The organism is Mesorhizobium subarcticum (assembly GCF_055456085.1).
This window is the reverse complement of sequence record NZ_CM144237.1, coordinates 4,528,805-4,584,674: the sequence shown is the minus strand read 5'-3', so window position 1 is coordinate 4,584,674 and position 55,870 is coordinate 4,528,805. Positions and strand designations below refer to the sequence as shown.

The following is a 55,870-nucleotide window of genomic DNA, read 5'->3' as shown; positions in this document are numbered from 1 at the left end:
TTGACCATGTCGGCGGTGAACGCGGTGTACCAGAAGATCTGCTGGGCAACATTGCCTTGCGACGGTACGGGGCCGGATTCAGAGAAGGTCATGCCCTGGGCTTCCGGCGGCGCATAGGCTTTCAGCCAATCAAGATACTTCTGGATGGCATAGACCGATGCCGGTCCATTGGTGTCGCCGCCGCGCGCGGTGCAAGAGCCGACAGGCCGCGAATTAGCATCGACCTTGATGCCCCATTCGTCGACCGGAAGGCCGTTCGGCAGGCCCTTGTCGCCGTTACCGGCCATCGACAGCCAGGCGTCGGTGAAGCGCCAGCCGAGCGACGGATCCTTCTTGCCGTAGTCCATGTGGCCATAGACCTTCTTGCCGTTGACGTCACGGCCGGTGAAGAATTCGGCAATGTCCTCATAGGCCGACCAGTTGACCGGCACGCCGAGATCGTAGCCGTACTTGGCCTTGAAGTCGGCCTTGTTCTTCTCGTCGTTGAACCAGTCGTAACGGAACCAGTAGAGGTTCGCGAACTGCTGGTCCGGCAGCTGGTAGAGCTTCTTGTCCGGCGCGGTGGTGAACTTGGTGCCGATAAAGTCGTCGACATCGAGCATCGGATCGGTAACGTCCTTGCCTTCGCCCGCCATCCAGTCGGTCAGGTTGCGCACCTGCTGGTAGCGCCAGTGGGTGCCGATCAGATCGGAATCGTTGACCCAGCCGTCATAGATGTTCTGGCCGGTCTGCATCTGGGTCTGGATCTTTTCGACGACGTCGCCTTCTTGGATGACATCATGCGTGACCTTGATGCCGGTGATGGCGGTAAAGGCCGGTGCCAGCACTTCTGATTCATACTTGTGGGTCGTCAGGGTTTCCGAGACCACCTTGATATCCATTCCGGCGAAGGGCTTGGCAGCGTCGATAAACCACTGCATCTGCTTTTCCTGGTCGGCGCGGGAAAGCGTCGACACGCCGCCTATCTCCTTGTCCAAAAAGGCTTTTGCCTCATCCATCCCTGCATAGGCATTGCCCACGCCGAGCAACAGGACAAGGGCCGTTGTTGATGTTAAAAATTGCCGTCGCATGTGTTTCCTCCACTGTTTCAGGTTTCAAGTGCGATCTGGAGCGGCGGCCGGCACGCTGCCGCTCCAACAGTTTCCCCCTCTATACGTAGCGGAACACGCCGATGGCGTAGACCACGGAGAGAGCGAGAGCCCACCAGAGGCTCGGTCCGACAAGACCCAGCCAAGCGAGATGGATAAAGGCGCTGCCGAGCAGCGAAAGGAACAGGCGGTCGCCGCGCGTCGTCTCGAAGCGCAGCACGCCAACGCGCGGATTGCCGCCCGGCGAGGCGTATTCCCAAGCACCCATGCCGACCAGCAGCAGGGCGATGACGGCAAAAAAAGCGGCCGTCGGCCAGGTCCATGCCATCCAGGAGAAGTCGAAGTTCATGATCACACCCTCCCTAGGGCGAAGCCCTTGGCGATGTAGTTGCGCACGAACCAGATCACGAGCGCGCCTGGGATCAGCGTCAGCACCCCTGCGGCGGCCAGCAGTCCCCAATCCATGCCGGAGGCCGAGACAGTGCGGGTCATGGTTGCGGCGATCGGCTTGGCATCGGTCGTGGTCAGCGTACGGGCGATCAGCAGTTCCACCCATGAAAACATGAAGCAGAAGAAGCAGGCGACGCCGATGCCGCTGGCGATCAGCGGCATGAAGATTTTCAGGAAGAAGCGCGGGAACGAATAGCCGTCGATATAGGCGGTCTCGTCGATCTCCTTCGGCACGCCCGACATGAAGCCTTCGAGGATCCACACTGCCAGCGGCACGTTGAACAGGCAGTGGGCGAGCGCCACCGCAATGTGCGTGTCGATCAGGCCGAAGGCCGAGTAGAGCTGGAAGAACGGCAGCGCGAACACCGCTGGCGGCGCCATGCGGTTGGTCAAAAGCCAGAAGAACAGATGCTTGTCACCAAGGAAGCGGTAGCGCGAGAAGGCGTAAGCCGCCGGCAGCGCCACGGACACCGAAATCACCATGTTCATGACCACATAGGTGATCGAATTGATGTAGCCGGAATACCAGACCTTCTCGGTGAAGATGGTGACATAGTTGGCGATCGTAGGCTGATGCGGGTAGAGCGTCAGCGAGTTGACGATCTCCGCATTGGTCTTGAAGCTCATGTTGATGAGCCAGTAGATCGGCAGCAAAAGCACGATGATGTAGAGCGTCGGTACGATCCACCACCAGCGAGATTCCTCGCCCCGCCGGCGCATCCGTCTGTCGAGATCGCTTTGCGACAACGTACTGGCGAGACCTTCCGAGGCGGTCCCGTTCATCGCATTGCGCTCGGTTCGTTCATTGGCGCCGGCCATTTCAGCGCTCCGCGTCGTAATTGGTCATCACGGTGTAGAACACCCATGACAACAACAGGATGATGAGGAAGTAGACCAGCGACATCGCCGCCGCCGGACCGAGGTCGAACTGGCCGAGGGCGGTCTTGACCAGGTCGATGGACAGGAACGTCGTCGAGTTACCAGGGCCACCACCGGTGACGACGAAGGGTTCGGTGTAGATCATGAATGAGTTCATGAAGCGCAGCAGCACGGCGATCAGAAGCACGCGCTGCATCTTCGGCAGCTGGATGTAGCGGAACACCGCCCAGCGCGAGGCACCGTCGATCTTGGCCGCTTGGTAGAAGGCATCCGGGATCGAAACCAGGCCGGCATAGCAGAGCAGCACGACGAGGCTGGTCCAGTGCCAGACGTCCATGACGATGATCGTCACCCAGGCGTCGAACGGGTCCTGCACATAGTTGTAGTCGATACCGATCGCGTTGAGGTAGTACCCCAAGAGCCCGATGTCGTTGCGGCCGAACACCTGCCAGATCGTGCCGACGACGTTCCACGGGATCAGCAGCGGCAGCGACATCAGGACGAGGCAAACCGGCACGCCCCAGCCTTTTTTCGGCATATTGAGCGCGATGAAGATGCCAAGTGGCACTTCGATCGCCAGGATGATGAAGGAGAAGGTCAGGTTGCGGACCATCGCTTCCCAGAAGCGGCTGGACGACAGCAACTCCTCGAACCATTCGGTGCCGGCCCAGGTGAAGACATTGTTGCCGAACGTGTCCTGCACCGAATAGTTGACGACCGTCATCAGCGGGATGACGGCGGTGAAGGCAACCAGCACCAGCACCGGCAGCACGAGGAACCAGGCCTTGTTGTTCCAGGTCTTGTCCATCTATGCCCCCATCTCGACACGCCAGGAATCGGCATAGATGTTGATGCCCGCCGGATCGAAGCGTACCTTCGGCTCAGCGGGGACGGTCTCGTCCTCGCCGATGACGGCCGCGATGTCGCGGCCTTCCAATTTGGCGCGCACCACCTTGTGGCGGCCGACATCCTCGACCTTGCTGATTGAAACGGCCATGCCCTCGCGGCCGAGCCTGATATATTCGGGGCGGATGCCGAGCTCGACAGCGCCGTTGGCCGTCTTCGGAGCGCCCGGCAACTCGATCCGCTGCGAGCCGAGCGTTGCCGTCTTGCCCTCGATCGCCACCGGCATGACGTTCATGCCTGGCGAACCGATGAAATAACCGACAAAGGTGTGGCGCGGCCGCTCGAACAGTTCCGCCGGCGTGCCGATCTGGACAATGCCGCCATCATACATCACCACAACCTGGTCGGCGAAGGTCAGCGCTTCGGTCTGGTCGTGCGTGACATAGACCATGGTGTAGCCGAAGCGACGGTGGAGCTGCTTCAATTGCGAACGCAGCACCCACTTCATATGCGGGTCGATGACGGTCAGCGGCTCGTCGAAGAGGATGGCGTTGACGTCGGAGCGCACCAGGCCGCGACCGAGCGAGATCTTCTGCTTCTGGTCGGCGGTCAGGCCCCTCGCCTTCTTCCTGGCCCAGGACGCCAGGTCGATCATCTCCAGCGTCTCGCGCACCTTGCGATCGACGTCGGCCTCCGGCACGCCGCGATTGCGCAGCGGGAAGGCCAGATTGTCGTAGACGGTCATGGTGTCATAGATGACCGGGAACTGGAACACCTGCGCGATGTTGCGTTCCTGCGTCGACAGATTGGTCACGTCCCTGCCGTTGAACAGCAGCTGGCCGTGCGAGGGGTGCAGCAGGCCGGAAATGATGTTGAGCAGCGTGGTCTTGCCGCAGCCAGACGGCCCGAGCAGCGCATAGGCGCCGCCATCCTCGAAAGTGTGATGCACTTCCCTGAGCGCGAAATCCGCATCCTTCTGCGGGTTCGGCAGATAGGAATGCCTGACATGATTGACGTCGATGCGCGCCATGGCTTGCTCCCTATGCCGCTAACTTCGGCGCGCTGACGGCGCGGCCTTGCCCGTCGAAGACCATGATGTGACGCGGATCGATGAACACCTCGATCACCTCGTCGGTCTCGAAATCGCGGATGCCATGGGTCAGCATGACCCAGCGGACGTCGGCGAAGTCGAGATGGATGAAACTCTCCGACCCCGTGATCTCGGTGATCGTGACCTTGGCCCGCACCGGCACGGCGGAGGCATTGGGCCGTTCGAGCGAGAGATGGTGCGGCTGGAAGCCGACCGTATAGTTACCGTCGGCTATGCCGACGAGTTCCGCGGGCACCGGCAGCTTGACCCCGCCCTCAAGCAGGAAGTCAGGCCCCTTCTTGGCTAGCACGATGGTGTTCAACGGAGGATCGGCGAAGGTTCTCGCCGTCACCAGATCGATCGGCTTGCGGAACACGTCGATGGTCGGCCCGAACTGGGTGATGCGGCCTTCCGACAGCGTTGCCGTGTTGCCGCCGAGCAGCAGCGCCTCGTGCGGTTCGGTGGTGGCGTAGACGAAAATGGTGCCGGCGGCGGCAAAGATCCTCGGCAGTTCGGCACGCAACTCCTCGCGCAATTTGTAGTCGAGATTGGCCAGCGGTTCGTCGAGCAGCACCAGGCTGGCATTCTTGACGATGGCGCGGGCAAGCGCGGTGCGCTGCTGCTGGCCGCCCGACAGGCTGAGCGGCGTGCGGTCAAGATAGGGCGTCAGCTTGAGCAGTGCCGCGGCCTCGCGCACCTGGCTGTCGATCCTGGCCTGCTCGACGCCGGCTACCCTCAGCGGCGAGGCTATGTTTTCATAAACGGTCATCGCCGGATAATTGATGAACTGCTGGTAGACCATCGCGATCTTGCGCTTCTGCACCGGCATGCCGGTGACATCCTGGCCGTCGAACCAGACCGAGCCGGAGGTCGGCACATCGAGACCGGCCATGAGCCGCATCAAGCTGGTCTTTCCGGACAGTGTCGGTCCAAGCAGAACGTTGAGCGAGCCGTGCTGAAGCGTCAGTGACACGTCGCTGATGTGCTCGACCGCACCAACTGTCTTGGTGACGTTCCTCAGTTCAAGCATGACGCCTCCTCCCAGGCTTGCTGCATCACCTCAAGACCCTCTTCATTCGGCCGCCGCCACATGCTGCCGGCTTATGCCGCGCATAAATTCATCAAGCGCCGCGACCTGCTCGCGGCTGAGATGCAAGCCGCGCTTGGTCCGGCGCCACAGCACATCTTCAGATGTCACAGCCCATTCGTTTTCAATGAGATAGCGCACCTCTGCCTCATAGAGGTGGCCGCCGAAGTCCCGGCCAAGATCGGCATTGGACTTGGCGAGACCGAGCAGAACCTGGGCACGCGTCCCATAGAGCCGCGTCAGTCGGCGGGCGAGCCGCGCGTCGAGAAACGGATAGGCCGCCTTGAGCTTTGCCACCTGCGCGTCGAAACCGGTAGCCGGGAAGTCGCCGCCCGGCAGCGGCGCATTGGAAGTCCATGGCTTGCCGCGCTTGCCGAGGAAACCTTCAATCTTTTCCAGCATCGATTCCGACAGCCGGCGATAGGTGGTGATCTTGCCGCCGAAAGCATTGACGATCGGGGCCGCGCCCTCGCCGCCCTCGGCCTTCAGCACATAGTCGCGCGTCGCTTCCTGTGCCTTGGAGGCGCCGTCATCGTAGAGCGGGCGCACGGCCGAATAGGTCCAGACGATGTCCGAGCGCTTGACGGGTTGCGCAAAGTATTCGCTGGCCGCGGCACAGAGATAGTCGATCTCGGTGTCGCTGATCTTCACGTCGTGCGGATCGCCGGGATAATCCTGGTCGGTGGTACCGATCAGCGTGAACTCATCCTCGTAGGGGATGGCGAAGATGATGCGGCCATCCTTGTTCTGAAAGAAATAGGCACGCGGATCGTCGAATTTCTTGGCGATGACGATATGGCTGCCCTGCACGAGGCGAACATTGTGCACATCGTTGAGGCCGACGACGCCGGAGAGTACATGATCGACCCACGGTCCGGCGGCATTGACCAGCAGCCGGGCCTTGACCTCTTCGGTCTCACCGCTCTGCAGGTTCTCGATCTTGATCGTCCAGATGCCGCCTTCGCGGCGCGCGCCAACAACCTTCGTGCGGGTCCGGATCGTCGCGCCCCGATCTGCGGCATCGCGTGCGTTAAGCGCGACCAGCCGCGCGTCATTGACCCAACCGTCCGAATACTCGAAAGCTTTTTTAAACAGCGGCTTCAGAGGCTTGCCCGCCGGGTCGCTGGTCATGTCCAGCGTCCTGGTCGCCGGCAGCAATTTGCGACCGCCAATATTGTCGTAGAGAAACAATCCGAGCCGGATCAGCCAGGCGGGACGCAGGCCCCTGGCATAGGGCAGCACAAAGCGCATCGGCCAGATGATGTGCGGCGCGTTCTTCCACAAAACCTCGCGCTCCATCAGCGCTTCGCGCACCAGGCGGAATTCGTAGAATTCGAGATAGCGCAGGCCGCCATGAATGAGCTTGGTCGAGCCTGAGGAAGTTCCGCTAGCGAGATCGTTCATCTCGGCCAGAAAGACAGAAAAACCGCGCCCAACGGCGTCACGGGCGATGCCGCAACCGTTGATTCCGCCCCCTATGACGAAAATGTCCCGGACTGAAGATGTGTCCACTGAACTCCTCCACGATTTCGCATTGCACCATTTTTGGCTTTTTACGAAACCGTGGCGGAATTATTTCGAAATGAGAACGAATGTCAAACGAAATGTCACAAACCCGTGAGAGGCCTGTGACGGCGCCTAAGCGAGCGATGTCTCGATCAGTTGAACCTCTGCTTCCTGGCAGATCTTGCGCACGGACGGGATGTCGCAACGGTCGGTGATGAAAGTGTTGACCTGGGAGAGGTGGCCGATGCGCACCGGTGCCGTCCGTTCGAATTTGGTCTGGTCGGAAACCAGAATCACATGCCTGGCGTTGGCAATGATCGCCTGCGCCACCTTGACCTCACGGAAATCGAAATCGAGCAGGGCGCCGTCATGGTCGATGGCCGAGGCACCGATCACGGCGTAGTCGACCTTGAACTGCCTGATGAAATCGACCGCCGCCTCGCCGACGACGCCACCGTCCGAACCGCGCACCACCCCACCGGCGATCACCACCTCGATCGAGGGATAGATCCGCATCCTATTGGCAACATTGATGTTATTGGTGATGACCATGAGGCCATTGTGGTCGAGCAACGCCTTGCTGACCGACTCCGTGGTGGTGCCGATGTTGATGAACAGCGAGGCATTGTCAGGGATAAGCCGGGCCGCCGCGCGCCCGATTGCTTCCTTCTCGTCCGCAGCGATCTTGCGTCTGGCCTCATACTCCATGTTCTCGATACCGGACGGGAACAACGCGCCACCATGGATGCGCGAAAGCAGCCGTTGATCGCAGAGATCGTTGAGGTCCTTGCGTATGGTCTGCGGCGTCACGTTGAAATGCGTGGCCAGATCATCAACCAGCACGCGGCCATGGTCCTTGGCCATCTGGATGATCTCGGCATGACGTGGCGACAGATACATTTAGAACCTCCCCGTTTTCGTTTTTCTTGTCTATAGCGGAAAACGAAAGCGATGGGAAGGTGTAAGCCGGCTAATTGAAATCGCCTGATCGCAAAGGCAAACCGCCGTGCAATGCCGACTGAGTGCGTCAGACCTGTTCGACGGTTTTTCGGGAAACGGAGACTGCCTTGCCAGGCGACCGTATCATCAGGAACGTGCCGGACCAGTAGCCCTTGATCCGCCACGTTCCCTCAATCTCCGTGGCATCACCATTCAGAACACCGTTATATTCAACCGGATGCGGGTTCCGTTTGACGTTGTCATATGTCTTGACGAAAGTGACGATGGCCCCTGCGCAATCTCCCAGTATAGTCGCGTAAACTATCGAACCATCCAGCGAAGACGCGGGTTCGTGGACTGCACCTGTGAGCCTTGTAGCGGTCTCGATCAGCGTCGCAACAAACGAGACCGGCTCCAGGCTGCGCGGATAAAAATATCGCCCGTGCCAAATGCCTGTCAGGCTTTCTGTTGTTTTCTCGCCATTCGCGCTCACATTGGCCCTCTAAGGCAGTGCGGTGACACTTGATCCCATTCTCATGTTTTGTTGTCAGGCGACGAGTGATCTTGCGCATTCGCAAATCACATCGAAGGCTGCATCGACATCTTGCGCCGTCGCCTCGAACTGGCCGACCTGGAAGCGGATTGCCACATGGCCATCGACCCTCGTCTGCGTCAGGTAGATACGGCCATCGTCGTTGATCGCATTGACCAGCCGCAAATTGTGCTCGTCGGCGCCAGCGCTTGGAGCCGCCTTGTGCCTGAACGAAAACAGCGACAGCATCGGTTCGCTGACGATCTCGAAATCCGTCTCCCTTGCCAGCCGTGCGGCAAGGCCCTCGCTCCAGGCGACATGGTTGCGGATCATGGTGCGCAGGTTTTCCAGTCCGTGCGCACGCAGCAGGAACCACAATTTCAAGGCGCGGAAGCGGCGGCCAAGCGGCACCGACCATTCAGAATAGTTGATGATCCCGTCATGGCCGTGAGTCCTGAGATAGTCCGGCTTGATGGCCAGCGTCCTGACATGGCTTTCAGGATCGCGCAAAAACTGGATCGAGCAGTCGAACTGTGCGCCCAGCCATTTATGGGGATTGAACACGATCGAATCGGCGCCTTCGACACCGGTCCAGAAGTGCCGGTATTCCGGGCAGATCATTGCCGACCCGGCCCAGGCCGCATCGACGTGGAGGTAGAGGCCGTACCGCTTGGCGATTTCAGAGACCGCCGCAATGTCGTCTGTACCGCCGGTGCTGGTGCCGCCAACGCAAGCAATGATGCCAGCCGGCAGCAGCCCGGCTTTCCGGTCAGCAATAATGGCTGCTTCCAGGGCTGCGGTATCCATGGCGCGAAAACGGCCGGAGACCGGAATGCGCACCAGATTGTCCTCGCCGATGCCCGAAACCCAGATCGCCCGGTCGATCGAGGTGTGCACCTGATCCGAGGAGTAGATGCGCAAGCGCCCCTGCCCGGCCAGTCCCTTTTTGTTGCCTTGCCAGTCGAGTGTACGCTCGCGCATGGTCAGTACGGCGTTGAGTGTCGCCGAAGACGCAGAATCCTGGATCGCCCCGGAAAAACCTTCGGGCAGGCCGAGCGCCTGACGCATCCAGTCGATGATGCGCGTTTCGAGTTCTGTTGCCGCCGGCGACGTCTGCCAAAGCATGCATTGCGCGGCCATTGCCGAGACCAGGTACTCGGCCACCACCGAGACGGGCGCCGCGTTGGCCGGGAAGTAAGCAAAGAAGCGCGGATGCTGCCAATGCGTCATCCCCGGCACGATCTTCTCCTCGAAGTCGGCGAAAATCCTGTCCATAGGCTCCGCCGTCTCCGGCGGAGAAGCTTCGATGCTCTTGAATATGTCTCCCGGCGTGATGGCAGGTCTTACAGGTCGATCGCGAAGGCCGGCGCGGTAATCGGCGCCCCAGTCGGCGGCGCGCCTTGACCAATCGCGGAATTGCTCGTTGTCCATGTGTCCTCCCGACGCGCCGATCGGTTCAGCCGTTTGAATTTTTGATTAACATGTTAAATACAATGAGGCAACTGCGACCCCGATTGTCCGCCCTACCCGGGGAAATCCGGCAGACTGGCAAAGGCCGTCTTCAACGCGTTCGACCAGCCGTCGGAGATCGTGCGGTAATACTGGTCGTCCTGGCCAATGCGTTTCTTCAGGCCGACTTTGAAAGCGTCCTTCTCCAGGAACAGCAGATCAAGCGGCAAGCCGACCGACAGGTTCGATTTAAGCGTCGAATCAAACGATACCAGCAGCAGCTTCACGGTCTCGGCGAGGCTCATCGTCTTTTCGTAGGCACGAATGATGATCGGCTTGCCGTATTTGGTCTCGCCAATCTGGAAGAACGGCGTGTCGTCGGTCGATTCGATGAAATTGCCCTCGGGATAGATCATGAACAGCCGTGGTGGGCTGCCCTTGATCTGGCCGCCCAGGATGAAGGAGGCGTTGAAATAGGAATCGGCCTTCTCGCCGGCGGGCGACGAATGCGCGATCACCTCTTTGACCGTGTCGCCGACCAGCCGCACCGTCTGATACATGGATGGCGTTTCAAGCAGTGTCGCGCGCCGGTCCGCCACGGCTTTCGTGCGCTCTTCGAGCAGGCTGACCACCGCCTGTGTCGTCGCCAGATTGCCGGCCGACATCAAGACGATGACGCGCTCACCCGGCTCTTCCCAGACATGCATCTTCTTGAAGGTCGAGATCGAATCCATGCCGGCATTGGTGCGCGTGTCCGACATGAACACGAGCCCGCGATCGATCTTGAGCCCGACGCAATAAGTCATGGAATCTCTTCTGGCGGCAATCCTTGCCGGATTACTGCTCTACAGTGACCGTGACCGCAAGCTGTTCTTCCGCCTGTCCCAGTCGAATTCCCGACACCGGCGTGGCGTCGCGATAGTCACGGCCAGTGGCCACCTTCACATAGCGCTCGTCGGGCGAGATGCCGTTGGCAGCGTCGAAGGCCACCCAGCCGAGCCCCGCAACATGTGCTTCGGCCCAGGCATGGCTTGCCGCCTGCTCGACCGTGGCATCCAGCATGAGATAGCCGCTGACGTAACGGGCCGGAAAGCCCATGCAGCGCGCCGCGGCGGCAAAGATATGAGTGTGGTCCTGGCAGACACCGGTCTTGAGCGCCAAGGCCTGCTCGGCCGGTGTCGTCGCATTGGTGGTACCGGGCGTGTAAATCACCCGCTCGCCGATGACAGCCATCAGCCGGTGAAGCCGTTCAATATCGGTTCCCTTGCCGATCGATGCGGCGAGTTCGCGAATCCCATCGCCGATCGCGGTCAATGGCGTTTCATGGCTGTAGAGCCAGAGCGGCGTGAAGCCTTGATGCGGCCCGGAAACGCCTGCCGTGTCGCGCGTCACCACTTCGCCGGCCGCCTCCACCGTGATGAAGTCGCGTTCGCCCTCGACACTCAACAGCCTGGTATCGTTACCAAAATGGTCGACAAAGCGAACCTCTTCGCGCGCGCCCTCGATCGTCAGCGCCCAGGACAGGACGGTCTGCGTCGATCCACTGACTGGAAGCAGCCGCAGCCGCTGCAGCAGATATTGCACCGGCGCATCGTAGCGGTATTCGGTCCGGTGGGTGATCTTGAGCCGCATATCAATTGAACCGGTAATCTTGCGCGATCTCGTCGCCGAGCTTGGTGTTGTCTTGAATGAAGTTGGCCAGGAATTCGTGCAGGCCGGTGTCGAATATGTTCTTGATCGACCCAGCCCTCAGCATCGCCTGTGTCCTTTCGACTGTAGCGTGGCAGGCGTGATGTTCGCCGTAGTCGTCGCTGAGGAATTTCAGATGTTCCGACAGGAAGCGATAACAGAAGGTCAGCGAGCGCGGCATACGGACATTGAGAATGAGATAGTCGGCAATGTTGGTCGGCTTGTAGTCGGCGTCGTAAACCCAGCGGTAGGAGCGATGCGCCGACACAGAGCGCAGGATCGATTCCCATTGATAGTTGTCGAGCGTCGAACCAACCCAGGAAATTGAAGGCAACAGCACGTAATATTTCACATCGAGGATGCGCGCGGTGTTGTCAGCGCGCTCGACATAGGTGCCGAGCTGCGAGAAATCAAAAATCTCGTTGCGCAGCATGGTGCCGTAGAACGAACCGCGGATCAGGGCCGTCTCGCGTTTGATCGCGTCGAGCACGCTTGGCAGGTCGCGCTCGTCGATCGGCTTTGCCAGCATCCGCTTCAACGACATCCAGGCTTCGTTGATGCTTTCCCATGTCTCGCGCGTCAGCGCGGTGCGCACCATGCGGGCGTTGTTGCGGGCCGTCTCGATCGACGACATCGTGCTCGACGGGTTCGATGTGTCGCGCAGCAAAAAGTCGGACACGTTGGCGGCCGTGTATTCCGAATGCTTCTGCTTGAAGGTGACATCGGAGCCGGCGCTGAGCAGCACCGAATTCCACTCTTCCGAAGCGCTCTGGGTGCGGGTCAGCGCCATGCGCAGCCCCGCGTCGACCAGCCGCGCCATGTTTTCCGCCCGCTCGATATAGCGGTTCATCCAGTAAAGCCCGTTGGCGGTCCGGCCTAAAAGCATCCAAACCCCTTCAAATGAAAATCAATCATCCAGCACCCATGTGTCCTTTGTGCCGCCGCCCTGCGACGAGTTCACCACCAGCGAGCCTTCCTTGAGCGCGACACGCGTCAGTCCGCCCGGCACGATCTGGATGCGGTCGGAGACCAGCACATAGGGCCTGAGGTCGACATGGCGCGGCGCCAGGCCCTTTTCCGTCAAGATTGGACAGGTCGACAGCGCCAGTGTCGGCTGGGCGATATAGTTCGAAGGCTTTGCCGCCAGCTTCTTGGCGAACGCCTCGCATTCCTTCTTGGTCGCTGCCGGGCCGACCAGCATGCCGTAGCCGCCGGAACCATGCACTTCCTTGATCACCAGTTCGTGGATGTGCTCGAGCACATATTTCAGACTGTCCGGCTCCGAGCAGCGCCAAGTCGGGATGTTGCCGAGGATCGCCTTGCGGCCGGTGTAGAACTCGATGATCTCGGGCATGTAGGAATAGATCGCCTTGTCGTCGGCGATGCCAGTGCCCGGCGCGTTGGCGATGGTGATGTTGCCGGCGCGGTAGACATCCATGATGCCCGGTATGCCAAGAGCCGAATCGGGCCTGAAGGTCAGCGGGTCGAGGTAGGAATCATCGACGCGGCGGTAAAGCACGTCGATCTGCTTGTAGCCTTCGGTCGTGCGCATCGCGACATGGCCGTCGACGACGCGCAAATCCTGGCCCTCGACCAGTTGAACGCCCATCTGGTCGGCCAGGAAGGCGTGTTCGAAATAGGCGGAGTTGAAACTGCCGGGCGTCAGCACGGCGATGGTCGGCGCGCCCTTGGTGCTCTGCGGACGAACCGCCGCCAGCGACTGGCGCAGCAGCTGCGGGTAGTTCTCCACCGGCCGCACCTTGATCTTCTGGAACAGCTCGGGGAACAGCTGCATCATCGTTTCGCGGTTCTCCAGCATGTAGGAGACACCGGACGGCGTGCGCGCATTGTCCTCCAGGACATAGAACTCGTCCTCTGAGATGCGCACGATATCGACGCCGATGATGTGGGTGTAGACGCCGGCCGGCGGCCGCACCCCGATCATCTCAGGCAGGAAAGCCTCGTTCTTGGCGATCAGGTCCCTGGGGACGCGGCCGGCGCGCAGAATCTCCTGGCGATGGTAGATATCGTCGAGGAAGGCATTCAGCGCCTGCACGCGCTGCTCGATGCCTTGCGTCAGGCGCCGCCACTCATTGCCTGAAATGATGCGTGGAACGATATCGAACGGGATCAGCCGTTCGGATGCTTCCTGCTCGCCATAGACGGCGAAGGTGATGCCGGTCTTGCGGAAGACGCGTTCGGCATCCTGCATCTTCTCGGTAAGCCTGGCTGGATCCTGCTCCTTCAGCCAGCGGTCATAAGCCGAATATGGTCTTCTCAATCCGGAGACTTCCGGAAGCATTTCATCAAACGCTGCCAATCGCATACTCCCCTGTGACACCATTTCAATGGCGTCGCCGGAGAAAATCAAGCGCAATCGGTGATTTGGGGGAAGCGGGCGATCAGTATGTTTCGGCTGCCTAAAATTTAGGCACGAGAAACATGACCTTGGTCAGGCTTTGCCCCGAGCCTGGGCAGGAGCGTTCAGCAGCTAAAAGGCACGGAACGTGACGACCGTAAACGTATCCTTGATGCCGGGGAGAATCTGCACCTTCTCGTTGACGAAGTGGCCGACATCTTCCTCGTCATCGACGTAGAATTTCGCGAGCAGGTCGTAGTTGCCGGCGGTGGAATAGATTTCCGAGGCGATCTCGGCATCGGCAAGCGCGCTGGCGACCTCATAGGATTTGCCCAGCTCGCATTTGATCTGCACGAAAAACGCCTTCATGGCTTCGTCCCGCTAAACGTCCAAGTCCAAGCGGCCCTTCTGGCAGACTGGAGGCGGGCTTTCAAGCGTTGGAATCCGCACTTAGCCGGCGCGGGCCTTGGCCACGGCCTCACGCAGCTCCGCAACCGGCATGCCGCGCTTGAACAGCCGGCCGCCAATCACCAGGGCCGGTGTGCCCTGCAGCTTGAAGGCTGCGGCCTGGGCATCGTTGCGCGACAGCAGTGCGTCGATCTCCGGCTGGCGGGTGGCAAGGCCGGCGCGGGCACCGGCGACATCGACACCGATCGCGCCAAGAATATCATCGGTGCGATGCTCGGAAAGCCCACGTTCATTGGCCATCAGCGCATCCACCGCGGCGGCATAATGTGGGCCGGCCGACAGTGCCATCCGTGCCGCGTCGCGCGAGACGTCACCGAAGATTGGCCAGTCCTTCATCACCAGCCGGATACCACTATCCCCGGCCATCAGCTTCTTCAGTTCAACAAAGACGAGCTTGCACACCGGGCACTGGTAGTCGACGAATTCGGCAATGGTGACATCGCCTGAGGGATTGCCGAGCGCCGGTATCGCCGGATCGAAGGCCACTTCGGTGACCGTCGGAGACATCTTCGCCCAGGCCGGCAGCGGTGCCAGGGCAACAAGGCTGCCGGCAGCTTTCAGCAAGAAGCGTCGATCAACCGACCGCGTGAAAATCATTCGTCCCATGGGTTTTGCACCCTCTCTCCCCCGGCACACGATGAGCGCGCTGCCTTAAAGGAAGCTTAAGCATACGAAATCCACCACGGCGAGACGAATATTGGCAGTCGCTGAAACCGTGGAGCGCTGTTGCGCGTATGTTAGGTTGTCGCCTGGAACAGCTTTCCGGAGGCATCTTTCGAGGGACAACGGAGACAGGCCATGCGCCGCCCCCTTTTCGCATTCGCGTTCGTTTCGATCATGCTGGCTTCATCGGCGTTCGCCGGCGATGCCGAGGTCAAGGCTGGCCAGGCTGTCATCGACGGTCAGTTGAAGGCCCTCATCGCCAATGACGGCGCCCGGGCCTACAGCTTCGCCGCTCCCAATGTGAAGCAGATCTTCCCGACCGTCGACGCTTTCATGAACATGGTGACCAATGGTTACCCGCCAGTGCGCAAGCCCCAGTCCTATTCTTTCGGCAAGGTCGAGCAGACAGGCCCGGGTTCGATTGTCCAGCAAGTGCTGATCGTCGGCCCCGACGGCAAGGATTACGAGGCGGTCTACACGCTGCAGCAGCAGCCAGACGGCACGTTCCAGATCACCGGCTGCAGCTTGCGGGCGTCCAACTCGCTGAGCACCTGATGTTTACAGGACGGGGACATCGCCCCTCGCCCAGCCTTCCGTGATCTCAGCCCCACGCGCCTCGAAGGTTTGGGTTTCGATTGCAGCGCGGATGTCCTGCATAAGCCTTTGATAATATGAAAGATTGTTCCAGGTCAGCAGCATCGCTCCGAGCGCCTCTTGCGAGCGCACCAGATGGTGCAGATAGGCGCGCGAATAATCGCGCGCCGCCGGGCAGTCGCTTTCCTCATCAAGGGGACGCGGGTCGTCGGCATGGCGGGCGTTGCGCAGATTGACCTTGCCGCGCCTTGTGTAGGCAAGGCCGTGGCGGCCGGCCCGCGTCGGCATCACGCAATCGAACATATCGATGCCGCGCGCCACGGATTTCAGGATATCGTCGGGCGTGCCGACGCCCATGAGATAGCGCGGCTTGTCATCAGGCAGTTCCGGACAGGTGATCTCGAGCATCTCGAGCATGACCGCTTGCGGCTCGCCGACGGCCAGCCCGCCGACAGCATAGCCCTTCAGTTCCATCGCGCTCAGCGCCTGCGCCGAGCGCACCCTCAAATCTGCATTGTCGCCACCTTGCACGATGCCGAACATCGCCTTGCCCGGTTGGTCGCCGAACGCCGTCTTGCAGCGTTCGGCCCAGCGCAGCGACAGCTCCATCGCCCGCTCGATCTCTTTGAATTCGGCCGGCAGCGCCGTGCACTCGTCGAGCTGCATCTGGATGTCGGAATCGAGCAGGCCCTGGATCTCGATCGAACGCTCCGGCGACATTTCGTAGGCGGCACCATCGATATGCGAGCGGAAGGTGACGCCCTTTTCGGTCAATTTCCGTAGCTTCGACAGCGACATCACCTGAAATCCGCCGCTGTCGGTCAGGATCGGATGCGGCCAGCGGGCGAACTCATGCAAGCCGCCAAGCCGCGCCACACGCTCGGCGCCCGGCCGCAGCATCAGATGATATGTGTTGCCCAGGATGATGTCGGCGCCGACACCGCGCACCTGGTCCATATACATCGCCTTGACGGTGCCGCCAGTGCCGACCGGCATGAAGGCAGGCGTGCGGATCTCGCCACGCGGCATGTCGATCAAACCGCGCCGCGCCTTGCCGTCTTTGGCCAGAACCTTGAAGCTGAACGGCTTAGCCATTGAATTCCTTGTCATGGACCGGCGCATCCGGCGCCTGCCTGTCGAGCGATTGGCGATATTGCACGCAGCCACGCATGAATTTGGGCCAGGGCGGCACAGCGATCGACGGCTCGGTCTTTTCCGGCAGCAGATCCCAGAGGTCTGGGTGATGCCAGCAGAGATCATGGCCCGATGTGTCGCGATGCGCACGAATACCAGCGCGCAGTTTTTTCACCTCGGCGATCAGGGCCTTGCGATCAAGGGTCTGAAGATCATCGTCCATCGCTCATCTCCGCTCGAAAAAGCAGGCTTGCGTCTCCATAGGAGTAAAACCTGTACCGGTTGTCGATGGCATGCGCATAGGCCGCACGCATCGTGTCGAGGCCGCTGAAGGCCGAAACCAGCATGAACAGCGTCGAACGCGGCAGATGGAAATTGGTCATCAGCATGTCTGCGGTGCGAAAGCGGTAGCCTGGCGTGATGAAGATGTTGGTCGGTCCCGACCAGGCCGGCAGCGTGCCGTCTTCACGCGCCGCACTCTCCAGCAGCCGCAGAGAGGTCGTGCCGACAGCGATCATGCGCCCGCCCCTCGCTTTGGCGGCGTTCAGCGCATCGGCGGTCGCCGAGCTGACCGAACCGATTTCGGCATGCATCTTGTGGTTGGCGGTGTCGTCAGCCTTCACCGGCAGGAACGTGCCGGCGCCGACATGCAAGGTGACGAAGTGGCGCTCGACCCCCCTGGCGTCGAGTGCCGCAAACAGCTCCGGCGTGAAATGCAGACCTGCCGTGGGCGCGGCAACCGCACCCTCCTCCCGGGCATAAATGGTCTGGTAGTCGGCCCGGTCGCGCTCATCATCATCGCGCTTTGAGGCGATATAGGGCGGCAGCGGAATATGCCCGACGGCGTGCAGCGCCTCGTCGAGGAACGGCCCCGACAAGTCGAAGCCGAGCAGCGCCTCGCCGCCCTCGCCCTTCTCGATCACCGTGGCGTCGAGCTGGCCGAGGAAACAGGAATTGCCGTCATGGCCGAAATGGATGCGATCGCCGGTGGCAATGCGCTTGCCCGGTCGCATGAAGGCCAGCCAGCGGTCCGGCGCCATCCGCATATGCAGCGTTGCTTCGACCTGCGCCGTGGCTTCCCCGCGCCGCCTTATGCCTTTGAGCTGGGCCGGAATGACCTTGGTGTCGTTGAACACCAGCACATCGCCGGCTCTGAGCATGGACGGCAGGTCGCCAACTGTCCGGTCATCGAGTGCCTCGCCCGGTTTTACCACCAGCAGCTTGGCGCTGTCGCGCGGCTCCGCCGGGCGAAGCGCGATGCGCTCCTCCGGCAGATCGAAGTCGAAGAGGTCGAACTCGCATCAGTAGAGCCGGACGAGCAGCGCTCCGGCCAAGAGCAGCACCGCACCGGCAATGCGGCCGAGCGAGATTTCCCGTACCGCGACGCCGAGGAAGCCGATACGGTCGATGAGCATGCCTGCCAGCAGCTGGCCGGCCACCAGGAACGCCATCAGCGCGGCGGCGCCGATGCGCGGCGTCAGGATTGTGGAGAGCGTGACATAGAAGCCGCCGAGCATGCCGCCGGCGACGAACAGCCAGGGCGCTGGCGCCTTCCAGTCGAGCGTGATGCCTTGCAGCTTCACCACCGTGACGGAGATGATGCCGAGCACGACTGCACCCGAAAGGAACGAAAACGCAGCCGCCGCGACCGGGAGACCCAGGCCGCGCGCCAGCTGCGAATTGATCGGGGCCTGAATGGCAATGAAGGCGCCGGACAGGATGCCGAGAAGCGACCAGACGACGCCCATCATTGTCGTTCTACCTTACTTGACGTCGGCCGCGACCTTCAGCGACACGATCTTGTCGGGATCGACCACCGGCTCGCCGCGCTTGATCTTGTCGACATTGTCCATGCCTTCGATGACCTGGCCCCAGACCGTGTACTGGCGGTTGAGGAAGGCTGCATCGTCGAAGCAGATGAAGAACTGCGAATTGGCCGAGTTCGGGTTCTGTGAACGGGCCATCGAGCAGGTGCCACGGCCATGGTTGGCGTTGGAGAACTCGGCTTTCAGGTCCGGCTTCTCCGAACCGCCCATGCCCGCGCGGGATGGAGCAAAGGTGGGCTTGCTCGAATTACCGAACTTGACGTCGCCGGTCTGCGCCATGAAGCCGTCGATGACGCGGTGGAAGACCACGCCGTCATAGGCGCCTTCCCTGGCCAGTTCCTTGATGCGGGCGACATGGCCGGGAGCCAGGTCGGGGAAAAGTTCGATGACGACCTTGCCCTTGGTCGTTTCCAGGATGAGCGCGTTCTCGCGGTCCTTGATCTCAGCCATGTCGGATATCCTTTTTTCTCAAAAACAGAATTATTTGACCAATTTACTTGTCTGCGGCGATGCGCACCTTGATCATCCGGTCGGGGTCGGAGACCGTACCGTTGTCGGCCTCGTCACCCTTCTTGATCTTGTCCACCAGTTCCATGCCGCTGACGACATTGCCAACGATGGTGTACTGGCCATCGAGCGGCGGCGCCGGCGCGAACATGATGAAGAACTGCGAATTGGCGGAGTTCGGATCCTGCGAGCGGGCCATGCCGACCACGCCACGCTTGTAGTGCTCGGTCTGCGAGAATTCAGCCGGCAGGTCGGGCAGGTCGGAACCACCAGTGCCGACGGCCTGGGCATTAAAGCCCTTTTTCATGTTGCCGAACTTGACGTCGCCGGTCTGCGCCATGAAGCCGTCGATGACGCGGTGGAAAGCGACATTGTCATAGGCATGGTCACGCACGAGCTTCTTGATCTGTGCGACATGCTTGGGCGCGAGATCAGGCCGCAACGCGATGGTGACGTCGCCATCTTTCAGCGTGATGATCATCGTGTTTTCCGGGTCGGCGGCGTAGGCCGAGACCGATGCGGTCACGACACCGGCAAGCACAACGAGGAACGAGGCAAGCTTTTTCAGCTGCATGAGGATTTTTCTCCGGACTTATTTCGCGAATTTGGCGGTGAGCGCGCCGGCAACAGCGGCCGGCACGAAGGGGCGGATGTCGCCTCCCATCGAGGCTATCTGGCGCACAAGTGTGGCGGTAATGGTGCGTACCGACGGGCTGGCGGGCAGAAAAACCGTCTGCAGCTCGGGCGCCATGGTTTCGTTCATGCCGGCCATCTGCATTTCGTAATCGAGATCGGTGCCATCGCGCAGGCCGCGGATCATGATCGAGGCACCCTCTCTCCTGGCGGCATCAATGACCAGCCCGTCAAAGGCGACCACCCTGATGCGGGCGCCATCCCTGCCGAATTCGGCTTTTGTGGCGGCTTCGATGAGTTGCACCCGCTCCTCGAAGGAGAACAGCGGCTTCTTGCCCGGATGAATGCCGATGGCGGCATAAACGACATCGGCAACCGCCAACGATGCCTTCAGCACGTCGAGATGGCCGTTGGTCAGCGGGTCGAAGGAGCCGGCATAAAGGGCGGTGCGTTCAGTCATGGCAGGTGCTTCTAATGCATGATCCCAAAAAGTGGAAACCGGTTTTTGCGGACAAACGGTTTTTCGCTTGTCCTGGAGATCATGCTCAAATGAAAGCTAGAGCCTGTTCCATCTTCAGTCCACCAGATGGAACAGGCTCTAGCGAGCCTCTCTCGCAAAGGCAAATCCGATTGGCGCAACGGCCGTGAACCTTTTCCGGCGCATGAACGACAGATGAACACGCTGATCACGAAGCCTTCACGCAGCGTTCACTAGATTGCACCTTAATAAGATGAAACCAAAATCCCATTTATCCGTTGTAAGGCGCAGGAGAACACGCAAATGCTGATCTACATGCTCGCCACCGCAATGACCGTCGCCATGCTGATCGCCACCGTATTTGGGCTGCATCAGGAGGCACAACGCGTCCGCGTCAAGGCAACCACCAAGCGCTTCGAAGGCTTCGGCCCGCGCAAGCCGTATAGTCACTACTAAACCAGTCTGAAACTTGCTGCCGCGCCGGCCAATGGGCCGGCGTTGCTATGTAGAACGCCGGTCCCCAGAATTTACTCAGCGCTATCCGGACCGGTATCGGTCTCCAGACCAGGCTCGATGCCACCCTCGACGGCCTCGTCGCTTTCCTCGTCCGCCTGCGGCTCCGAAATCCGCTCGACCGACACAACCTTCTCACCTTCAGCCGTGTTGAAGATGGTCACGCCCTTTGTGGCGCGGCTGGCAAAACGGATGCCGTTGACCGGAACCCGGATGACAGTGCCGCCGTCCGACACCAGCATGATCTGGTCATCATTGCCGACCGGGAAAGTCGCCACCAGCCTGCCGATTTCGGCCGTCTTCGACACGTCGGTGGCTCGGATACCCTTGCCGCCGCGGCCGGTCAGGCGGAAATCATAGGACGAAGAGCGCTTGCCGTAGCCATATTCGGTCACCGTCAGCACGTACTGCTCATGTGCCTTAAGGAACTCGTAGCGTTCGTCGGAAAGCTCTGTCTCCTCGCCGACCTCTTCATTGGTCAGCGCGATCTCTTCCTCTTCGCCGGCCGCGATACCGGCGGCATTCCGCCGTTCGGTCGCAGCCCGCTTGAGATAGGCGGCACGTTCGGCCGGCGGCGCGTCGACATGCTCGATCACCGACATAGAGATGATGCGATCGGTCTCGGCCATGGTGATGCCGCGCACGCCGACAGAATTGCGGCTCTGGAAGACGCGCACGTCGCCGACCGAGAAGCGGATGCACTGGCCGGAGCTGGCGGTCAAAAGCACATCGTCATTGTCGGTGCAGGTTTCGACGCCGAGAATCTCGTCGCCCTCCTCCTCCAGCTTCATGGCGATCTTGCCATTGCGGTTGACCTGGACGAAGTCGGACAGCTTGTTGCGGCGTACGGTGCCGCGCGTGGTGGCGAACATCACGTCGAGTTCGCCCCAACTGGTCTCGTCCTCGGGCAGCGGCATGATGGTGGTGATGCGCTCGCCCTGCTCCAGCGGCAGCATGTTGATCAGCGCCTTGCCACGTGACTGCGGATTGCCGATCGGCAGCCGCCAGACCTTTTCCTTGTAGACGATGCCGCGTGAGGAGAAGAACAGCACCGGCGTGTGGGTATTGGCCACGAACAGCCGGGTGACGAAATCCTCTTCCTTGGTCGACATGCCGGAGCGGCCCTTGCCGCCACGGCGCTGCGCCCGGTAGAGCGACAGTGGCACGCGCTTGATATAGCCGGAATGGCTCACCGTCACGACCATGTCCTCACGCTGGATCAGGTCTTCGTCTTCCATGTCCGCACCGCCGTCGGTGAGCTCGGTGCGGCGTGGCGTGCCGAACTCGTCGCGCACGGCGCCGAGTTCGTCCTTGACGATCTGCTGGACGCGCGCGCGCGACGACAGGATGTCGAGGTAGTCCTTGATCTCGTCGCCGATCGTGTTCAGCTCGTCGGCGATTTCGTCACGGCCGAGCGCGGTCAGGCGCTGCAGGCGCAGTTCGAGGATGGCGCGCGCCTGTTCCTCGGACAGATTGTAGGTGCCGTCCTCATTGATGCGGTGGCGCGGATCGTCGATCAGAAGGATCAGCGATTCGACATCGCCGGACGGCCAGCGCCGCTCCATCAACTGTTCGCGCGCCGTCTGCGGATCGGGCGCGGTGCGGATCAGCTTGATGACCTCGTCGATATTGGCGACGGCGATGGCGAGGCCCACCAGCACATGGGCGCGGTCGCGCGCCTTGCGCAGCAGGAATTTCGTCCGCCTTGTGATGACCTCCTCGCGGAAGGACACAAAAGCCTTCAGCATGTCGGTCAGGTTCATCACTTCCGGCTTGCCGCCGTTCAGCGCCACCATATTGGCGCCGAAGGAGGTCTGCAGCGGCGTGAAACGGTAAAGCTGGTTGAGGATGACGTCGGCAACCGCATCTCGCTTCAGCTCGATGACGACGCGATAGCCCTGGCGGTCACTCTCGTCGCGAATGTCGGAAATGCCCTCGATGCGCTTGTCGCGCACCAGCTCAGCCATCTTCTCGATCATCGACGACTTGTTCACCTGATAGGGAACTTCGGTGATGATGATCAACTCGCGGTCATTGCCGCGCGCCTCGATGTTGACCTTGCCGCGCATGACGATAGAGCCGCGGCCGGTCGAATAGGCACTGTAGATGCCGGAACGGCCAAGCACGATGCCGCCGGTCGGGAAATCAGGCCCCGGAATGATCTCCATCAGCGCCGGCAGGTCGATCGCCGGATTGTCGATGACAGCGATGGCGCCATTACAGACTTCGCCCAGATTGTGCGGCGGGATGTTGGTGGCCATGCCGACGGCGATGCCGCCGGAGCCGTTGACCAACAGGTTGGGAAAGCGCGCCGGCAGAACCTTGGGTTCGGTGTCCGAGGCATCATAAGTGTCCTGGAAATCGACGGTGTCCTTGTCGATATCCTCCAGAAGCTCATGCGCGACCTTGGTCAGCCGCGATTCGGTGTAGCGCATCGCCGCCGGCGGATCGCCGTCGATCGAACCGAAATTGCCCTGCCCGTCGATCAGCGGCACGCGCAGCGACCAATCCTGAGCCATACGCACCAAAGCGTCATAGATCGAGGCATCGCCGTGCGGATGGTATTTACCCATCACGTCGGCAACAGGGCGCGCCGACTTCACATATTTGCGGTTCCAGTGGTAGCCGCTCTCATGCGCCGCGTAGAGAATGCGGCGATGCACCGGCTTCAGGCCGTCGCGCACATCGGGTAGCGCACGGCTGACGATCACGCTCATGGCGTAAGAGAGATAGGAGTTCTGCATCTCCTCGATGATGGAGATGGGCTCGATCCCGGTGGGACCGCCGTCGGCGCCGCGCGGTGTTTTTTGGTCGGTCAAATTGGATCACAATCTAATCAGGAATCACTGACCGCTTATATAGGATGCACGGCCGAAACTCCAATATTCCCAGCACTTTTCCGGTGTCATTTTTGATGGTAATTTCAAAAGGATACCGCTGATTGCGACGATATGGCCATCCTGCTTTTCGCCGCCACCAAGGCAAAAGCCGGCAATGGACCAACTTCCCCGAACAAAAGCCGTGAGCACCATGAATTGGAGCCAGTGGCTGCCTTTGCGGGCGCTGAGCGGCTGGCAGCCCGCGGATATCAATGGTGATCTGATCGCGGGCCTGACGCTGGCCGCGATCGCCATTCCCGAGCAGATGGCAACGGCCCGGCTCGGTGGCTTTGCTCCCGAAGTCGGTTTCTTCGCATTTGTTGCCGGTTCGGTGGCGTTTGCCCTGTTCGGCGCCAATCGTCACCTCTCGGCCGGCGCGGATTCGACCATCACGCCGCTGTTTGCCGGCAGCCTGGCGCTGCTTGCCACCGCGGGTTCGCCGCATTACCTGGCGCTGGCGGCCATGCTGGCGCTGATGGTCGGGCTGATCGTGACCTTGAGCGGTGTCTTTCGCCTTGGCTGGATCGCCGACCTGTTGTCGGTACCGGTCACGACAGGTTTCCTGGCTGGCATCGCCGTCCACATCATCGTTTCGCAAATGCCCGGACTTCTCGGCCTGCCTTCCGAGAGCGGAGAAACGCTGCGACGAGTCGGCGAGATCGCCGGCAATCTCCACCTCACCAATCCCTGGAGCCTCGGGCTCGGCCTTGGCGTTTTCGCAATCGTGTTCGGCGCCGAGCGCATCAGCGCCCGCATCCCCGGCGCCTTGATCGGCATGGTGCTCGCCACGACAGCGGTCGCCGTCTTCGGCCTCAAGGGTCGCGGCGTCGAGGTGCTTGGCGCCTTGCCCAACGGCCTGCCGCAGCCGGGCCTGCCGCTTGCCAGCTTCGACGATGTGCAGGCACTGGTTCCACTGGCGCTGCTGATTTCAATCGTTGTCATGGTGCAGACGGCGGCCACCTCGCGTTCCTTTGTGCCGGAACAGGGCGACCCCGACGTCAATCGCGATTTCGTCGGTGTCGGCGCCGGCAGCATCGCGTCCGGCCTGTTCGGCGCCTTCGCCGTCAATGCCAGCCCGCCGCGCACGGCCATCGTCTCCCAGTCGGGCGGCCGCTCGCAGCTGTCAGGTCTCATTGCCGCGGCCATCGTGCTGGCGCTCGGCGCCTTTGGCGGCAGTCTGCTCGCCGATGTGCCGCAGGCCGCCCTTGCGGGTGTCTTGATGTTCGTTGCCCAGCACATATTGCGCTGGAAGGTGTTCGCCAATGTCTACCGGCAGGCGCCTGTCGAATTTGTGCTGATCCTGATCACCATGGCGGCGATCGTCGTGTTGCCGATCGAGACCGGCGTGGCGGTCGGCATCGGCCTGTCGCTGCTGCACGGGATCTGGAGCGCGACCCGGACGCTGCCGATCGAACTCGAACAGGTGCCGGGAACTTCAGTGTGGTGGCCACCGGGCAAGCCAGGTGCTGGTGAACAACTCTCCGGCGTGCTGGTGGCAGCCTTCCAGGCGCCGCTTTCCTTCGTCAACGCCGACCGCTTCAAGCGCGGCCTCTGCGATCTTGTCGACGCCCGGAACGAAACCGTGAAACTGGTCGTACTGGAGGCCAGCAACATCGTTGAAATCGATTACACCGCCGCGCAGGCCCTGAAAGACACCATCACCCATTGCCGCAAGGCAGGCGCGATTTTCGCTATCGCCCGGCTGGAATCGCTGCGCGCCCAGGCGGCTTTGGCGCGGTTCGGCATTGCCGAGCTCGTCGGCCCGCAGCGGATCTTCCACAGTGTCGATGCAGCGATCAAATCACTTGGTCCGGGGACACAGCAGCAGCAAGAGCAGGATGGAGCGCCATGATCGACCCCCGAGAACCCAGTGTCACGCCGGTTCCCGTCGCCGAACTGAGGCCGACGCAGATAACGGTCGGCATGCGGGAAGTTGCGCTGAAGCGCCAGATGATCCGGGCGCAGGACGCCAAGAAGAAGACCGGCGCTTTTCTCGGCAGACACATGGTGCCGGTCGTATTGGGTCCCAAAAACCGCAACTACGTCACCGATCACCATCACCTCGCTCGCGCCCTGCTCGAGGAAGGCGTCAAGGACGTGCTTGTGACCGTGATCAGCGACCTGTCCGCGCTCGACAAGGACGCGTTTCTTTTCGCGCTCGACAACAGAGGCTGGATGCACCCGTTCGACGAGAACGGCAAGCGCCGCGATTACGCGGCAATACCGAAGACAATCGGCGAGCTGCTCGACGATCCCTACCGGAGCATGGCGGGCGAATTGCGCAGAATGGGCGGTTTTGCCAAGGACACGACGCCGTTCAGCGAATTCATCTGGGCAGATTTTTTGCGCCGGCGCATCGCCAGGGATGTCGTGGTCAAGAGCTTCGACAAGGCGATGAAGCAAGCCTTGAGCCTCTCGAAGGGCAAGGATGCGGATTACCTGCCGGGTTGGTGCGGACCGACGTCGGACTGAACCTGCCCCAGCGGAGACGCACACATACCGGGACCGCTTGATCGGCGGACGCGATAGTCGCCTGGCGTCTCGCCCATGACGCGTCGAAACCGGCGGTTGAAAGTCGACAGGTCGTTGAAGCCGGCTTCGAAAGCGATGGCCGAGACCGCATCGTCCGACAGGCGCAGCCGCACTGCCGCCCGGTGTAGCCGGGTTTTCAGCAGGAACTGGTAGGGCGTCATCCCGGCAACCTGCCGGAAGATGCGCAGGAAATGGTAGGGACTGGTCGCCGTCTCATCCGCCAGTGCCGACAGCGAAATCGGACCGTCGGCATCCAGTTCGATCCGCCGCACTGCTTCCGCCACCCGTTTCTGGTCGCGGCGGCTCGGCGCGCGCCTGACCGGCGAGGCGCCGGAAGCCGTGGCCACGGCGGCGGCGGCAATGCGCAAGGAGAGTTCCTCGAAGGCACCCTTGTCGGCCGTTTCGCGCGCGGCTTCGAACTCGGCCAGCAGAGATGCCAGCGCCGGCAAAGGCGGCAGGCGCGGCGCCTCGAAGGTGAGCGTCCTGGCGCCCGGCACGCCAGCGACGATCCGCTCCATGTAGGCCGGCTCGAAATGGAATGAGAGGCAACGGTCGCCGCGGCCATGCTCGTGCCCGCACTCATAGCAGGTGCCGGAATTGCCGAGCAGCAGGCTGCCTGGCGCCAGCATCGCCGTGCCTTGCTGCGCGCGGTAACGGAACGTGCCGCTGGTCACGGCCGCGACGCAGAAATCCTGATGGGCTTCCTCGAATGGCCGGTCGCCCACGCCGGCCGTGCAGATCACATCCGCCACGTGCCAGCCGGGTCCCGATGCGAGCGTGCGGGTCGTCGCTGTCATCGCTGAAATATAGCAATTTTTCCCAAGCCCTGAACCCCATCAGCGCCTACTCCTCGCGGTCTCCTGACACGAAGAGACCGCAGCCATGTTCGACCCCTTTGCCGAAGCCCTGCACAGCCCTGGACCGATCGGCGGGCTTGTTGAAAAACTGAACCTTTACGGTCGTTTCGTCGGCGCCTGGACCTTCGATGCCTCGCGCCACCTCGAGGATGGCACCGTGCTGACCGGGCGTGGCGAGGTGCATTTCGGCTGGGTGCTGGAAGGCCGCGCCATCCAGGACGTCTGGATCCTGCCCGCTCGCGACGCCGGCCCCTCGCCGTCTCTGGGACCATGGACTTTCTATGGCACGACGTTGCGGGTGTACGATCCCGGCGCGGACGCCTGGCACATTTTCTGGAGCGATCCGCGCAACCAGTATTTCAGCCGCCAGCTCGGCCGCGCCGAGGGCGACACGATTGTGCAGGTTGGCGCCGACGGCACCGGCTCTTCGGTGCGCTGGAGCTTTTCGCGGATCACCGAAGACAGCTTCCGCTGGCTCGGCGAGCGCTCGCAGGACGGCGCGGACTGGCACCTCGAAGTCGAGTTCCTGGCGCGGCGTGTGAATGAAGCTCGATAAGTCGTCGAAAAGTCGCTTGAATGATAGGTAGCGATCCTTCGCGCGCCTGGCATTTCACGCCACAGCCTGTTTTCAGTGCTCCCGCTTTGCTCTACCAATATCAGAGTACGGGCCAGGCCCGGCGGGAGGGTCAGCGATGCCGAGTTTCGACAGCCTGTTCAATGCCTTCGTCACCATTCTCGTGACCATTGATCCGCCCGGGCTGGCGCCGCTGTTTCTCGCCGTGACACGCGGCATGAACCGCGAAGAGCGCCGGCAGGTCTCTGTTCGTGCCTCGATCATCGGCTTCCTGGTGATGGCGCTGTTTGCGGTTGCCGGCGCATCGATCCTGTCGGTGTTCGGCATTACCCTGCCGGCCTTCCGCGTCGCCGGCGGATTTCTGCTGTTCTTCATCGCCTTCGAAATGGTGTTCGAGCGCCGGCAGGACCGCAAGGAGAAGATCGGCGACGTCGCCATCACCAAGGACATGATCCACAACATCGCCGCCTTCCCGCTGGCGATCCCGCTGATTGCCGGTCCCGGCGCCATTTCGGCGACGGTACTGCTCTCCGGCTCGTTTCAGGGTTTTGCCGCGCAAGCGGCACTGGTCGGCATCATCTTCGTCTGCCTTGCCATCACCTATCTGGTGTTCGTGCTGTCAGAGCGCATCGACCGCATCCTCGGCCAGACCGGCCGCTCGATCCTGACCCGCCTGCTGGGTGTCATCCTGGCGGCCTTGGCCGTGCAGTTCGTCGCCGACGGCATCAAGGCGCTGATGGCTGGCTAGAAAGATTCTCCCTTGAATTGCATCACATTTAGTCTTTAGCTGATGTGATTTGGTAGCTGACGTGATAAGGTTCTTGGCGTCTGCCGGGATCAGTAACCAATGTCCAACCAGTCTGATGCTTCGTTCGCCACAGAACAGGCTAGGCATGCCATGCTCCTGGATGACAAACGGGTTAGTCTCGACTGGTGGCGATTCTTTTCCGAAATAATCAAATGGCTGATCATTGCCATCGGAGCTGTTATCTCCTTCTATGTCATTGACGAAGGCAAGCTGCAGCTGGAACAGTTCAAAGCCCGTTCGGAAGACCGGCGCGACCTGCTCAAATCCTACCTTGCCGCTACCACCACCGCGCAACCTGACGTGTGGGTGCGCGAGCTCAACATCATCCTCAACATGACGGACGACGATCAGCTGCGCCAATGGGCCAAAACTGAGTTGACCTATATCCAGTCTTCCGCAGCCCGTGATGCGCTCTATCGCGAAACACTGAAGGTCGCCTCGCAACTCGTCGAGCCGACGCAACTTGCTGATCCAGACCGCAAACAGCTGCGCGCCCGCTTCAACCAGCTCTACTGGGCTGATTTGCCCTTCGTCGATGAAAGCAACGACGTGGCCAGCGCCATGGTCGAATTTCGCAACAAGCTGCAAGCGGCCGAGAAGGTCGGCGCGGATGATGCTAAGGCGTGGGACAACACCAATCTGGCGTTAATCAGCCTTTCACGCGTTTTACGAAACTCCACAGCCGCCGTTTCTGTGCCGCAAGATTCCAAGACACCGGGATCTAACTAAAGCGCGTCCTACTTCGCCGCGGTATCGATGACTTCAAAATCATGCGTGATCGTAGCCGTCTTGGCCATCATGGCGGAGGCCGAGCAGTATTTTTCGATCGACAGGTCGATCGCCCGCTTGACCTTGTCGCGCGACAGCGCCCGGCCCTTGACGATGAAATGCATGTGGATGCGTGTGAACACCTTTGGATCGGTCTCGGCCCGGTCGGCGTCGAGCTCGACCACACAGTCTTCGACCGCCTCGCGGCCCTTCTCGAGGATATGGACGACATCATAGGCCGAACAGCTGCCGGTGCCGATCAGCACCAATTCCATCGGGCTTGGCCCCGGCGTCTTGCCATCAGGGCTTGAGGCTGTGCCCAGCACGATCTTGTGGCCGCTGCCGAACTCGCCGACGAAGGTGCGCTCTTCGACCCATTTCACCCGTGCCTTCATCGAACTCGTCCTTTCGGTCCTTTGATTCCAAATCAACAACGCAAAACCCCGAAAGTCCATGCAGGACCCTCGGGGCATATTGATCACTCGATGTCAGCCGTTGGTATTGCTTCGATCAGAACGGGATTTCGTCGTCCAGCTCGCGCGACGAACCGCCACCGCCGCCACCCCTGGGAGCGCTGCCGCCGCCACGGTTGAAGCTCTCGCTTGGGCTGGACTGGCCGAAATCGGAACCACGGCTGCTGCCGCCACCGGCATAGCCGCCGACCTGGCCGCCCTCGCCCTGGCCGCGCGCGTCGAGCATCTGCAGCTCGCCGCGGAATTTCTGCAGCACGACTTCCGTCGTGTACTTGTCGGCACCGGTCTGGTCCTGCCATTTGCGGGTCTGCAGCTGGCCCTCGACATAGACCTTCATGCCCTTCTTCAGATACTGCTCGGCCACCTTGGCGATGCCCTCATTGAAGATGACGACATTGTGCCACTCGGTCTTTTCCTTGCGCTCGCCGGAATTCTTGTCGCGCCAGCTTTCCGACGTGGCGATGCGGATGTTGACGACCGGCTCGCCCGAGTTCAGGCGGCGGATTTCAGGGTCGGCGCCGAGATTGCCGACCAGAATGACCTTGTTGACGCTACCCGCCATGATTTTTCTCCGCGCTCATCCGAAACAAAATTTTGTCGCAGCACCTTACAGCTTGCCGACAGCCGCCGCCTGCTAAGGCTGGCTTTTCCCACAAGGTTTTTGTTCCCTCTTCGTTCCTATATGCACAGCCACTGATTGTCAAGGAATGGCAGCAACGGCCTAGGCCATCATATGGGTTTCAAAACAGCACTTGCCAAATCGATAAGTATCGACTTATGCTTTTGTCATGATCGAAGCAGAGATTTTCCGCGCCCTTGCCGACCCGACGCGCCGCGCCGTCTTCGAGCGTCTCGCCACAGCCGAAATGAGCGTGTCGGAATTGCGCAGCGGCCTGACGGTATCGCAACCAGCTGTCTCGCAGCATCTGGCGGTGCTGCGTGGCGCCGGCCTGGTGGTCGAGCGGCGGGCCGGCCGCAACGCCTATTATCGCGCCGATCCGCAGGGACTTGCTCCCTTGCTCTCCTGGATCGACCGCTACCGGACCTTCTGGCCGGAGCGCATCGAAAGGCTGAAGACGGTTTTGAAGGACATGGATCAATGAACAGCAAAGACGAAATCGCCGAGGATGCGCTGGAGTTCGAATACGATCTCGCCGAACCACCGGAAAAGGTATGGCGGGCGCTGACCGTGCCGGAACTGCTTGCCGCCTGGATGATGCCGAACGACATAAAACCTCAGACCAGCAGCAATTTTACCTTTGCCGGGCCGGACACCGCGATCGAATGTGAAATCCTCGACGCCGAGCCGGAGCGCCTGCTGCGCTATTCCTGGCGCGAGCAGCCACGCGATGCCAAGGGGCAGGATCCGCTCGACAGCACCGTCACCTTCACACTCGCCCGCACCGTTTCCGGCGGCACGCATCTGCGCGTCGTCCATGACGGTTTTGCCAAGAAAGCGATGCCCGCCGTCGCCATGGCAGGCGCCGGCTGCCGGCTCTCGCTGGGTTTGAGCGGTACTGGAAAGCCCATCGCCGCCAACACACCGTGCCTTCTGCTGCGCGCGGCCTGAACACGGAATCGGAGACAAAACATGAGCGGTATTGCCAGTCTGGTGCCGATGGTGATCGAGCAATCGAGCCGCGGCGAACGCGCCTTCGACATTTTCTCGCGACTGCTGCGCGAGCGCATCATCTTCATCAATGGCGAGATCAATGATGACATCTCGGCGTTGGTCTGCGCGCAGCTCTTGTCGCTGGAGTCGGACAATCCCGAAAAGGAGATATCGCTCTACATCAACTCGCCGGGCGGCGTGGTGACCAGCGGCTTCGCCATCTACGACACGATGCAATATATCAGTTGCCCTGTGTCGACCGTGTGCATGGGGTTTGCCGCGTCGATGGGGTCGTTCCTGCTCATGGCCGGCACAGCGGGCCGCCGCATCGCGCTGCCCAACGCCACCATCCTGCTGCATCAGCCGCTCGGCGGCTTCCAGGGCCAAGCCTCCGACATTCAGCGCCACGCCGAGCGCATTGGCAAGACCAAACGCCATATGGCCGAACTCTACGCGCAGCATTGCGGCCGCAGCTATGAAGAGGTTGAACGCACGCTCGACCGCGACCATTTCATGACCGCCCGCGAGGCCCAGGCATGGGGCATTGTCGACCACGTCTTTGACACGCGCAAAAAGGCGGCCTAAGGCCAAACCCAGATCGGATTCCTGACTGCTGTCGAAGATTTGACGATATCGGTCTGGTTCCGGCCGCGGCTCGTCCCTATAATCCTGGAATGACCAACCCATCCAAAACATCGCACCGTGTTGTCGCTGTTGCAGTGCTTGCCATTGCCGGCCTCGTGTCCGGCACGGCACTTGCCGAGGACGCCTCGCCGTCGGCGCAGAAAGGCGCCCTGCCCGGCGTGACCGGCGACTACCGCATCGCCAAGCCGGCCCCAGTAGCGGAACCCGACGACGCATTCCCCAGCAACGGGGATGGCACGTTCAAGATAGGCAACACCGATGTCAGGATCGGCGGCAGCATCACCCTAGATGTCGCCACTGGCGGGATCAAACCACCAAGGTAGGCTAACCGCGTCACGGTTAGCCCGGGCTCCCCAAAAAAACGGCCCCGCCGTGCCTAGGCAAACGGACGGGGCTTTTTTGGATATCAAATCCATTTTTGCCGGGAGTGTACTGCCGGCGTTTGATTTCGGATGCTTCGCGGCGTCAGCCGACGATCCGACTAGCAGTCTCTGATTTTTTGGGGGATACGGCAGGTCACGGTTTGCCGGGCGGCGCAAACGCTCGGCCCTGGCACTTATGCCTGCCGCGGCTCCAGTGATACCTGGAACCTTGGGGGACTGTCAGGTGGCGTCATGGCTCCGCTCCTCTGTCCGTTGCGACATTGTCGTCCCGAAGCACAATTCGCAGATGCCTGCGGCGTCTCGCAGACCGCCCCCTGGGCGGCGAGGCCATCAAAAGACGGCCGGCTTCGATTGACTTCGGTAGACTGCTCCCCTCAGCCGGCGGCGTCAACCATCAATAGCCGGTTACTGAAAAACGTGATCTGCGGGAGGTTACGTACAAGTCAGTTTTTGCACAGCTTTGTCAGGAGCGCGTTCAGCCTTTGTTCTTTCCGCTTGCCCCCTCGCGCGAAAGACGGTTAAACGAATTCGTCGAGAATTGTGGCGTCTCTCGACGTGGCGGCAAAAACACCTACATAGGGGATGGCCGGGAAAAACCCGCCAATCCCACGAATCCAGATTTGAGGCGGCGACCGGCGATGGCCGACCATAAATATCTTTCCATTCGCGGGGCGCGCGAACACAATCTGAAGAACGTCGATCTCGACCTGCCGCGTGACAGCCTGATTGTCATGACCGGTCTGTCGGGCTCCGGCAAATCGTCGCTCGCCTTCGACACCATCTACGCCGAAGGCCAGCGTCGCTATGTCGAGAGCCTGTCGGCCTATGCGCGGCAATTCCTCGAAATGATGCAGAAGCCTGACGTCGACCAGATCGACGGCCTATCGCCTGCCATTTCCATCGAACAGAAGACGACATCGAAGAACCCGCGCTCGACGGTCGGCACCGTCACCGAGATCTACGACTATATGCGCCTGCTGTTCGCGCGCGTCGGCATCCCCTATTCGCCGGCCACCGGCCTGCCGATCGAGAGCCAAACGGTTTCGCAGATGGTCGACCGTGTGCTGGCAGTCGAGGAAGGCACGCGCCTGTTCATCCTGGCGCCGATGGTGCGCGGCCGTAAGGGCGAGTACCGCAAGGAATTGCTGGAACTGCAGAAGAAGGGTTTTCAGCGCGTCAAGGTCGATGGCGTCTTTTACGAGATCGCCGATGTTCCGGCGCTGGACAAGAAGTACAAACATGATCTCGACGTCGTCGTGGACCGCATCGTCGTGCGCGGCGATCTGGCGACAAGGCTTGCAGATTCCATCGAAACGGCGCTGAAGCTCGCCGACGGCCTTGCGGTGGCCGAGTTCGCCGACAAGCCGCTCGAACTCCAGCCAGACCGGCGAGGATTCCGTCAACAAGTCGAAGAACGAGACGCATGAGCGCATCCTGTTCTCGGAAAAATTTGCTTGCCCGGTGTCCGGCTTCACCATTCCCGAGATCGAACCGCGGCTGTTCTCCTTCAACAACCCGTTCGGCGCCTGCCCAACCTGCGACGGCCTCGGCAGCCAGCGCGCTATCGATCCCAACCTCGTCGTGCCCGACGAGAACGTGTCGTTGCGTGACGGCGCCGTCAGCCCGTGGGCGAAGTCGACTTCGCCCTATTACGTGCAGACCCTCGAAGCATTGGGCAAGGCTTACAACTTCAAGCTCGGCGACAAGTTCAAGGATTTGAGTACAGAGGCCCAGGACGCGATCCTGCGCGGCACCGGCGAGCGCGAAGTCACCTTCCAGTATGATGACGGGCTGCGCTCCTACAAGACGACCAAGACCTTCGAAGGCGTCATCCCCAATCTCGAGCGGCGCTGGAAGGAAACCGAATCCGCCTGGATGCGCGAAGAGATCGAGCGCTTCATGTCGGCGACGCCTTGCCCGGTGTGCAAGGGTTATAGGCTGAAGCCCGAAGCGCTGGCGGTGAAAATCGCGGGAAAACATATCGGCGAAGTCACCGAGCTTTCCATCCGCAAGGCCGACCAGTGGTTCACCGACCTGCCGCCACACCTGAACGCCCAGCAGAACGAGATCGCGGTGCGCGTGCTCAAGGAAATCCGCGAGCGCCTGCGCTTCCTCAACGATGTCGGGCTCGACTATCTGACGCTGTCGCGCAATTCCGGCACGCTGTCGGGCGGCGAAAGCCAGCGCATCCGGCTGGCATCGCAGATCGGCTCTGGCCTCACCGGCGTGCTCTATGTGCTGGACGAGCCGTCGATCGGCCTGCATCAGCGAGACAATGCGCGCCTGCTCGATACGCTCAAGCATTTGCGCGACATCGGCAACACGGTGATCGTCGTCGAACACGATGAGGACGCCATCCTGCACGCCGACTATGTCGTCGACATGGGCCCGGCCGCCGGCATCCATGGCGGCGAGATCATTGCCCAGGGCACGCCGCAGCAGGTGATGGCCAACCCCAATTCGATCACCGGCAAATATCTGTCGGGCGCGCTCGAAGTGGCCACACCTGGTGTTCGGCGTGAGGCGAAGAAGGGCCGGCGCCTGAAGGTCGTCGGCGCGCGCGGCAACAATCTGAAGAACGTCACCGCCGAAATCCCGCTTGGCACCTTCACCGCCGTCACCGGCGTGTCGGGCGGCGGCAAGTCGACCTTCCTGATCGAGACGCTGTTCAAGGCTGCCTCGCGCCGCATCATGGGTTCGCGCGAGCATCCGGCCGAGCATGACCGCATCGAGGGCCTCGAATTCCTCGACAAGGTGATCGACATCGACCAGTCGCCGATCGGCCGCACGCCGCGTTCGAACCCGGCCACCTACACCGGCGCCTTCACGCCGATCCGCGACTGGTTCGCGGGCCTGCCGGAAGCCAAGGCGCGCGGTTACCAGCCGGGACGCTTCTCGTTCAACGTCAAGGGCGGCCGCTGCGAAGCCTGCCAGGGCGACGGCGTCATCAAGATCGAGATGCACTTCCTGCCCGACGTCTACGTTACCTGCGATGTCTGCCACGGCAAGCGCTACAACAGAGAGACGCTCGACGTACTGTTCAAGGGCAAGTCGATCGCCGACGTGCTCGACATGACGGTCGAGGAAGGTGTTGATTTCTTCGCCGCCGTGCCCGGCGTGCGCGACAAGCTCGACACGCTGAAGCAGGTGGGCCTCGGCTACATCCATATCGGCCAGCAGGCGACGACACTGTCTGGCGGCGAAGCGCAGCGTATCAAGCTGGCGAAGGAACTGTCGCGCAAGGCGACCGGCAAGACGCTTTACATCCTGGACGAACCGACCACCGGCCTGCATTTCCACGACGTCGCCAAGCTCTTGGAAGTGCTGCACGAACTGGTCGACCAGGGCAACACGGTGGTCGTCATCGAGCACAATCTCGAAGTGATCAAGACTGCCGACTGGGTGCTCGATCTCGGCCCCGAAGGCGGTGACGGTGGTGGCGAACTGGTTGCCCAAGGCACGCCGGAAACGATCGTGCGCGAAAAGCGCAGCTATACCGGCCAGTTCCTCAAGGAGCTGCTGGAGCGCCGCCCCGGAGGTAAGCGCGAAGCGGCGGAGTGATGGCTGGCGATGGCCTCATCACGGTCGAAAGCCGCTTTGGCGTGACCGAAACCATCGATCGCCTGGCTGAGGCGGTCAAGCGCGCGGGGTTGCTTGTGTTTGCCCGCATCGATCATGCAGCCGGCGCGCGCGATGTCGGCGCGTCGCTGCGGCCGACCGAGCTGCTGCTCTTCGGCAACCCGAAAGGTGGTACGCCGCTGATGCAGGACAGGCAGCTTGCCGGCATCGACTTGCCGGTGAAGGCGCTGGCCTGGGAAGATGAGGAAGGCAAGGTCTGGCTTTCCTACAATGACGCGAATTGGATCGCCGAGCGCCATCGCCTGGGCGACGCCAGCCGTGCCGCAGTCGTGGCCATTGCCGCCGGCATGGAAAAGGTGATCGCCGCTGCTGCTGGAATGGGTCAGTCATGAGGCTTGCCCGCTCTGAAGATCTCGCCGCGATCGTCGCGCTGACCGAAGCGGCCTACGCTCCCTACAAAGCCATTCTTGACGCGCCGCCGATCCCGGTTACCGAGGACTATGCGCCGCGCATCGCGCGCGGCGAGGTCTGGCTGCTGGAGAGCGGCGGCGAACTTGCAGGAGCGCTGACACTGGAGCGGCATGAGGATCACGCCATGATCTTTTCCGTCGCGGTGTCGCCCGCCTTTCAGGGCAAGGGCTTTGGCGCAACGCTGCTCAATCACGCGGATCAACAGACGCTGTTGTGGAGCCTGCCGGAGATACGGCTCTACACCAATGCGAAGATGGAACGGAACATCGCGCTCTACCTCGCTTACGGTTATCGCGAGACGGGTCGCCGGCCCAATCCGTATCGGCCAGGCTGGGTGCTCGTCGACATGGCGAAGGCGGCCGACGAGACCACGGCAGCCTGATTTTTCTTTCAATTCGGGAGGACGACAATGAGCAAATCAGGAACAATCCGCTCCGGCATGGGCGGCTGGACCTTCGAGCCCTGGGACACGTCCTTCTATCCGGACAAGCTGTCGAAGGCCAAGCAGTTGCAATATGCCAGCCGGCAGGTGCCAAGCATTGAGGTCAACGGCACCTACTATTCCAGCTTCAAGGAGCCGACCTTCGTCAAATGGGCAGCTGAGTTCCCGGACGGTTTTGTCTATGCGCTGAAAGGCAACCGCTTCGTCACCAACCGGCGCGTGCTGGGTGAAGCCGGCAAATCGATGATGCGCTTCCTCGGCTCCGGCGTTGCGGCACTCGGCGACAAGCTCGGGCCGATCCTGTGGCAGTTTGCGCCGACCAAGAAATTCGATCCCGACGATTTCGAAGCTTTTTTGAAACTGCTGCCGGAAAAACAGGATGGTGTCCCCCTGCGCCACGCGCTCGAAGTGCGCAACGACAGTTTCATCGTGCCGGAATTCGCGGCACTCGCGCGCAAATACAAGGCGGCGATCGTCTATGCCGACCATGCCAAATATCCCGATATCGCCGACATCACCGGTGATTTCATCTACGCGCGGCTGCAGAGCGGCTCGGACGACAATCCCGATTGCTACACGCCGAAGGGTCTCGATGAATGGGCGGCGCGTGTGAAAATCTGGGCGGAAGGCAAGCAGCCGGCCGATCTGCGGCGCGCCGATCCCGCCACCGACGCGCCGGTACAGCCGCGCGACGTGTTCGTCTACTTCATCACCGAGGGCAAGGTGCGCGCGCCGTTTGGCGCCATGGCGCTGATGAAACGCGTGGCCGGCTGACGAGCACCGCTGGATCTGACCACACGCTATGCGCGAGACGCATACGCGTTATACGCGTAGCAGAGGCTCTATTCGTGGCATCTTCGCTACCATCGTAACCTTATCGACACTTCCTTCCTGCATGAATAAGGCGACGCCACGCCGCAGAGCTGGAGCCGCCGCCGGCAGGGAAAGAGGGGCATGTCGCTCGACTACACTTCACTTCTGCTGGCTGTCGGTTTCTCCGCCGCTTGCCTCAGCCTGACATTGTTCGGCATGTGGCTGACCGCCCGCTCGGAAAAATTCCTGCTGACATGGGCGATCAGCCTGGTGTTCGTGGTCGGCGATATCTTTGTCTATGACGCCTATATCGACATGCCCGGGCGCCTGCTCGGCATAACCACGCTGGCTCTGTTGCTGCTCGGTTTCTCGACCATGCTGGGTGCGGCCTACCAGTTCCGAACCGGCGGCTCGCCGCTGCCGCGGGCGATGCTGGGCTGCGTTTCGCTGGCGGTGGCGCTGCCTGCCATGGCTTTGGGCTATGATGGCCTCGGCTTCATGTTCGAGAACATGTTCGCTGCCTTGCTCCTGTTCGCGACGGCGCTCGAATACTGGAGAGGCCGCGACGAGGCTCCTGCCCTGACGATCGGCATCACCGCGCTCTATTCGGCCACGGCCACCTCTTTCGCGCTCTGCGCCATGGTTCTTGCCTGGGATGGAAAACTGATCCTCGGCCATGCACCAAGCAACTGGGCCGAGGAGCTGAGCCTCATCGTGGTTATCGCCAGCATGACGGGTATTGGCGCCCTGTCGCTGGCCCTCAACCAGGGGCGCCTGGCCAGGCACCACCGCCGCAACGCCTTGACCGATCCCCTGACCGGCTTGCTCAACCGGCGCGCGCTGTTCGACATGCATAGCAGTGTGCCGGTCGGTGCCTTCACCGCGGTGGTCGTCTTCGACCTCGACAATTTCAAAGCCATCAACGACGAATTCGGCCACGCGGCTGGCGATGAGGTGCTGAAGGTGTTTGCGAGCGAGCTCGCCGGCAATCTTCGCCAGACCGACGTCGCCGCGCGCATGGGCGGTGAGGAGTTCGCACTGGTGTTGAAGCGCACCCTGCCGCAAACGGTCGAGGAAGCAGCAGAACGCATCCGGACCGCTTTCGCGACGCGCCTGATAGAGACCGAAACCGGCTCCCTGACATGCACGGTCAGCGCCGGGTTTGCGTTTGGCAGCAACGAGGGCCTCAGCTTCGACAAGGTGCTCAGCGCCGCCGACAAGGCGCTCTACGACGCCAAGCGCGGCGGCCGCAACCGCGTCACCGCCTCTCCATTCCGACGCGCTGGCTGACCGCGCGTATCGATACCGTGCAAGTGATTGTTGGATAGCGCCTCTTATGCCGCCATGACGATCTCGTTGAAGGCATCAAGGTCGACATAAAACACCTTGGTGATCTCATCGATCAGATCATCGTAATCGCAGCCCTGCGACCTCAAGATGTTGATGGCAGCGATGATGTCGACGCGTTCTGTAAGCCGCCGCTTCTGGTAGTCTTCGACGTAACGTTCCATGGCTGTCCCTTAGCCTGTGTGCTCAAACGCGTTGAACGACAGAGATCGCAGGAGGGAAGCTAGGAAGCCTTGCTTGCGTGAAACTTGCCCAGGCCGCGCCTCGATCTGCGATAAACCAGACTGATACGGAAGCGGCCGACTCACAAAGCCAAGAAAAGACTAGCACGCGATATTGCACTTGCCAGAGACGCATATGACGGATGGAAGAAATATTGGACTTGCCAAGAGCCACGGACCGTCGTCGGAAGTCCAGCGCCAATTCTAGACAGTAAGGAACTTGCGAACATCAGCGCGGTCTAAATCTTCCGCAGGGCCGGTGTGGACGATCTGGCCACGGTCCATGATGTTGACCTCGTCGGCCAGCTCGCGGCAGAAGTCGAGATATTGTTCGACCAGCAGCACGGCAATGCCAGCCTGGTCGCGCAAATAGCGGATGGCCCGGCCGATATCCTTGATGATCGACGGCTGGATGCCTTCCGTCGGCTCATCCAGCACCAAAAGTTTCGGCCGCATCACCAGCGCCCTGCCGATCGCCAGTTGCTGCTGCTGGCCGCCGGAGAGATCGCCGCCGCGGCGACCAAGCATCTGCTTCAGCACCGGAAACAGCTCGAAGACATGCGCCGGCACGTTGCGGTCGGCACGCTTCAACGGCGCAAAGCCCGAACTCGAGGTTTTCGCGCACCGTGAGCAGGGGAAAGATCTCCCTGCCCTGCGGCACGAATGCGATGCCCGACCGGGCGCGATCATACGCCGCGCTCCGGTCGAGCGCCTTCCCCTCGAAGGCAACGCTTCCGCTCGTCAGCCGGTGGTGGCCAACGATCGATCTCATCAAACTGGTCTTGCCGACGCCGTTGCGGCCGAGCACACAGGTGATCTTGCCCGCGCCCGCCTTCAGCGACACGCCGCGCAGCGCCTGGGCCGCACCGTAATGGAGCGTGGCGTTGGAAACTTCGAGCATGTCAGCGCCTTTTCCAGAAGCGGAGGAAAGACAGATCGAAGCGATGGAACTGCACACGCCACATCATGCTCATCTCCCTAGATAGACTTCGACGACGCGCTCGTCGGCCGACACGAAATCGAGTGTGCCTTCGGAGAGCACCGAGCCCTCATGCAGGCAGGTGACCTTGACGCCGAGTTCACGCACGAAATGCATGTCGTGCTCGACGACGATGACCGAATGGTCGCGCGCGATGTCCTTGAGCAGCCGCGCGGTCTCCTCCGTCTCTGCATCGGTCATTCCGGCCACCGGCTCGTCGACCAGAAGCAGCTTCGGGTCCTGCGCGAGCAGCATGCCGATTTCGAGCCACTGTTTTTGGCCGTGGCTGAGATTGGCCGCCAGATCGTAACGCTTGCTGCCAAGCCTTATGATGCCGAGAATATCGTCGATCTGCCGCGCCTCGGCGGCCGCGCGGCGGTGGAACAGCGCCGGGAAGATCGAACGCGGTCCCTTGAGCGCCAGCATCAGATTTTCCTCGATCGTGTGGCTTTCGAAGACCGTCGGCTTCTGGAACTTGCGGCCGATGCCCATCATGGCGATCTCGGCCTCATCATGCTTGGTGAGATCGATCTGGCCGTCGAAGAACACCTCGCCCTGGTCCGGCCGGGTCTTGCCGGTAACGATGTCCATCATCGTCGTCTTACCGGCGCCGTTGGGGCCGATGATGGCGCGCATCTCGCCCTTGTCGAGCACCAGCGACAGATTGTTTATGGCGCGAAAACCGTCGAAGGAGACCGAGACGCCGTCGAGATAGAGGATGGTGTTCGACTTGCTCATGGTCGCTTACTCCGCCGCCTGCGGTTCAGGGTCGGACCAGGACCATTCGCCTGGATTTCTCGCCGGCGAGCGCGCGGGCTTCGAGGTCACGTGCGCCGCTCCAATCTCGGTGCCGGCTTCTTCAGCGACGGATGCCGCGCGCAACGCCTTGGCATTGCCGCGCCAGGAATCCCACATGCCGATAACGCCCTTCGGCAAGAACAGCGTGACGGCAACGAATAGGCCGCCGAGCGCAAAAAGCCATAGTTCAGGGAGCAAGCCGGTGAACCAGGATTTCCCGGCATTGACGAGCAGCGCGCCGATGATCGGCCCGACAATGGTGCCGCGCCCGCCTACGGCAGCCCAGATCACCACCTCTATCGAATTGGACGGTTCGAACTCGCCGGGATTGATGATGCCGACCTGCGGCACGTAGAGCGCGCCGGCAATGCCGGCCATGACGGCCGACACAGTGAAGGCAAACAATTTCACGTTCTCCGCGCGCCAGCCGAGGAAACGCGTGCGGCTCTCGGCGTCACGAACCGCCATCAGCAGCTTGCCGTATTTGGAACCGACGATCGCCCATGTGACGAACACGGCAAATGCGAGCATCACAGCGCTGGCGGCGAAAAGGGCCGAGCGCGTTGCGTCAGCCTGCACGTTGAAGCCCAGAATATCCTTGAAGTCGGTCAGGCCGTTATTGCCGCCGAAACCCATGTCGTTGCGGAAGAAGGCGAGCAGCAGCGCATAGGTCATCGCCTGGGTGATGATCGAGAGATAGACGCCGGTGACGCGGCTGCGGAAAGCGAACCAGCCGAAGACGAAAGCGAGCAGGCCGGGCACCGCGACCACCATGATCGCGGCGAACCAGAAATGGTCGAACCCGGTCCAGAACCAGGGCAATTCCTTGTAGTTCAGGAAAACCATGAAATCAGGCAGGATCGGATTGCCATAGACGCCGCGCGAGCCGATCTGGCGCATCAGATACATGCCCATCGCATAGCCGCCGAGCGCGAAGAAGGCGCCATGGCCGAGCGAGAGGATGCCGCAATAGCCCCAGACAAGATCGAGCGCCAAGGCAAGCAGCGCGTAGCAGAGATATTTGCCGGTCAGCGCCACGATATAGGACGGGATGTAGAAGGTGCTGGTCGGCGCAACCGCCAGGTTGAGCACCGGCACGATGATGGCCACTGCCAGCAGGAGGAAGATGGTGATGGCGATGCGGCGGTCCGCGCCGGCGGCGAAGAAGCGTCCCGTGATCATGCTTCCACCGCCCTGCCCTTGAGCGCGAACAGGCCGCGCGGGCGTTTCTGGATGAACAGGATGATCAGCACCAGCACGACAATCTTGCCGAGCACGGCACCGGCATAGGGCTCGAGGACCTTGTTGACGATGCCGAGCGAAAAGGCGCCGACCAGCGTGCCCCAAAGATTGCCGACGCCGCCGAAGACGACGACCATGAAACTATCGATGATGTAGCCGCGGCCGAGATTGGGCGAGACGTTGTCGATCTGGCTGAGCGCCACACCTGCGATGCCTGCAATGCCGGATCCGAGCGCAAATGTGAGCGCATCGACCCATGGCGTCTTGATGCCCATCGAGGCGGCCATGCGCCGGTTGGCGGTGACGGCACGCATCTGCAGGCCCCAGGGCGTGCGTTTCATCACGTAGAGCAACACGCCGAAGACTGTGAGCGCGAAAACCAGGATCCACAGACGGTTCCAGGTAACAGCAAGCTGGCCGACATTGAACGAGCCCGACATCCACGACGGGTTGCCGACTTCCTGGTTGGTCGGACCGAAGATCGAGCGCACCGCTTGCTGCAGGATCAGCGAGACACCCCAGGTCGCCAGCAACGTCTCCAGCGGCCGCCCATAGAGGAAGCGGATGACGCCACGTTCGATGACGAGGCCGACAAGTGCGGCGACCAGGAAGGCGAGCGGCAGAGCAATGACCAGTGACCAGTCGAACAGGCCGGGATAGGAGGTGCGGATCACCTGCTGGACGACGAAGGTCGTGTAGGCGCCGAGCATGACCATCTCGCCATGCGCCATGTTGATGACACCCATGACGCCAAAGGTGATAGCAAGGCCAATTGCCGCCAACAACAGCACCGAGCCCAGCGAAATGCCGTACCAGATGTTCTGGCCGGCATCCCAGAAAGCCAGCGTCGAATTGATGCTCGCGATTGCGGCCGTCGCTGCTTCCTTGACTGCTCCGGAGGCGTTGGCCTCGACGGATGTGAGGAGCGAAACCGCGCTGCGATCGCCACGCGCACCGATCAGGGCGATCGCGGCGAGCTTGTCTGCTTCCGGCTTGTCTGAAACCAGCACGGAAGCGGCACGCGCCTGTTCCAGCAGAGCCTTGACGCTCGCCACGCTTTCACTGGCGATCGCCGCGTCGAGCGGCCCGATATTGGCGGCGTCCGGTGTCTTGAACATGGTGTCGGCGGCGGCGATGCGGACAGTCGGATCCTTGGAACCAAGCGTCAACGTGCCCAATGCATCGCGGATGGTGCGGCGCAAGGTGTTGTTGACACCGATCTGGGTTAAGTCATCCGCGGAAGCCTCGCCCGCTGCCTCGCCGCTCAGCGGGTCGAAAAGCTGGACGTTTTCGTCGCCTTCCTTGCCGACAAACACCATCGAGTCGGCCGTGCGAACGTAAAGATTGCCGTCCGCCAATGCAGCAAGCGGCCGTTCGACGGCCGGATCGCCCGTGGCTGTGAGCTCTTCAACGACAGCTCCCGTCTCGGAAAAGTCCGTCACTGTCGCGAATTTGGCGATGATGGCACGCAGATCGGCTTCCGCAGCCCCCGAAGACGACAGCGTCGCCAGCAGGAACAAGAGCGTCAGGCCGATCGCATGGAAAATCTTCATCGGTTTTTGGTGACCTTGAAGGTTGACGTGGGCGTCCGGACGGTGGAGGAAACCGTCCGGACGCACGCGGTCTTGGGCAGGGACCTCAAGGTCCAGCCCTGGGAGGATCAGTTGGTGCCCTTGCCGCCGCACTTGCCCGTTTTGACGTTGAAGTTGCCGCAGCTGAGCGGCGCGCGCCAATCGGAAATCAGGTCCTTGGAATCGGGCAGGTAGTCGGACCATTCATCGCCCATCACCAGACCCGGCGTCTTCGAGACCGTCTGGAACTGGCCGTTGGCCTGGATTTCACCGATCAGCACCGGCTTGGTGATGTGGTGGTTCGGCATCATCGTCGCATAGCCGCCGGTCAGGTTCGGCACCGAAACGCCGATCATGGCATCGATGACCTTGTCCGGATCGGTGGTCCCGGCCTTTTCAACCGCCTTCACCCACATGTTGAAGCCGATATAGTGGGCTTCCATCGGGTCGTTGGTGGTGCGCTTGTTGTTCTTGATGAACTTGTGCCAGTCGGCGATGAACTTCTTGTTCTCGGGCGTGTTGACACTCTCGAAATAGTTCCAGGCGGCGAGATGGCCGACCAGCGGCTTGGTGTCGAGACCTGCAAGCTCTTCCTCGCCAACGGAGAAGGCCATGACCGGGATGTCCTCGGCCTTGATGCCTTGGTTGCCGAGTTCCTTGTAGAACGGCACGTTGGCATCACCGTTGACGGTCGAGACGACAGCGGTCTTCTTGCCGGCCGAACCGAACTTCTTGATCGCCGAAACTTCGGTCTGCCAGTCGGAGAAGCCGAACGGCGTGTAGTTGGTCATGATGTCTTCAGCGGGAACCCCCTTCGACTTCAGATAGGCTTCGAGGATCTTGTTGGTGGTGCGCGGATAGACGTAGTCGGTGCCTTCCAGCACCCAACGCTTCACCGAGCCGCCGTCCTTGCTCATCAGATAGTCGACGGCCGGAATGGCCTGCTGGTTCGGAGCAGCACCGGTGTAGAACACGTTGCGTTCGCTTTCCTCGCCCTCATACTGGACGGGATAGAACAGGATGTTGTCGAGTTCGGAGAACACCGGCAGCACCGATTTGCGAGACACCGAGGTCCAGCAGCCGAACACCGCCGCCACCTTGTCCTTCGAAATGAGTTCGCGTGCCTTCTCGGCGAACAGCGGCCAGTTGGAAGCCGGATCGACGACGACGGCCTCCAGCTTCTTGCCGAGCAGGCCGCCCTTGGCGTTCTGCTGCTCGATGAGCATCAGCATGGCGTCCTTCAGCGTCGTCTCCGAAATCGCCATGGTCCCCGACAGCGAATGGAGAATGCCAACCTTGATCGTGTCCTCAGCCGCCCTGGCGGGTGCGGACATCAGCAGGCCGGCGGCGACCACGCTTGCCGAAAACATTGTTGTTATTGTAGAGAAACTACCCCTCATACCGAAGACTCCCAAGCTGGTTGATTGCACCGCAACGATACAATGCAACCCCCATGCCAACTGCTCGGGCGATGTTAGAAAAACAAAAATATCCTAACATTCTCAAATGGTTATTATATTAGTTTGCGTAAATGTAAGAAAGCCGGTTAACAATTGGTTGAGGGAAATTTGCGCAGCGCAAAAAGGCAATTGCCTAATTTTCGCCCAGATTTGCCATGTGCCTATATTTTGATCCCGGCAGCCAAATCGCAAACAGCGGATGTTGCGGCACAGCGCGTAAATAGGGCAAGCTCCCCCTCCAACCGGGCGACGTCATGGCTTCCCTGATTTCACGCATCCTTATCGGCATGGCGCTTCTGGCGGCAGCGACCGGCGCCGCACGGGCCGACTTCAGCGACGGCAAAATGCCAGACGGCACCTATCACTGCGAAGTCTACCTGCTCGGCATGTTCCTCAACCTTGGCGACATCACCATCAAGGGAAATGTCTACACCGGCCCAGTCACATTCGGGGCCGCCCTGCAAGCTTACAATTATCAGATGGATGCAAATGGCGTGATCTCGTGGCTCGGACCGCTCGGTGGCTACACCGCCGGTGGCAACGCGCTGTCGATGACCCAGGCAACGCTGGATGGCCAGAGCCCGCCCTCCTTCGACATCATCATGAAGCAGCCAGACGGCGCCTTCACCGCCTCGACCTGCACCAAGGGTATCGCTCAATAGACACTTGTCAGGCGGCAACTACCGGCTCTGTAAGCAGCAAGGACAGGCAGCCGATCGGCGCCTGCTGCCAACAAAAAAGGCGGAACGCGTTTTTCGCGTTCCGCCTGGAGTTTTTGGGAGGTGCGTTAGATGGTCTTTGCCGACATTTGCGACGCGATGTAGTCGGCCTGGCGGATCGCCAGCGATACGATGGTCAGGGTCGGGTTTTCGGCGGCACCCGTCGTGAACTGGCTGCCATCCGACACGAACAGGTTCTTGATGTCGTGCGTCTGGCCATGCTTGTTGACGACGCCGTCCTGCGCCTTCTCGCTCATCCGGTTGGTGCCGAGATTATGGGTCGAGGGATAGGGTGGCGTCGGGAAGGTGCGTGTGGCGCCAACCGCGTCGTAGAGCGCCGTGGCTTGGCTGTAGGCGTGGTTGCGCATCGCCGTGTCGTTGGGGTGGTCGTCGAAATGCACGTCGGCGATTGGCATGCCGTGCGCGTCCTTCTCATCCTTGTGCAAGGTGATGCGATTTTCCTCGCGCGGCATGTCCTCGCCGACGATCCACAGGCCGGCCATGTGGTCGTAGTGGTCGAGTGCGGTGGTGAAGGAGCGTCCCCAGCCGCCTGGGTTGAGGAAGGCCGCCATGAACGGCAGGCCGAGCGACAGCGTCTCGAACTCGTAGCCGCCGACAAAACCGCGAGATGGATCATGGCGCGCCTCGTCGCGGATGATGCCGGCCATGGTGGTGCCGCGGTACATGTGCACCGGCTTGTCGAAGATGGCATAGACCGAGCCGGTGGTGTGGCGCATGTAGTTCTTGCCCACCTGCCCCGACGAATTGGCGAGGCCGTGCGGGAACTTGGCCGACTGCGAATTCAGCAGCAGGCGCGGGCTTTCGATGGAGTTGCCGGCAACGGCGACTATGCGGGCTTTCTGTTCCTGCAGCTTGCCGTCCTTGTCGGCGTAGACGACACCGGTCACCTTGCCTGAGGCATCATGGTTGATCTTGATCACCATGGAGTTCGGCCGGACTTCGAGATGGCCTGTCGCTTCGCCCTTTGGGATTTCGGTGTAGAGCGTCGACCATTTGGCGCCCCATTTGCAGCCCTGGAAGCAGAACCCTGTCTGCTGGCAGGAATTGCGGTCGTCGCGCGCGACCGAGTTTATCGCCATGTTGCCGGTGTGGCATTCCTTGTAGCCGAGCTTGTCGGCGCCGGCCTTCAGCACCTTGAAATTGTTGTTGCCCGGCAATCGCGGCCAGCCATTGGTTCCGGTCACGCCCATCTTGGCTTCCGCTTTGGCGTAGTACGGCTCCATTTCGGCCAGCGTGACCGGCCAGTCCAGAAGGTTCGCGCCCTCCAGCTTGCCATAGGTCGACGCGGTCTTGAACTCATGCTCCTGGAAGCGCAGCGAGGCGCCGGCCCAGTGCGTGGTCGAACCGCCGACCGATTTGACGATCCAGGCCGGCAGGTTCGGGAAATCCTTGGCCACGCGCCAGTCGCCCGACGTCGTGCGTTTGTCCGTCCAGGCCAACTGGGCGAACGAACCCCACTCGTCGTTGATGAAGTCCTCATATTCGTGCCGCGCGCCGGCCTCGAGGATGACGACGTCGATGCCTTTCTGCGCCAGTTCGTTGCCGAGCGTGCCGCCGCCGGCGCCCGAGCCGATGATGACGACCACGCCATCGTTTTTCAGATCAAATGAAGCTGCCATGGTTTCCTCCCATGAATTCCTGTTTGCGGGTTACTGGAACGATCGAGGCTCAGAGCCACTCGATGTCGCTGAAACCGCGCGCGATATAGCCGCCCTTGGAGTAGGACTCGCCCTCGTAGCCGAAGATCGGCCACACCTCCTGCTGATTGTAGAGGCTGACCACCAGGCCGCCGCGAACTGTCTGGAAGAAGGGCGTCTTTTCTATCTCGGTGAGCAGCGCCACACGTTGCTCCTCCCAGCCGAGCCCTCGATAACCACCCTTGCCGGCCTTCTTGTCGAGTTCGGCAATTCCCTTCTCGATCAGCTCCTTGTGGGCCGGATCCTTGGCGGCTGTCTCGTCATGACCTTTGACGGCGATGGCGTAATATTTGTCCGGCACCTGGTCGTGCGGGTAGATATCGCGCGCCACCTGGATCAGAGTCGCCATCGTCTCGGGCTTCAGCGCCGAGGTTTCCAGCCCCCAGGCCTGTTCGGGGTTGATGACGGCGCTGCCGGAGATGACGAGCAGCGCACCGATGCTACCGCGCTTGAGAAGTTCACGACGCGAAAGTCCAGGCTTCCCGTCATAGATCGTGACCATTTGTTTCCTCCCTGCTTGCTATTTGCACCCCTAGGAGTGCCGTTGCTGGCGTCCGCGCCGATGGGCACGGCCGAATAAATCCCCTATTGGAAGCGTCCTCCACGCTGCAGGACCTCGATCTTGTAGCCGTCGGGGTCCTCGATGAAGAAAAAGCGGGCGATGAGCGTACCGTCGCGGTTGAACTCGACGATCTTCTTTGGGTTGAGGCCGAGCGCACCGATACGGTCGTGTTCACTGTCGAGGTCGGCGACCGAGACCGCGAGGTGGCCATAGCCGTCACCGAGCCCGTAAGGTTCGGTCCGGCCCTTGTTCACGGTCAGTTCGAGTTCGAACCCTGTCTCGGCGTTGCTGAGGTAGACAAGCGTGAAGGTCTCGAAGTCCAGCCTGTCGGCTATGTCGAGCCCAAAAGCTTTTTTGTAAAAATCAACGGATCGGCCCTCATCGAGGACCCGGATCATGGAATGAATCGCCTTCGCCAAATCAGTCTCCGCAGTGTTGTGTGGAACCGATTATGAGCGGCACGCGGAAAAGATGGTGGCAGCCGGTTACCACGCCCGAAAGCGTGAATTATTCCGCGAAATGCGATACGGACGAAAGTCCGATTGCCGTCACGGCTTTTTTGCCGGAAAGTGATACCGGGGATGAGATGCGCTGCAGCGATGCAACGCCCATCCACCCAAGACCAACAAGCATGGGAGGTTTGTCGGATGTGCAGGGTATTTGCGGGTCAGGATCCCGAAGGCTATCGTCAAATCAACCGGTCGATCCGCATCGATGGACACTCGACCAGCATCCAGCTCGAAGCCACGTTCTGGGCACTGCTCGACGAGATCGCGGAAAGCCAGGGTCTGACCACGCCCAAATTCATTTCGAAGCTCTACGACGAAGCGATCGAGATCAATGGCGCCATTCCGAACTTCGCGTCGATGCTGCGCACCACCTGCGCGCTCTACCTGCGCGGCCACCGGCCAGACATGGACGAGCAGATCGTGCCGAAGCGGCGGGCCGCTTGATTATCTGGAGAGCAATTCGCCGTTTCCGTGAAACGATGAACTGCTCTAGAGTAATTCCAGGAAAAGTGTGAAGCGGTTTTCCTGGGAAAAGCGCATGGCGCTTTCCCTTGGGAATTGCGTCAAAACAATGAGTTAGAGCATTTCGCCGTTTCCGTGAAACGGCGAAATGCTCTAGGACTCCAGCACATCCTTGACGATCGTCGCCAGTTGCTTGAGCGAGAACGGCTTCGGCAGGAAACCGAAATGCGCATCGGCCGGCAGGTTCCTGGCGAACGCGTCCTCGGCATAGCCTGATACGAAGACGAACTTGATGTCCGGCTGGCGCTTGCGCAACTCGCCAAGCAGGGTCGGCCCATCCATCTCCGGCATCACCACGTCGGAAACGACGATATCGACCTTGCCGCCAAGGGCTTCGAACACTTCCAGCGCTTCGACACCCGAGGACGCTTCATGCACGGTATAGCCGCGCGACACCAGCGCCCGCATGCCGCCCATACGCACGGCATCCTCATCCTCGACCAGCAGCACCGTTGCTGACCCGGACAGGTCCTTGGTGCTGTCGACCGGTTTGACCGGCGCGGCTGCCGGTGTTTCACCGGGTTCGGCCGCCTTTTTCGCTTCAGCGATATGACGTGGCAGGAAGATGCGGAAGGTCGATCCCTTGCCGACTTCGGAATCGCAGAAAATGAACCCGCCGGTCTGCTTGATGATGCCGTAGACCATGGACAGGCCAAGGCCCGTGCCTTTGCCGACCTCCTTGGTGGTGAAGAACGGCTCGAAGATCTTCTTCAGCACATCTGGCGCGATGCCGCTGCCGGTGTCCTCGACCTCGACCACGACATAGTCGGCCGCGGTGAGTTCGCGGTAGGGGAAGGTCTTGCATTCCTCGGCGGTCACGTTGCGGGTCCGCACGGTGATGTCCCCGCCGGTTGGCATCGCATCGCGCGCGTTGACGGCCAGGTTGACCACCACTTGCTCGAACTGGCCGATATCGACCTTGACCGGCCACAGGTCGCGGCCATGATCGACCTTCAGCTTGATGTCGTTGCCGACCAGGCGGGCGAGCAGCATCCTGAGATCGGCCAGCACGTCAGTCAGGTTGAGCACTTCCGGACGCAAGGTCTGCTTGCGCGAGAAGGCCAGCAACTGCCGCACCAGCGAGGCCGCCCGATTGGCATTCTGCTTGATGTTCATGATGTCGGGGAAGGATGGATCCGACGGTCGATGATTGGTCAAGAGCAAGTCCGAGGCCATGATGATGGCGGTCAGCACGTTGTTGAAGTCGTGGGCGATGCCGCCGGCAAGCTGGCCGACCGCCTGCATCTTCTGGCTTTGCGCCATTTGCCCTTCGAGCGCCTTCTGCTCGGTCGTCTCGACGGCATAGACAATGGCTGATTCCTCGGCGCCCTCGCCGCCGGTGCCATCGGCGACGGCGTTGACGTAGAAACGGATGTGCCGGTCGTCGTTGCCAGGCAGCAGCGTGTCGATCGGTTCGATGTCAGCCTGCCGCTGCCTCGCCTTTTCGAACGCAATTGCAAAGGTCGGTCGGTCGCGTTCATGAAGCACTGTATCGAGACGCACCCGGCGATCGACGGCGTCCCGGTCGACGACCGAGGAAAAGAGCGACAGGAACGGCGCGTTGGTGCGCAGGATACGCCCGCTGGCATCGACACCCGCGATCGCCATCGGCGTCGAATTGAAGAAGCGTGTGAAGCGCACTTCCGAAGCGCGCAGATCGGCCGAGGCGTCCTCGCCTTGCGTGCGGTTGAGCACGATCGTGCGTGTTGGGCCGCCGATACCTTCGCGGCTGGCCGAAACACGATGCATGAAGCGCACCGGCAGCGCTTCCCCCGTCATGGTGGTCAAGTCGAGATCGATGACCGCATTGCGTGTCGTGCCGGGATCGGCCTTGACCGAGCGCACCAGCGCCATGCCATCGCCGGCAACGATATCCGGCAAGGTCACGGCGCCAGGCGTGAAGGAAGCGAGATCGATGCCCAGCCATTCCGCCAGCGTGGCGTTGATGTAGGTGACACGGCCGTCCTGGTCGGCGGAAAAGAAACCGGCCGGGGCGTGGTCGAGGTGATCGATGGCCTTCTGCAGGTCGAGGAAGAAACGCTCCTGCTCGGCCCGTTCCTGCGAAATGTCTGAGAGCTGCCATGCCAGCATCGGCAGCCGTTGGGCCGGAACGCTGAAGGCACGGGCGCGCGCCCTGTACCAGCGGGCCCCCGGTTCGGCGCCGGGCCGGATCGATTGCGCCAGCCGAAACTCGCCATCGCCCGGCTGGCCGTCACGCAAGCCGGATGCCAGCCGATAGATGGTCACCGAGGCCTCGGGAACATCCGACAACAGCCCTTCGACCGTCTTGAGGTCGGCGGCCGAGGAGGCTCCGGTCATGTCGGCATAGGCCCGGTTGGCGTAGACAACGCGGCCCTTGGTGTCCGTGACCAGCAGGCCTTGCCCCATAGAATCGACGAATGCCTTGGACAGTTCATCGCCGGTCGAGCGCGGCGTGACCTGAACGAAGCCGATCGCGGTCGCGAACAGGAAGCCGACACCGATCATCGCCAGCACGCCGAGCATGCCGAGCAGGAAGGGATCGCCGAGGCGCTCGCGGAACAGGCCAAAGACGATCGCAGCGCCCGTCAGAACGACGATGAAGATGATGAGCCGGGTGACCGCGCCCGGTCGCGTATTCTGGTCGACGATCGGTACCGGATAGAAATCGCCGCGCGCTTCCTTGGCCATATGCCCCCTGCTCGTGAAGTCCGATGTCCCGACACCCGCCCCTAATGCATGTCGCCCAGAAGTGACTTCGGTTTTGGGAAAACGACATGCATGAAAACAAGGACCTAGAGCACGTCGCATGAATCGGCTTCAGTGCGACGCGCTTTAGCCGGTTGAATCACATTCTCCTGGTCCCGAAAAGGCCCGGGCGGCAAATGTCGGATAAAAATGATGCCGGCCGGCCCTCCCAGTGTTTCAAGCTGTTCACGATGCGTGAAGGCAACTTGCGGTCGCTAGTCCCAACGGTCTAGTGTCGCGTCACTTTCCAAACCGATCAGGGGAAACCAATGCAGTGGCTGGATAGCGTGGCGGGCCCTGGTTATGCGGCAGCACTCCTGTGGACCTTCGCGGCGCTGATCCTGCTGGTCATCGTGCTCGTCATCATCAGGCTCGTGCGCAACCTGACCTTCGGCACGTTTGTCGCCGGTGGCCGGAACCGCAAGACGCGGCTGGCCGTCATGGACGCCACCGCCGTCGACAGTCACCGCCGGCTGGTGCTGGTGCGCCGCGACGACATCGAACATCTGCTCCTGATCGGCGGCCCGACCGACGTCGTCGTCGAGCGCGACATACGCCTGGCTGCGCCGCGCCGTCCGGCGCTGACCGGAGATGGTGGCCTGCAGCCTGTACCGGCCACTGCTGCCCCGGCGGCAAAACCGCGGACGCCTCAGCCGGCTCCCGCTTCCGCTCCGGCACGACCCACACCGCAGCCGGCAACCGCGGCAGCGCCGCCTTCCCGCCCGCGCCCGGCAGCGCCACCACCGGCCCCGGTGCCCGCACCAAAACCGGTGGCGCAGACCTATCACTCGACCAATGTCACGCCGCTGCCTGCCTATGGCTCCGCCAACGCCAATGCCGTCAGGCACGCGCCACCGCCGCCGCCGAGGCAGGACAGCATCGATGATACGCTGATGAAGGATCTTGAAATTTCGCTCGACCAGCCCCGCTCCGGCGGCCCGGTGGGCAAACCGGTCGCCAAGGCGCCGCCGTCGCTCGACGATGAAATGACCAGGCTTCTGGGCGAACTTTCAAGCCAAAAGAGATGATGGGCCCCTGAACCCGCCTGGACGGCCGGCGACACTTGCCAAGGTTTCGAGTACGTCTCGCTATTGCGATGGATTGGCCTCGCACTAACAAAAAATGGCCGGGAAACCCGGCCATTTTTGGTATCAACTTCGTTGTGCGTCAGTCGTCGCGATAGACTTTTTCGCGGCGCTCGTGGCGTTCCTGCGCTTCGATCGACAAGGTGGCAATCGGACGTGCGTCAAGCCGCTTCAGAGCGATCGGCTCACCGGTTTCTTCGCAGTAGCCGTAAGTGCCTTCGTCGATGCGCTGCAGCGCCGAATCGATCTTTGAGATGAGTTTCCGCTGACGGTCGCGGGCCCTGAGCTCGATGGCGCGGTCGGTTTCCGAAGAGGCGCGGTCAGCGAGGTCGGGGTGGTTGGCGTTTTCCTGCTGCAGGATTTCGAGAGTTTCGCGCGCTTCGCGCAATATGTCGTTTTTCCAAGTGACGAGCTTAAGGCGGAAGTAGGATTTCTGCCGTTCATTCATGAACGGCTCGTCTTCGGAGGGTACGTAATCGGCGGTAACGATGTCGTTCATTCAACTCACCCAAACTGCCCCAAATTTCGGGCCTATATATTCGCCACCCGACGCCTGCACAAGCGCAATCGGCCACCAACTCACGCAATTGTTAAAGCGCGCCCCTGCACCCGCGTCGGCGCGAGATGCAGCAAATTCGCTGGCGAAAGTGCCTCAACCCTTTGCCACGCCGTCTCTTGCGTGATTCATTGCGCGGAAAATACGAACCATTGTGCACAACGCCCTTCTCATGGCTAATCGCGGTGTGGCTTCGGCTTCGGTAGCGTTGGAGGTTGGGTGAGCAGGCTCTATCTGTTGCGGCACGCTAAGGCCGGCTGGGCGCTGCCCGGCATGCGAGATTTCGATCGCCCGCTCGACGCATCCGGCCGCGCCGATGCCGAGGTGATGGGATCTGCCATGCGCTCGCGTGGCTATGTCCCCGACCTGACACTGTGCTCCAATGCCAGGCGCGCCAGGGAAACGCTCGAAGGCTTGGCCGGCCAGACCGACACCGGCAAGGTCTTGTTTTTCGACACGCTCTACAGCGAAGATGCGGCTGGCTATCTCCGCCTCATCCGGGAGCACGGCGGGCTTGGTTCCCTGCTGGTCATCGGCCACAACCCGATGACGGAGGATCTTGCCATGGCGGTCTCGGGCGACGGCGACGAGGCGGCGCGGGCCATGCTCAATCATGGGTTCCCGACCTCGGGCCTGGCGGTCGTGCGTTTCCTGGACGATCTGGCGAAAGCGACCCAGGAAGCTGGCTATCTCGAAGCATTCCTGACACCGGCTGATCTTTGATAGCGCTTCCCGAGCCATTTCAAAGCCGGGTTGCAGAGCCTATATCGCGCGGACGCAAGCCCTGAGAGATTACATTTTGGCATCATCGCTGACCACCTTCACCGACGAGGCAAGAATTGCCCTCGATACGCTGTCGGGACGCGCCACGGGGCTTTTTTCACCGTCGCTGCGGTTGGGCGTTACAGGGCTTTCGCGCGCCGGCAAGACGGTGTTCATCTCCTCCCTCGTCCACAATCTGATCCATGGCGGACGCCTTCCGCTGTTCGAGGCACAGAAATCCGGGCGCATCGCGCGCGCCTTCCTCGAAGAGCAGCCCGACGACGCCGTGCCGCGCTTCCAGTACGAGGACCACATCGCCGCATTGGTCAACGACCGTGTCTGGCCCAATTCGACGCGCGCCATTTCGGAACTGCGGCTGACCATCGAATATGAATCGGCCTCTGGCTGGAGCCGCATGTTCTCATCAGGCAAGCTGTCGGTCGACATCGTCGATTATCCCGGCGAATGGCTGCTCGACCTGCCGCTGCTCGGCAAATCCTTCGCCGATTTTTCACGCGAGGCCATCGAGATGGCTGCTCTGCCGGTGCGCGAGGATCTTTCGCAGTCCTGGCGGGCGATCTCCGCGGAAATCGACCCGAATGCCGGCGCTGACGAGATGACGGCACGGCGCCTGGCCGAAAGCTTCGCTGCCTATCTCAAGGCCTGCAAGCTCGACGAGCGAGCGCTTTCGACCTTGCCGCCCGGCCGCTTCCTGATGCCCGGCGATCTCGAAGGCTCGCCAGCGCTGACCTTCGCGCCGCTGGCCGGCCTCGGCGACAAGCGTCCGCGCCCAGGCTCGCTGCACGCCATGATGGAGAGGCGCTATGAGGCCTACAAGACGCACGTCGTGAAGCCCTTCTTCCGCGAACACATCACCCGCCTCGACCGCCAGATCGTGCTGATAGACGCCATGCAGGCGCTGAATGCAGGCCCGGGCGCCATGGCCGACCTCGAGCGCGCGGTGACCGAGATCCTCAGCTGTTTCCGTCCCGGCCGGGGCAGCTTCCTCACTGACCTGTTTTCGCGGCGCATCGACCGCATCCTGGTCGCCGCAACCAAGGCCGATCACCTGCACCATGAGAGCCATGACCGGTTGCAGGCGATCGTGCGGCGACTGGCCGACCGCGCCGTGGCGCGAGCAAACTTCACTGGCGCCGATGTTGATGTGGTCGCCATGGCAGCGGTGCGCGCCACCCGCGAAGGTACGGTCAAGCAGGGCCGCGAGACGCTGCCGGTCATCATCGGCACGCCTATCGCCGGCGAGAAGATCAACGGCGAAATATTTGATGGAAAGACGGAAACCGCCATATTTCCCGGTGACTTACCGGAGAAGATTGATGCGGTATTCGACGTCTCGGGACCCGACCACAGGCAAGATTCCACGGACCCGGCAATCCGCTTCGTCCGGTTCCGCCCGCCAAAACTCGAACGCACGGCCGAAGGCGTCACATTATCGTTGCCGCATATCAGGCTCGACCGTGCCTTGCAGTTCCTGATCGGAGACCATCTGGCATGACCGCGCCCCG

The 55,870-nt window shown here is 61.4% G+C and carries 57 protein-coding genes and 3 pseudogenes (2 of these 60 cut by a window edge); 22 read left to right on the top strand and 38 right to left on the bottom strand.

All coding sequences use genetic code 11. The annotated features are described in order from the left end of the window. The 16 genes from ACZYHG_RS22270 to ACZYHG_RS22195 form a co-directional block, all read right to left on the bottom strand. On the bottom strand, positions 1-1,070 hold the 5' portion of the coding sequence (locus ACZYHG_RS22270) for an ABC transporter substrate-binding protein (protein ID WP_464610402.1). 655 nt of this gene lie to the left of the window's left edge; the window shows 1,070 of its 1,725 coding nt (coding positions 1-1,070); the start codon lies at positions 1,068-1,070; its stop codon lies beyond the left edge, outside the window. Positions 1,071-1,149: 79 nt separating this feature from the next. After that, positions 1,150-1,437, bottom strand: coding sequence for a DUF2160 domain-containing protein (locus ACZYHG_RS22265; RefSeq protein WP_027029080.1), 288 nt, complete (start codon positions 1,435-1,437; stop codon positions 1,150-1,152). A gap of 2 nt (positions 1,438-1,439) precedes the next feature. Continuing rightward, complete coding sequence (locus ACZYHG_RS22260) at positions 1,440-2,357, bottom strand: carbohydrate ABC transporter permease (RefSeq protein ID WP_027029081.1); 918 nt, start codon at positions 2,355-2,357, stop codon at positions 1,440-1,442. 1 nt (position 2,358) lies between these two features. Continuing rightward, on the bottom strand, positions 2,359-3,225 hold the full coding sequence (locus ACZYHG_RS22255; RefSeq protein ID WP_464610401.1) for a carbohydrate ABC transporter permease: 867 nt from the start codon (positions 3,223-3,225) through the stop codon (positions 2,359-2,361). Then, complete coding sequence (locus ACZYHG_RS22250; protein WP_464610400.1) at positions 3,226-4,293, bottom strand: ABC transporter ATP-binding protein; 1,068 nt, start codon at positions 4,291-4,293, stop codon at positions 3,226-3,228. 10 nt (positions 4,294-4,303) lie between these two features. Then, entirely contained in the window at positions 4,304-5,383 is a 1,080-nt protein-coding gene (locus ACZYHG_RS22245; protein WP_464610399.1) for an ABC transporter ATP-binding protein, read from the bottom strand. 42 nt (positions 5,384-5,425) lie between these two features. Next, positions 5,426-6,952, bottom strand: a complete 1,527-nt coding sequence (gene glpD, locus ACZYHG_RS22240) for a glycerol-3-phosphate dehydrogenase (protein WP_464610398.1) — start codon at positions 6,950-6,952, stop codon at positions 5,426-5,428. Positions 6,953-7,078: 126 nt separating this feature from the next. Further along, positions 7,079-7,846: a DeoR/GlpR family DNA-binding transcription regulator gene (locus ACZYHG_RS22235; protein ID WP_027029086.1), complete on the bottom strand. Its 768-nt coding sequence runs from the start codon at positions 7,844-7,846 to the stop codon at positions 7,079-7,081. A 127-nt stretch (positions 7,847-7,973) separates the two neighbouring features. Next, positions 7,974-8,378: a hypothetical protein gene (locus ACZYHG_RS22230; protein WP_464610397.1), complete on the bottom strand. Its 405-nt coding sequence runs from the start codon at positions 8,376-8,378 to the stop codon at positions 7,974-7,976. 54 nt (positions 8,379-8,432) lie between these two features. After that, the gene (locus tag ACZYHG_RS22225) at positions 8,433-9,848 is read right to left on the bottom strand and encodes a pyridoxal phosphate-dependent decarboxylase family protein (protein WP_464610396.1); all 1,416 of its coding nucleotides are present in this window, start codon (positions 9,846-9,848) and stop codon (positions 8,433-8,435) included. 92 nt (positions 9,849-9,940) lie between these two features. Next, the gene (locus ACZYHG_RS22220; RefSeq protein ID WP_027029089.1) at positions 9,941-10,672 is read right to left on the bottom strand and encodes a proteasome-type protease; all 732 of its coding nucleotides are present in this window, start codon (positions 10,670-10,672) and stop codon (positions 9,941-9,943) included. 31 nt (positions 10,673-10,703) lie between these two features. Then, complete coding sequence (locus tag ACZYHG_RS22215; protein WP_464610395.1) at positions 10,704-11,498, bottom strand: transglutaminase family protein; 795 nt, start codon at positions 11,496-11,498, stop codon at positions 10,704-10,706. Position 11,499: 1 nt separating this feature from the next. Beyond that, the gene (locus ACZYHG_RS22210; protein WP_464610394.1) at positions 11,500-12,441 is read right to left on the bottom strand and encodes an alpha-E domain-containing protein; all 942 of its coding nucleotides are present in this window, start codon (positions 12,439-12,441) and stop codon (positions 11,500-11,502) included. Between the two features lie 21 nt (positions 12,442-12,462). Next, positions 12,463-13,875 (bottom strand): circularly permuted type 2 ATP-grasp protein, encoded by a 1,413-nt coding sequence (locus ACZYHG_RS22205; protein ID WP_464610393.1) that lies wholly within the window; start codon positions 13,873-13,875, stop codon positions 12,463-12,465. Between the two features lie 171 nt (positions 13,876-14,046). Beyond that, positions 14,047-14,283, bottom strand: a complete 237-nt coding sequence (locus ACZYHG_RS22200) for an Lrp/AsnC family transcriptional regulator (RefSeq protein ID WP_010909609.1) — start codon at positions 14,281-14,283, stop codon at positions 14,047-14,049. An 81-nt stretch (positions 14,284-14,364) separates the two neighbouring features. Next, positions 14,365-14,946 (bottom strand): DsbA family protein, encoded by a 582-nt coding sequence (locus ACZYHG_RS22195; protein WP_464610392.1) that lies wholly within the window; start codon positions 14,944-14,946, stop codon positions 14,365-14,367. Between the two features lie 234 nt (positions 14,947-15,180). Between ACZYHG_RS22195 and ACZYHG_RS22190 the strand changes: the two genes are divergently transcribed. After that, complete coding sequence (locus tag ACZYHG_RS22190; RefSeq protein ID WP_464610391.1) at positions 15,181-15,600, top strand: DUF4864 domain-containing protein; 420 nt, start codon at positions 15,181-15,183, stop codon at positions 15,598-15,600. Between the two features lie 3 nt (positions 15,601-15,603). On the opposite strand, the gene tgt is transcribed toward ACZYHG_RS22190, so the two are convergent. From tgt to coaD, 7 genes and pseudogenes are all read right to left on the bottom strand, one after another. Further along, positions 15,604-16,734, bottom strand: coding sequence for a tRNA guanosine(34) transglycosylase Tgt (gene tgt / locus ACZYHG_RS22185; protein ID WP_464610390.1), 1,131 nt, complete (start codon positions 16,732-16,734; stop codon positions 15,604-15,606). Continuing rightward, complete coding sequence (locus tag ACZYHG_RS22180; protein ID WP_464610389.1) at positions 16,727-16,996, bottom strand: hypothetical protein; 270 nt, start codon at positions 16,994-16,996, stop codon at positions 16,727-16,729. Before ACZYHG_RS22180 ends, tgt begins: the two co-directional genes overlap by 8 nt. Continuing rightward, a pseudogene (queA, locus tag ACZYHG_RS22175) lies at positions 16,986-18,065 on the bottom strand (tRNA preQ1(34) S-adenosylmethionine ribosyltransferase-isomerase QueA); the annotation flags it as partial. The pseudogene queA and the gene ACZYHG_RS22180, both read right to left, overlap by 11 nt. A 9-nt stretch (positions 18,066-18,074) precedes the next feature. Then, complete coding sequence (locus ACZYHG_RS22170; RefSeq protein WP_464610388.1) at positions 18,075-18,524, bottom strand: DMT family transporter; 450 nt, start codon at positions 18,522-18,524, stop codon at positions 18,075-18,077. Between the two features lie 12 nt (positions 18,525-18,536). Then, positions 18,537-19,049, bottom strand: coding sequence for a peptidylprolyl isomerase (locus tag ACZYHG_RS22165; protein ID WP_027029099.1), 513 nt, complete (start codon positions 19,047-19,049; stop codon positions 18,537-18,539). Positions 19,050-19,092: 43 nt separating this feature from the next. Beyond that, a complete protein-coding gene (locus ACZYHG_RS22160) occupies positions 19,093-19,587 on the bottom strand; it encodes a peptidylprolyl isomerase (RefSeq protein ID WP_244277616.1) in 495 nt (164 codons plus the stop codon). A 111-nt stretch (positions 19,588-19,698) separates the two neighbouring features. Continuing rightward, positions 19,699-20,199, bottom strand: coding sequence for a pantetheine-phosphate adenylyltransferase (coaD, locus tag ACZYHG_RS22155; protein ID WP_464610387.1), 501 nt, complete (start codon positions 20,197-20,199; stop codon positions 19,699-19,701). 321 nt (positions 20,200-20,520) lie between these two features. Between coaD and ACZYHG_RS22150 the strand changes: the two genes are divergently transcribed. After that, positions 20,521-20,673, top strand: coding sequence for a hypothetical protein (locus ACZYHG_RS22150; protein ID WP_080680719.1), 153 nt, complete (start codon positions 20,521-20,523; stop codon positions 20,671-20,673). Positions 20,674-20,744: 71 nt separating this feature from the next. Here ACZYHG_RS22150 and gyrA read toward each other — a convergent pair whose 3' ends face one another. Further along, on the bottom strand, positions 20,745-23,549 hold the full coding sequence (gene gyrA, locus ACZYHG_RS22145; protein WP_464610386.1) for a DNA gyrase subunit A: 2,805 nt from the start codon (positions 23,547-23,549) through the stop codon (positions 20,745-20,747). Positions 23,550-23,760: 211 nt separating this feature from the next. On the opposite strand from gyrA, the gene ACZYHG_RS22140 reads away from it, so the two are divergent. Both ACZYHG_RS22140 and ACZYHG_RS22135 read left to right on the top strand, forming a co-directional pair. Beyond that, complete coding sequence (locus ACZYHG_RS22140; protein WP_464614763.1) at positions 23,761-25,461, top strand: SulP family inorganic anion transporter; 1,701 nt, start codon at positions 23,761-23,763, stop codon at positions 25,459-25,461. Continuing rightward, a complete protein-coding gene (locus tag ACZYHG_RS22135; RefSeq protein WP_464610385.1) occupies positions 25,458-26,081 on the top strand; it encodes a ParB-like protein in 624 nt (207 codons plus the stop codon). The genes ACZYHG_RS22140 and ACZYHG_RS22135 overlap by 4 nt, the downstream gene beginning before the upstream one ends. Here ACZYHG_RS22135 and ACZYHG_RS22130 read toward each other — a convergent pair. Next, positions 26,045-26,938: a helix-turn-helix transcriptional regulator gene (locus ACZYHG_RS22130; RefSeq protein ID WP_464610384.1), complete on the bottom strand. Its 894-nt coding sequence runs from the start codon at positions 26,936-26,938 to the stop codon at positions 26,045-26,047. The two genes, ACZYHG_RS22135 and ACZYHG_RS22130, sit on opposite strands and share 37 nt — an antisense overlap. Before the next feature lie 85 nt (positions 26,939-27,023). Between ACZYHG_RS22130 and ACZYHG_RS22125 the strand changes: the two genes are divergently transcribed. The 3 genes from ACZYHG_RS22125 to ACZYHG_RS22115 all read left to right on the top strand — a co-directional run bounded on the left by ACZYHG_RS22125 (position 27,024) and on the right by ACZYHG_RS22115 (position 29,109). Next, complete coding sequence (locus ACZYHG_RS22125) at positions 27,024-27,554, top strand: hypothetical protein (RefSeq protein ID WP_464610383.1); 531 nt, start codon at positions 27,024-27,026, stop codon at positions 27,552-27,554. 136 nt (positions 27,555-27,690) lie between these two features. After that, entirely contained in the window at positions 27,691-28,320 is a 630-nt protein-coding gene (locus ACZYHG_RS22120) for a MarC family protein (protein WP_027029106.1), read from the top strand. 99 nt (positions 28,321-28,419) lie between these two features. After that, a complete protein-coding gene (locus ACZYHG_RS22115; RefSeq protein ID WP_464610382.1) occupies positions 28,420-29,109 on the top strand; it encodes a hypothetical protein in 690 nt (229 codons plus the stop codon). Between the two features lie 8 nt (positions 29,110-29,117). Here the strand turns inward: ACZYHG_RS22115 and ACZYHG_RS22110 are convergent, their stop codons facing one another. Together ACZYHG_RS22110 and ACZYHG_RS22105 are read right to left on the bottom strand one after the other, a co-directional pair. Next, the gene (locus ACZYHG_RS22110) at positions 29,118-29,543 is read right to left on the bottom strand and encodes an OsmC family protein (protein ID WP_464610381.1); all 426 of its coding nucleotides are present in this window, start codon (positions 29,541-29,543) and stop codon (positions 29,118-29,120) included. 115 nt (positions 29,544-29,658) lie between these two features. Continuing rightward, the gene (locus ACZYHG_RS22105) at positions 29,659-30,183 is read right to left on the bottom strand and encodes a single-stranded DNA-binding protein (protein WP_464610380.1); all 525 of its coding nucleotides are present in this window, start codon (positions 30,181-30,183) and stop codon (positions 29,659-29,661) included. Positions 30,184-30,409: 226 nt separating this feature from the next. Here ACZYHG_RS22105 and ACZYHG_RS22100 point away from each other — a divergent pair, with 226 nt between their 5' ends. From ACZYHG_RS22100 to ACZYHG_RS22060, 9 genes and pseudogenes are all read left to right on the top strand, one after another. After that, positions 30,410-30,724, top strand: a complete 315-nt coding sequence (locus ACZYHG_RS22100; RefSeq protein ID WP_027051956.1) for an ArsR/SmtB family transcription factor — start codon at positions 30,410-30,412, stop codon at positions 30,722-30,724. After that, positions 30,721-31,191 carry an SRPBCC family protein gene (locus tag ACZYHG_RS22095; RefSeq protein ID WP_464610379.1) on the top strand — a complete coding sequence of 157 codons (471 nt, stop codon included), beginning with the start codon at positions 30,721-30,723 and terminating at the stop codon, positions 31,189-31,191. The genes ACZYHG_RS22100 and ACZYHG_RS22095 overlap by 4 nt, the downstream gene beginning before the upstream one ends. Positions 31,192-31,212: 21 nt before the next feature. Beyond that, positions 31,213-31,818 (top strand): ATP-dependent Clp protease proteolytic subunit, encoded by a 606-nt coding sequence (locus ACZYHG_RS22090; RefSeq protein ID WP_464610378.1) that lies wholly within the window; start codon positions 31,213-31,215, stop codon positions 31,816-31,818. Between the two features lie 89 nt (positions 31,819-31,907). Then, complete coding sequence (locus ACZYHG_RS22085; RefSeq protein WP_464610377.1) at positions 31,908-32,201, top strand: hypothetical protein; 294 nt, start codon at positions 31,908-31,910, stop codon at positions 32,199-32,201. Between the two features lie 698 nt (positions 32,202-32,899). Continuing rightward, a pseudogene (uvrA, locus tag ACZYHG_RS22080) lies at positions 32,900-35,822 on the top strand (excinuclease ABC subunit UvrA). Continuing rightward, positions 35,822-36,232, top strand: a complete 411-nt coding sequence (locus ACZYHG_RS22075) for a DUF302 domain-containing protein (protein ID WP_464610376.1) — start codon at positions 35,822-35,824, stop codon at positions 36,230-36,232. The pseudogene uvrA and the gene ACZYHG_RS22075 overlap by 1 nt, the downstream one beginning before the upstream one ends. Beyond that, positions 36,229-36,693, top strand: a complete 465-nt coding sequence (locus tag ACZYHG_RS22070; protein ID WP_464610375.1) for a GNAT family N-acetyltransferase — start codon at positions 36,229-36,231, stop codon at positions 36,691-36,693. The genes ACZYHG_RS22075 and ACZYHG_RS22070 overlap by 4 nt, the downstream gene beginning before the upstream one ends. 27 nt (positions 36,694-36,720) lie before the next feature. Further along, positions 36,721-37,527 carry a DUF72 domain-containing protein gene (locus tag ACZYHG_RS22065; protein ID WP_464610374.1) on the top strand — a complete coding sequence of 269 codons (807 nt, stop codon included), beginning with the start codon at positions 36,721-36,723 and terminating at the stop codon, positions 37,525-37,527. A gap of 180 nt (positions 37,528-37,707) precedes the next feature. Further along, positions 37,708-38,856, top strand: coding sequence for a GGDEF domain-containing protein (locus ACZYHG_RS22060; protein WP_464610373.1), 1,149 nt, complete (start codon positions 37,708-37,710; stop codon positions 38,854-38,856). 44 nt (positions 38,857-38,900) lie between these two features. Here the strand turns inward: ACZYHG_RS22060 and ACZYHG_RS22055 are convergent, their stop codons facing one another. The 6 genes and pseudogenes from ACZYHG_RS22055 to urtA all read right to left on the bottom strand — a co-directional run bounded on the left by ACZYHG_RS22055 (position 38,901) and on the right by urtA (position 45,094). Further along, the gene (locus ACZYHG_RS22055) at positions 38,901-39,077 is read right to left on the bottom strand and encodes a hypothetical protein (protein WP_080680721.1); all 177 of its coding nucleotides are present in this window, start codon (positions 39,075-39,077) and stop codon (positions 38,901-38,903) included. 261 nt (positions 39,078-39,338) lie between these two features. Further along, positions 39,339-39,942, bottom strand: a pseudogene (gene urtE, locus ACZYHG_RS22050) (urea ABC transporter ATP-binding subunit UrtE). Between the two features lie 162 nt (positions 39,943-40,104). Further along, positions 40,105-40,851, bottom strand: a complete 747-nt coding sequence (gene urtD / locus ACZYHG_RS22045) for an urea ABC transporter ATP-binding protein UrtD (RefSeq protein ID WP_464610372.1) — start codon at positions 40,849-40,851, stop codon at positions 40,105-40,107. 6 nt (positions 40,852-40,857) lie between these two features. Further along, positions 40,858-42,093 carry an urea ABC transporter permease subunit UrtC gene (urtC, locus tag ACZYHG_RS22040; RefSeq protein WP_464610371.1) on the bottom strand — a complete coding sequence of 412 codons (1,236 nt, stop codon included), beginning with the start codon at positions 42,091-42,093 and terminating at the stop codon, positions 40,858-40,860. Beyond that, positions 42,090-43,706 carry an urea ABC transporter permease subunit UrtB gene (gene urtB / locus ACZYHG_RS22035; RefSeq protein WP_464610370.1) on the bottom strand — a complete coding sequence of 539 codons (1,617 nt, stop codon included), beginning with the start codon at positions 43,704-43,706 and terminating at the stop codon, positions 42,090-42,092. Before urtB ends, urtC begins: the two co-directional genes overlap by 4 nt. Positions 43,707-43,813: 107 nt before the next feature. Continuing rightward, on the bottom strand, positions 43,814-45,094 hold the full coding sequence (urtA, locus tag ACZYHG_RS22030; protein ID WP_245279013.1) for an urea ABC transporter substrate-binding protein: 1,281 nt from the start codon (positions 45,092-45,094) through the stop codon (positions 43,814-43,816). A 344-nt stretch (positions 45,095-45,438) separates the two neighbouring features. Between urtA and ACZYHG_RS22025 the strand changes: the two genes are divergently transcribed. Then, positions 45,439-45,846, top strand: a complete 408-nt coding sequence (locus ACZYHG_RS22025) for a hypothetical protein (RefSeq protein WP_464610369.1) — start codon at positions 45,439-45,441, stop codon at positions 45,844-45,846. Between the two features lie 125 nt (positions 45,847-45,971). Here ACZYHG_RS22025 and ACZYHG_RS22020 read toward each other — a convergent pair whose 3' ends face one another. From ACZYHG_RS22020 to ACZYHG_RS22010, 3 genes are all read right to left on the bottom strand, one after another. Further along, positions 45,972-47,543 carry a GMC family oxidoreductase gene (locus ACZYHG_RS22020; protein ID WP_464610368.1) on the bottom strand — a complete coding sequence of 524 codons (1,572 nt, stop codon included), beginning with the start codon at positions 47,541-47,543 and terminating at the stop codon, positions 45,972-45,974. 49 nt (positions 47,544-47,592) lie between these two features. Continuing rightward, positions 47,593-48,123, bottom strand: coding sequence for a gluconate 2-dehydrogenase subunit 3 family protein (locus tag ACZYHG_RS22015; protein WP_464610367.1), 531 nt, complete (start codon positions 48,121-48,123; stop codon positions 47,593-47,595). Positions 48,124-48,206: 83 nt separating this feature from the next. After that, entirely contained in the window at positions 48,207-48,602 is a 396-nt protein-coding gene (locus tag ACZYHG_RS22010; RefSeq protein WP_464610366.1) for a VOC family protein, read from the bottom strand. A 228-nt stretch (positions 48,603-48,830) separates the two neighbouring features. Between ACZYHG_RS22010 and ACZYHG_RS22005 the strand changes: the two genes are divergently transcribed. Beyond that, entirely contained in the window at positions 48,831-49,136 is a 306-nt protein-coding gene (locus ACZYHG_RS22005) for a ribbon-helix-helix domain-containing protein (protein ID WP_464610365.1), read from the top strand. 171 nt (positions 49,137-49,307) lie between these two features. On the opposite strand, the gene cckA is transcribed toward ACZYHG_RS22005, so the two are convergent. Continuing rightward, on the bottom strand, positions 49,308-51,884 hold the full coding sequence (gene cckA / locus ACZYHG_RS22000) for a cell cycle histidine kinase CckA (protein WP_464610364.1): 2,577 nt from the start codon (positions 51,882-51,884) through the stop codon (positions 49,308-49,310). 326 nt (positions 51,885-52,210) lie between these two features. Here cckA and ACZYHG_RS21995 point away from each other — a divergent pair, with 326 nt between their 5' ends. Then, positions 52,211-52,969 (top strand): hypothetical protein, encoded by a 759-nt coding sequence (locus ACZYHG_RS21995; RefSeq protein WP_464610363.1) that lies wholly within the window; start codon positions 52,211-52,213, stop codon positions 52,967-52,969. A 139-nt stretch (positions 52,970-53,108) separates the two neighbouring features. On the opposite strand, the gene dksA is transcribed toward ACZYHG_RS21995, so the two are convergent. Next, a complete protein-coding gene (gene dksA / locus ACZYHG_RS21990) occupies positions 53,109-53,525 on the bottom strand; it encodes an RNA polymerase-binding protein DksA (protein WP_006202025.1) in 417 nt (138 codons plus the stop codon). Between the two features lie 276 nt (positions 53,526-53,801). On the opposite strand from dksA, the gene ACZYHG_RS21985 reads away from it, so the two are divergent. From ACZYHG_RS21985 to ACZYHG_RS21975, 3 genes are all read left to right on the top strand, one after another. Continuing rightward, positions 53,802-54,305 (top strand): SixA phosphatase family protein, encoded by a 504-nt coding sequence (locus ACZYHG_RS21985; RefSeq protein WP_464610362.1) that lies wholly within the window; start codon positions 53,802-53,804, stop codon positions 54,303-54,305. A 76-nt stretch (positions 54,306-54,381) separates the two neighbouring features. Further along, positions 54,382-55,860 carry a YcjX family GTP-binding protein gene (locus ACZYHG_RS21980; RefSeq protein WP_464610361.1) on the top strand — a complete coding sequence of 493 codons (1,479 nt, stop codon included), beginning with the start codon at positions 54,382-54,384 and terminating at the stop codon, positions 55,858-55,860. Beyond that, positions 55,857-55,870, top strand: the beginning of a protein-coding gene (locus tag ACZYHG_RS21975) for a YcjF family protein (protein ID WP_464610360.1). Its footprint extends 1,072 nt past the window's final position; the window shows 14 of its 1,086 coding nt (coding positions 1-14); it begins with the start codon at positions 55,857-55,859; its stop codon lies off the right edge, out of view. The genes ACZYHG_RS21980 and ACZYHG_RS21975 overlap by 4 nt, the downstream gene beginning before the upstream one ends.

Coding starts and splice junctions, on each gene's coding strand:
- ACZYHG_RS22265 (WP_027029080.1), bottom strand. CDS start 1,437: ATGAACTTCGACTTCTCCTGGATGGCATGGACCTGGCCGACGGCCGCT.
- ACZYHG_RS22260 (WP_027029081.1), bottom strand. CDS start 2,357: ATGGCCGGCGCCAATGAACGAACCGAGCGCAATGCGATGAACGGGACC.
- ACZYHG_RS22255 (WP_464610401.1), bottom strand. CDS start 3,225: ATGGACAAGACCTGGAACAACAAGGCCTGGTTCCTCGTGCTGCCGGTG.
- ACZYHG_RS22250 (WP_464610400.1), bottom strand. CDS start 4,293: ATGGCGCGCATCGACGTCAATCATGTCAGGCATTCCTATCTGCCGAAC.
- ACZYHG_RS22245 (WP_464610399.1), bottom strand. CDS start 5,383: ATGCTTGAACTGAGGAACGTCACCAAGACAGTTGGTGCGGTCGAGCAC.
- ACZYHG_RS22235 (WP_027029086.1), bottom strand. CDS start 7,846: ATGTATCTGTCGCCACGTCATGCCGAGATCATCCAGATGGCCAAGGAC.
- ACZYHG_RS22225 (WP_464610396.1), bottom strand. CDS start 9,848: ATGGACAACGAGCAATTCCGCGATTGGTCAAGGCGCGCCGCCGACTGG.
- ACZYHG_RS22220 (WP_027029089.1), bottom strand. CDS start 10,672: ATGACTTATTGCGTCGGGCTCAAGATCGATCGCGGGCTCGTGTTCATG.
- ACZYHG_RS22215 (WP_464610395.1), bottom strand. CDS start 11,498: ATGCGGCTCAAGATCACCCACCGGACCGAATACCGCTACGATGCGCCG.
- ACZYHG_RS22210 (WP_464610394.1), bottom strand. CDS start 12,441: ATGCTTTTAGGCCGGACCGCCAACGGGCTTTACTGGATGAACCGCTAT.
- ACZYHG_RS22200 (WP_010909609.1), bottom strand. CDS start 14,283: ATGAAGGCGTTTTTCGTGCAGATCAAATGCGAGCTGGGCAAATCCTAT.
- ACZYHG_RS22190 (WP_464610391.1), top strand. CDS start 15,181: ATGCGCCGCCCCCTTTTCGCATTCGCGTTCGTTTCGATCATGCTGGCT.
- tgt (WP_464610390.1), bottom strand. CDS start 16,734: ATGGCTAAGCCGTTCAGCTTCAAGGTTCTGGCCAAAGACGGCAAGGCG.
- ACZYHG_RS22180 (WP_464610389.1), bottom strand. CDS start 16,996: ATGGACGATGATCTTCAGACCCTTGATCGCAAGGCCCTGATCGCCGAG.
- ACZYHG_RS22170 (WP_464610388.1), bottom strand. CDS start 18,524: ATGATGGGCGTCGTCTGGTCGCTTCTCGGCATCCTGTCCGGCGCCTTC.
- ACZYHG_RS22165 (WP_027029099.1), bottom strand. CDS start 19,049: ATGGCTGAGATCAAGGACCGCGAGAACGCGCTCATCCTGGAAACGACC.
- ACZYHG_RS22160 (WP_244277616.1), bottom strand. CDS start 19,587: ATGATCATCACGCTGAAAGATGGCGACGTCACCATCGCGTTGCGGCCT.
- coaD (WP_464610387.1), bottom strand. CDS start 20,199: ATGACTGAACGCACCGCCCTTTATGCCGGCTCCTTCGACCCGCTGACC.
- ACZYHG_RS22150 (WP_080680719.1), top strand. CDS start 20,521: ATGCTGATCTACATGCTCGCCACCGCAATGACCGTCGCCATGCTGATC.
- ACZYHG_RS22140 (WP_464614763.1), top strand. CDS start 23,761: ATGAATTGGAGCCAGTGGCTGCCTTTGCGGGCGCTGAGCGGCTGGCAG.
- ACZYHG_RS22135 (WP_464610385.1), top strand. CDS start 25,458: ATGATCGACCCCCGAGAACCCAGTGTCACGCCGGTTCCCGTCGCCGAA.
- ACZYHG_RS22130 (WP_464610384.1), bottom strand. CDS start 26,938: ATGACAGCGACGACCCGCACGCTCGCATCGGGACCCGGCTGGCACGTG.
- ACZYHG_RS22125 (WP_464610383.1), top strand. CDS start 27,024: ATGTTCGACCCCTTTGCCGAAGCCCTGCACAGCCCTGGACCGATCGGC.
- ACZYHG_RS22120 (WP_027029106.1), top strand. CDS start 27,691: ATGCCGAGTTTCGACAGCCTGTTCAATGCCTTCGTCACCATTCTCGTG.
- ACZYHG_RS22115 (WP_464610382.1), top strand. CDS start 28,420: ATGTCCAACCAGTCTGATGCTTCGTTCGCCACAGAACAGGCTAGGCAT.
- ACZYHG_RS22110 (WP_464610381.1), bottom strand. CDS start 29,543: ATGAAGGCACGGGTGAAATGGGTCGAAGAGCGCACCTTCGTCGGCGAG.
- ACZYHG_RS22105 (WP_464610380.1), bottom strand. CDS start 30,183: ATGGCGGGTAGCGTCAACAAGGTCATTCTGGTCGGCAATCTCGGCGCC.
- ACZYHG_RS22100 (WP_027051956.1), top strand. CDS start 30,410: ATGATCGAAGCAGAGATTTTCCGCGCCCTTGCCGACCCGACGCGCCGC.
- ACZYHG_RS22095 (WP_464610379.1), top strand. CDS start 30,721: ATGAACAGCAAAGACGAAATCGCCGAGGATGCGCTGGAGTTCGAATAC.
- ACZYHG_RS22090 (WP_464610378.1), top strand. CDS start 31,213: ATGAGCGGTATTGCCAGTCTGGTGCCGATGGTGATCGAGCAATCGAGC.
- ACZYHG_RS22085 (WP_464610377.1), top strand. CDS start 31,908: ATGACCAACCCATCCAAAACATCGCACCGTGTTGTCGCTGTTGCAGTG.
- ACZYHG_RS22075 (WP_464610376.1), top strand. CDS start 35,822: ATGGCTGGCGATGGCCTCATCACGGTCGAAAGCCGCTTTGGCGTGACC.
- ACZYHG_RS22070 (WP_464610375.1), top strand. CDS start 36,229: ATGAGGCTTGCCCGCTCTGAAGATCTCGCCGCGATCGTCGCGCTGACC.
- ACZYHG_RS22065 (WP_464610374.1), top strand. CDS start 36,721: ATGAGCAAATCAGGAACAATCCGCTCCGGCATGGGCGGCTGGACCTTC.
- ACZYHG_RS22060 (WP_464610373.1), top strand. CDS start 37,708: ATGTCGCTCGACTACACTTCACTTCTGCTGGCTGTCGGTTTCTCCGCC.
- ACZYHG_RS22055 (WP_080680721.1), bottom strand. CDS start 39,077: ATGGAACGTTACGTCGAAGACTACCAGAAGCGGCGGCTTACAGAACGC.
- urtD (WP_464610372.1), bottom strand. CDS start 40,851: ATGAGCAAGTCGAACACCATCCTCTATCTCGACGGCGTCTCGGTCTCC.
- urtC (WP_464610371.1), bottom strand. CDS start 42,093: ATGATCACGGGACGCTTCTTCGCCGCCGGCGCGGACCGCCGCATCGCC.
- urtB (WP_464610370.1), bottom strand. CDS start 43,706: ATGAAGATTTTCCATGCGATCGGCCTGACGCTCTTGTTCCTGCTGGCG.
- urtA (WP_245279013.1), bottom strand. CDS start 45,094: ATGTTTTCGGCAAGCGTGGTCGCCGCCGGCCTGCTGATGTCCGCACCC.
- ACZYHG_RS22025 (WP_464610369.1), top strand. CDS start 45,439: ATGGCTTCCCTGATTTCACGCATCCTTATCGGCATGGCGCTTCTGGCG.
- ACZYHG_RS22020 (WP_464610368.1), bottom strand. CDS start 47,543: ATGGCAGCTTCATTTGATCTGAAAAACGATGGCGTGGTCGTCATCATC.
- ACZYHG_RS22015 (WP_464610367.1), bottom strand. CDS start 48,123: ATGGTCACGATCTATGACGGGAAGCCTGGACTTTCGCGTCGTGAACTT.
- ACZYHG_RS22005 (WP_464610365.1), top strand. CDS start 48,831: ATGTGCAGGGTATTTGCGGGTCAGGATCCCGAAGGCTATCGTCAAATC.
- cckA (WP_464610364.1), bottom strand. CDS start 51,884: ATGGCCAAGGAAGCGCGCGGCGATTTCTATCCGGTACCGATCGTCGAC.
- ACZYHG_RS21995 (WP_464610363.1), top strand. CDS start 52,211: ATGCAGTGGCTGGATAGCGTGGCGGGCCCTGGTTATGCGGCAGCACTC.
- dksA (WP_006202025.1), bottom strand. CDS start 53,525: ATGAACGACATCGTTACCGCCGATTACGTACCCTCCGAAGACGAGCCG.